Genomic DNA, 57671 nt, shown 5'->3' on the forward strand with positions numbered 1-57671 from the left:
GCGACCGTCGCCGCGGCGACCATCGTCGGCCTGTTCGGCGCGTTCATCCCGGCCGCCGCCATCGGCTGCCTCGGCGGCATCATCGCCGTCGGCGCCCTCGGCACCCTCGCCGGCCAACTCCTGGTCACCGCCCCGGTCGCCATCGGCGCTGCGATCCAGTACTTCACGACGATCAACCAGCCGTTCACCCCTGCGAAGTAAAACCCACAACCGAACTCGCACAACTGAAAACAAGTCGGGAGACCCTGTCCGCGCAACAGCGTGGACGGGGTCTCCCGCGTCTGCGCGCTGATCGCGAGGTGAACAGTTGCTCTACTGCACGGGGCGCACAGTTATTGCTTCGTGATACGCCCTGTCTGCATAGCGACCTGCCGATTCGAGGGCCGCATACCTCTATTCGGAATTCATCGGGCGGGCTGATTTCTGCGATCGGAGTGACCGGAGCGATCCGGCGATCTACCCCGTCCGCACAGGCGCGAGCCCCGTCCCGGCCGCTGCGGGGCGGGGCTCGCCTGGGCAGGCGGGACGATTCACGCTGTCCGCGCCTGCTGGCCCTCCTCGATGCGAGAGCGCACGAACCGCGACACCCGCGCCAGTGCCGCCCTGCTCTCCGGCAGGTTCGGCGCGATGCTCATGAAGGCGTGCACCTGGCCACGCCACAGCTCCAGCGTGTTCGGCACGCCCGCCGCGGTGAGCCGCTGCGTCATCAGCTCGCAATCGAACCGCAGTATCTCGTCCTCGGCGGCGACCAAGAGCACTGGCGGAAGCATGGACAACCCCGCGTTCACCGGTGATAGTTGCGGATCGAGCATGCCGTCGACCTCGGCTCCGATTCGCACCACCGCCTCCAACGCCGACAGCGGGATATAGGGATCACGCGTGACGTTCATGTAGTCCCGCTTCGCCGCGTAGTCCAAGTCGAGCAGGGGGCTCAGTCCGACCAGCCCGGCCGGCGCGGACAAGCCCGACTCGAGCGCGCGCAGCGCGGTCGCGAAGGCCAGGTATCCGCCCGCCGAGTCGCCCGCGAAGACGATCCGCGCCGGGTCCGCGCCGTGCCGCAGCAGCCAGCGGTAGGCGGTCATGCAGTCCCGCACCGACTGGGTGATACGTCGGCCGGGCAGTTGGCGGTACTCGACGTTGACCACCGGCAGCCCGGTGCGACGGGCCAGGCTCGCCGCGACCGGGCGGTGGCTACGGGTGCTGCAGATCGCGAAGCCTCCGCCGTGCATGTAGAGCACTGCACCGTGCCGCAGCGCACGCGAGGCCCCGGCGGGGCGAATAATCTCCAGGTGGAAGCCGTTGAGCGATACCTGCTCCCGGTCGATGCCACGCGGCCGGGGACGCAGCCCCGCCAGCCCGTGCACCGCGGCGGCACCGATCGGAATGGTCGCCCTGGTGACCGGGACCGTACGCAGCACCGGTCGCACCACACCCATGAAGGTCGCCAGCAGCAGGCGGGATTGCGCGCTCGGCCCCTCCGGATTCACCACAATGCCGGGCTCGCCGACTTCGGTCGCTGACATCGCGCACCTACCTAACAACTGGCGCGCCGAGTCACGACCGGACCGGGGGTACAGGCGAGCTGTCGGCGCTGACATCTCACACAGTGTCGTTCGACAAAACCACGCAGAACGTGATCTACGCAACAGAATCACCTGATCGGTACCGAAGCTAGACCCCTTGTAATCGAATCGAGCACTTCTCGGAACCTCGCCGAATCCCGGCGCGGGTGAAACTGGCAGACTCCAGGGCATGCGCGGAATCATTTTGGCGGGCGGCACCGGCTCCCGGCTGCACCCGATCACGCGCGGGGTGAGCAAGCAGCTGGTCCCGGTCTACGACAAACCCATGGTCTACTACCCCCTCTCCACGCTGATGCTCGCGGGGATCAGGGACATCCTGGTGATCACCACTCCCGAGGACGCCGGCGCATTCGCGCGGCTGCTCGGCGACGGCGCCCAGTTCGGCCTTTCCCTCGACTACGTGGTCCAGCCGGAGCCGGACGGCCTGGCCAGGGCCTTCGTCCTCGGTGCCGACCACATCGGCACCGACTGCGCCGCACTCGTGCTCGGCGACAACATCTTTCACGGTCCAGGCCTGGGCACCAGCCTCAACCGCTTCGACAGGATCGACGGCGGCGCGGTGTTCGCCTACTGGGTGTCGGACCCGACGGCCTACGGCGTCGTGGAATTCACCGAAGGCCGCGCGGTCTCTATCGAGGAGAAGCCGAAGGCGCCGCGCTCGAACTACGCCATCCCCGGCCTGTATTTCTACGACAACGACGTCGTGGAGATCGCCCGCTCGCTACGTCCTTCGGCGCGTGGCGAATACGAGATCACCGACATCAATCGCGCCTACCTGGAACAGGATCGGCTGCAGGTGGACGTGCTCGCCCGCGGCACCGCCTGGCTGGACACCGGCACCTTCGACTCGCTGCTGGACGCGGCCAACTATGTGCGCACCATCGAGGAGCGGCAGGGCCTGAAGATCGGCGTGCCGGAGGAGGTGGCCTGGCGGATGGGCTTCATCGACGACGAGCAGCTGCGGACGCTCGCCGAACCGCTTGTCCGGTCCGGCTACGGCACCTACCTGCTCGACCTGCTCGAACGCGGACGGGACTGGTGAACATGAAGTTCCGGGAGCTCGCGGTGCCCGGCGCGTGGGTGGTCACCCCACGCCAGCTCGGTGACGATCGCGGCATGTTCCTCGAGGGCTTCAAGGCCTCGGAGTTCGAGAAGGCGACCGGGCGGTCGTTCGACCTGAAGCAGGTCAACTGCTCGGTGTCCGCGGCAGGCGTGCTGCGCGGCATCCACTACACCGAGGACCCGCCGGGCCAGGCGAAGTACGTAACCTGTGTGCGCGGCGCGTTCCTCGACGTAGTGGTCGATCTGCGCCGAGGTTCACCGACCTACGGCCGCTGGGACAGTGTGCTGCTCGATGACATCGATCGGCGCTCGGTGTTCCTGTCCGAGGGACTCGGGCACGCGATCCTCTCACTGGAGGACGGGTCGACGGTCACCTACCTTTGTTCGCTCGAGTATCAGCCCGAGTTCGACCGGGACATCGACGCCTTCGACGCCACGCTTGGCATCGAGTGGCCGGAGGTGGGCCGCGACGGTAACAGACTCACCTTCATCCGCTCCGCCAAAGACACTGCCGCCCCGCCATTTTCCTGAAACGCCGAGCGCCATCACCCCGATCGGGGTGATGGCGCTCGCTAGCGGCCGGGTCAGCCGACGAATTGCAGCTCCTGCTCTCGTTCCTCGACCGCCCGCTGCTGCCTGCGGTACTTCGGCGCGAAGGCCAGCAGAGCGACGAGCGCGCCGACTAGAGAGACACCAGCAGCGAACTCCAGACCTGGTCGGTACGTGTCGAGCATCCCGGTCGCCGAGATGTCGGCGTGCGCGCCGGAAGAGATGATCGCCGTGGTCACCGCGAGCACAATGGCCGCGCCGACCTGCATGGAGGTCTGCAAGACGCCCGCCGCGAGGCCCTGCTCCTCGTCATCGATGCCGTTGGTGGCCTGGATATTGATGGCGGGGAAGCCGACCCAGCCGATGCCGATGAGCAGCACCGCCGGCAGCAGCATGGTCAGGTAGGACGGCGCGGTGTCCAGCCGCAGGAACATCAGGTAGCCGACGGCCATGACGACCATGGTGACCGCGATGATCGGCCCGGTGCCGAACCGGTCGACCAGCTTGTCGGAGAAGAACGCCGACAGCACGACCAGCAGACCGACCGGAAGCAGCGCCATCGCCAGCTTCAGCGGCGACCAGCCGAGCGTGTCCTGCAGATACAGCGTCACGATGAACTGCCAGCTGAAGTAGGAGCCCGCCACCGCGATAATCGCGAGGCTGGCCCGCACCAGCGAGGACTTGCGCAGGATACCGAGCCGCACCAGCGGGTAGCGCACCCGCTTCTCGACCGCGACGAACCCGCCGAACAGGGCCGCCACCGCGACGAACGAGCCGATGGTGCGTGCCGAGGCCCAGCCCGCGGCCGGCGCGGTGACCACGGTGTAGACCAGCAACAGCATGGCCGCGGTGGACAGCAGCGCACCGACGAGGTCGTGTCCGCCGTCCTCGGCGGGCTTGTCCTTCGGCACCAGCACATAGGCAGCGGCCAGCGCGGCGAGTGCGATCGGCACCGGAAGCAGGAAGGTCCAGCGCCAGCCGACACCGGTCATCAGACCGCCGAACAGCAGCCCCGAGGAGTAACCGCCCGCGCCGAACACGGTGTAGATGGACAGCGCCTTGTTCCTTGCCGGTCCCTCCGCGAAGTTGGTGGTGATGATGGACAGGCCGGTCGGCGCGGTGAACGCGGCGGCGAGGCCCTTGACGAAACGGGTGAGGATCAGCAGCGGGCCGGAGCTCACCAGGCCGCCGGCCAGCGAGGCGACCGCGAAGACCGCGAGCGCGATGAGAAAGACCTTGCGGCGGCCGAGCAGGTCGGCGGTGCGTCCGCCGAGCAACAGCAGGCCGCCGTAACCGAGAATGTAGCCGCTGACCAGCCACTGCAGGGTGGAGGTCGACAGATCGAGTTCCGTGCCGATGGACGGCAGCGCGACACCGATCATCGACACGTCGAGACCATCGAGGAACAGCACGATGCACAGGGTGATCAGCATGCCCCAGAGCCGGGTTGACCATCTGGTCGGATCGGTCGCCTGGGCGGCCGAGAGCGTTGCTGGTGAAGTCATGCGGGGTACATTACATGCGTCTGCATTAAATGCCAACACATTTAATGTGTTTGCATGTACGTGGGGTGACCACTAGGATGGGGCCATGTCGAAGCCGTCGACCATGGACACAGCCCCGCGCACCGTCGCGCCGACCGGGCTGGTTGGGGAGTGGCGCGAGCTGCTCGACCGGCACGCGACGGTGAGTTGCGCACTCGAGAAAGCGCTACAGGGTCAGCATCGGATCGGGCTCAGTGAGTTCGAGACGCTGGACCGGCTGATCGATGCGAACTGCGGCGACTACCGCATGAGCGACCTGGCCAACGACATCTATCTCAGTCAGAGCGCGCTGTCACGGGCCGTGGCCCGACTGGAGCGCGACGGCTTGGTGCAGCGCACCATGTGCGTCGAAGACCGCCGCGCCGTGTTCGTCTGCCTCACCGAGAAAGGCCGCGAAATCTACGAACAGGCCCTGCCGACCCACCGCGCCGTACTGAACGACACCTGGGAATTGCCGGGCCCGCCGAGATGCTGACGCGTGCTACGAGCACCTTGGCAAGGGCCTACCTGGGCGCTCGCATAGCATTGTTTCACAGCAAAACTGACGCCGGTCACTGTCGCCCTCGCCGTCAAGACCGGTGCGGGCACACCAAAATGCTTCCGCGCAGCGTGGTTTCGCATGCTACCTACGCGGGCCGCGCCCACGGAAGCGCCAGAACTGCACCGCCCGAACGTCTTCGGAAAGCTGGTTGACCGGCTCGGCCACGTCGGACAGCGCCTGGAACAGATCGTCGGCCAGTTCGCTGATGTGTTCCACCCTGGTCGCGAGGCGGGACGCATTGACAAGGAACTCGAGCATCAGGCGCACGACGGCGGCGATGGTCAGGCCGAGCGGAACCGCGATCACCGCGGCGAGCATGCCCAGCACCGCGGACACCCGCCACATCGCGACGGTCACCGCGATCGGCGCGGCGAAGGCGAACACCAGCCCGAGGATGTATGCCAGCGGAAGCAGCGTGCGAGTGGCCTGGCGGCGGAACTGAACATCGAGCAGAGCGCGCGCCGCCGCCACGCCCCACAGCCGGAAGGCGCGCGGGCTCCGGAACGGCTCGGTGGCCTCCTCCTCGTCGACATCGCCGCGGGAGAACCGCTTGGCCGCCGACTCTTTCCATGCGATCCAACGCGATTCGGCGTCGCACCCCTCCGCGTCCGGCACCGCACTTCCCGCGGGCGCGCCGGTGCCGTTGGATTCATCGCTCATGACTGCGCCTCGCCGGCGAGGCTTCGCCGCTGCGCTCGGCTGTGCTCATCGTTCGCCCGCTGCGCTCACTCATGCCGAAATCCTCCCCGTTCGCACCGGCGCAATCCACCTGGAGCGCGCGCCAACAGGAAGTTGTCGCTCCCGCAACAGGAGTCACACCATCCACAGCACTCTCGCAGCATCGACACAGCCACCGATCAGCTCGGCGGTCGAAAGTAGCGGCGTGGCAACAACTGCGAGCCACCTCGGGCACCTGGCAGTACGCGGTCGACCACGCTCGGAAATGAGATGTAGGCGACACTCGGGAAATAGTTTCCAAGATCGCGTAACGCTCCCGGCGTCCCCCGCCGATACGACCCATGAATGCAGGACCTAGATCTACCGGGGAATGGAGAAGACAGTGCGCACCACGTTTCCGACTTCCGTCTCGGCGGCCGACATGACCGCCGCTGCGCAGGACTACAACCAGCGCGGATGGACGGTCGCCGAAACGGCTAACGGTCTCAGCCTGATCACGGATGAAGACTTGTCCGCCATCGAGGTCACCGGCGAGCTGGCCGGCGAGGTCCGCCGCTACCTGCGCGCGAACAACCTGTCCGGCCCTGTGATCGAAATCCCCGGCGCACAGCGCCGCGAGATCCACCTGGTCACCGGCGTCCGCAAGGCCGCACTGGCGTTCGCGGCACTGCGCGAGGCCGGCGCCAAGGTCTACACCGACGGCGCCGGGATCCCTCTGCCGCCCACCCAGCTCTCGGCCGGTTCGGCCTGCTGGGGTGTCGCGCCCGCCGAGGCCCGCTGGGTGCCGCCGGTCGTCGCGATCAGCGCCGCTGTGCGAGCCGCGACCACGGCGCACCACACGAAGCTGACCATCGCCTGCTGAAAGAGCGCGTCTCCGATCGAGCTCGCCTGCTGACCACCGGCCCGACCGCATCTCGGACAGAGCCGGACGCTGTCCGCCGAGCCGAGCGAAGGCGAGGCAGCCAGCTGATCAGCCTGGTCACGACCGGTATCCGCGCCGAAGCTCCGGAACCCCACCTCCGAAGCGCTCATCGGGTACCGGTTGTTCGGGGTTGTCGATGTCGGTCGTTCTCTTTTCAGTTCCGCCACGAGGGCCCAAGATGAGGTATGCCCCCGATCACAGAATCGCGCACTCTGCTGCGGACCTGCCCACTGTGTGAGGCGGTCTGCGGACTCGAACTCACCCTGGACGCCGACGACCACGTGACCTCGGTCCGCGGCGATCGACAGGATCCCTTCAGCAAAGGCTTCCTCTGCCCTAAGGGGGCCAGCTTCGGACACCTCGACGAAGACCCGGATCGGGTGACCGAACCGCTGATCCGCGACCGCGCGACCGACACGTGGCGTACCGCGTCCTGGACCGAGGCCTTCGATCTCATCGCCGAGCGGTTCCCCGCGATCGTGGCCGAGCACGGAAATCAATCGGCCGGGGTGTATCTGGGCAACCCGAACGCGCACACCGTGGCGGGTGCCCTGTACGTGCCGATTCTGCTGCGCGCGTTGGGCACCAGGAATATCTACTCGGCGAGCACCGCAGACCAGATGCCCAAGCAGGTGTCCAGCGGGCTGATGTTCGGCGATCCGCTGACCGTTCCCGTGCCCGACCTGGACCGCACCGACTACCTGCTGATGCTCGGGGCGAACCCGCTGGAATCCAACGGTTCGCTGTGCACCGCACCAGACTTTCCCGGCAGGCTGAAGGCGCTGCGGCGAAGGGGCGGCCGCTTCGTCGTGGTGGACCCCCGGGTGACCCGCACCGCGAAGCTCGCCGACGAGCACCTGTTCGTCCGTCCGGGCAGCGATGCGTACCTGTTGTTCGGCATCGTGCACACATTGTTCGCGGAGAATCTGACCGACATCCGGGTCGAGGTCACCGGACTGGACGAACTGCGCACGGCCGCGGCCGCATTCGATCCGGACACAGTGGCGACGCGCACCGGCGTACCTGCGCCGACGATCGTCCGGCTCGCCCGAGAGCTCGCCACCGCGCCGACCGCAGCGGTCTACGCCCGAATCGGCACCTGCACAGCCGAATTCGGCACAATCACGCAGTGGCTCGTCGACGCGATCAACACGCTGACCGGGAATCTCGACTCCCCCGGCGGTGCTATGTTCGCCAGCGCGGCCGCGGGCGGCATCGTGCGCACCAGGCCGTTCCGCACCGGGCGCTGGACCAGCCGGGTCCGCGAGCTGCCCGAGGCCATGGGCGAGCTGCCGGTGGCGACGCTGGCCGACGAGATCACCACCCCCGGCGCGGGACAGATCCGCGCACTGGTGACAGTGGCCGGGAACCCGGTGCTCTCGGCACCGAGCGGCGCACGGCTGGACACCGCGTTCGCCCAGCTCGACTTCATGGTCAGCGTGGACCGGTACCTGAACGAAACCACCAGGCACGCCGATATGATCCTGCCGCCGCCGCGACCGACCCAGTCGGCACACTACGACTTCGCGTTGCTGCAATTCGCCGTCCGCAACTACGCCCGCTATTCGCGCCCGCTGGTGCCGCTGGGCGACCGGCCGTCGGAGCCCGCGGTCCTCGCCCGCCTCGCCGCGGCGCTGACCGGCAGACCGCACGACGGCTCCGACGGAGCCGACCCGCTCACCGCCGCGGACGAACTGGTCATCGCGGGCACCCTGCACAAGACCGGGCTCACGGATCGGCGCCCCGAGCTGACCGGCGAGAGCAGCACCGAGCAGCGCATCGACTTGATGCTGCGCCTCGGGCCGTACGGCGAATGGAACGGCGGCACGCTCAATCTCCAAGTGCTGCTGGACAATCCGCACGGCATCGACCTCGGCCCGTTGCAGCCGCGCCTGCCCGGCGTACTGCGCACGGAAACGAAGCAGGTGGACCTGGCGCCGCAGCCGCTACTAGCGGACGTCGCGCGGATGCGGGTGCGGCTCGCCGACACGGCGCCGGACATCGTCCTGATCGGACGGCGCCAGCTGCGGTCCAACAACAGCTGGATGCACAACATCGCGCCGCTGGTGAGCGGTTCCAATCGCTGCACATTGCACATCAACCCGGCCGATGTGGCGCGGCTCGGGCTCGGCGCCCAGGCCGTAGTGAAATCCGCCGCGGGGACGCTGACGGTTCCGCTGGAGCCCACCGAGGCGATCATGCCCGGGGTGGTGAGCCTGCCACACGGCTGGGGCCACACCGACAGCGCGCAAACGGTCGCCCGCGCGCACGCCGGCGTCAACGCCAACGTGCTCACCGACGACTCCGTGGTCGACGTGCCCTCCGGCAACGCCGTATTCAACGGAGTTCCGGTCACCCTGATCCCGGGCTGAGTCACTATTCAGCGCAACCCATGCACCACCGACCGGCTGGAGACAACCCGGCCGGGCGGACCTTGCCACGACTTCGGTGCGACCGCGGTCCGGTGTCCGAACCTTGTGGAACCGGGTCCCGGCGACCAGATTGCCCGGTACACGAGTGGCCCCCATGGACTGGCACGGTGTCCAGGATCGAGTCCAACGCTGCTATGACGACCGTCCTTGCGGGCGCCTGTCCGCGAACCGGCTCACTTCCAAGCAACCGCAATGCACGCGCCGCAGCGCGAATCTCGGCCACCACACCAACAAACACAAAACCCCCGCTCACCGCACTGCCAACCCCGACGGGTGCGAGTCTTACAAGCACTCTTCGCAGCCCGGCTCGCATCCGAGCAATCGCCGCGCACGCGCTGCAGCGCGAATCCCGGCCACCACTACCCACCAACAAACACAAAACCCCCGCTCACCGCACTACCAACCCCGACGGGTGCGAGTCTTACGAGCACCGTTCGCGGCCCGGCTCGCGTCCGAGCGATCGAAGCGCTGCGGCGCAGTCGCCAGTCTCGATCGCTCGGACGCGAGCCAAGAGGGGCCGCGAACACGCAGCGCCGCAGGCGCTGCAAATCAGATACGGAAGATCACCAGACGCTGCACGACGAAGTTGATCACAGTTGCGGTGCCCTGTGCGATGACGAATGCCAGTGGTTGCCGCCACCACACCTCGTCGAGTGAGTGGTACAGCACTGCGTTGATGCCGACCTGCACCGCGAAGGTGAGCGCGTAGAGCGCGATCACGGCGAGGAAGCGGATCCGGCTGGGTGGCGCCTGGAAGGTCCACCGGCGGTTGATCAGGTAGGCGGTGGTGGTGCCCGCGACGAAGCTGATCGACTTCGCGACGCTCACCGGAAGTCCGACCAGGTTGAGCAGCAGACTGTAGAGCCCGTAGTCGACGACGGCCGACAACCCACCGGTAACGGTGAACCGGACGATCTGCGTCTTCAGGTCGACATCGGTGCCGCCTGGCTCGTCGACCAGCGGAAGTTCGACCGGAAGCGGCAGTTGAGGTTCGGCTTGCACGCCGACGAGCGTAGCGCCGACCGGGGCGGACACGTGGATCCGGTTCTAAACCGACGCGTACGTCACTACCCGTGGGTTCGACGACGACGACCGGATGTGCCGTCATACCTGTAGCCTCTATGCCGATGTCCACGAAAGCTCCGACCGCCACCACGACAACCGGGAACGACAACGGCGCCGACGTCGCAAACGACGACACCGCCGCGCGGAACGCGTTCGCGCTTCCGACGCGCACCCGTACGTTGACCGGGTGGGGTCGCACCGCACCAACCTCATCCGAAGTGCTCTCGACCAGCGATCCCGAATTGATCGCCAAGGCTGTGGCCATGGTCGCCGAGGACAATGACAACAAGCCCGCCCACCTGCGCCGCGGCGTGATCGCGCGCGGCCTCGGCCGCTCCTATGGCGACCACGCGCAGAACGCGGGCGGCCTGGTCGTCGACATGACCGCGCTGAACGACATCCATCGGATCGACCGTGACACGCGGATCGTGGACGTGGATGGCGGCGTCAGCCTCGACCAGCTCATGAAGGCAGCTCTACCGTTCGGGCTGTGGGTGCCGGTACTACCCGGCACGCGCCAGGTGACCATCGGCGGCGCCATCGCCTCCGACATCCACGGCAAGAACCACCACAGCGAGGGCAGCTTCGGCAACCACGTGCGCTCGATCGATCTGCTCACCGCCGACGGGCAGGTGCAGCACATCACGCCGAAGCGCAACGCCAAGCTGTTCTGGGCGACCGTCGGCGGCAATGGGCTCACCGGGATCATCCTGCGCGCGACCATCGAGATGGTGCCGACCGAAACCGCCTACTTCCTCAACGACGGCGTGAAGACCACGACCCTCGACGAGACGATCGCCGCGCACAGCGACGGCAGCGAGGCGAACTACACGTATTCGAGTGCGTGGTTCGACGTGATCAGTCCGCTTCCGAAGCTGGGAAGGGCCACCATCACCCGCGGCAGGCTGGCGAAGCTCGATGAGCTACCCAAGCGACTGCAGCGCAAGCCGCTGAAGTTCGACGCCCCGCAGTTGATGACGGTGCCGGACATCTTCCCGAACTGGACCATGAACAAGCTGACGCTGATGTCCATCGGTGAGGCGTACTACCGGATGGGCGGCAACTACACCGGCAAGGTGCAGAACCTGACGCAGTTCTATCACCCGCTGGACATGATCGCGGAGTGGAACCGCGGCTACGGCTCCAACGGCTTTCTGCAGTATCAGTTCGTGGTGCCGACCGAGGCGGTCGAGGAGTTCAAGCGGATCATCGTCGACATCCAGGCGTCTGGGCACTACTCGGCGCTGAATGTGTTCAAGCTTTTCGGTCCGGGTAACCAGGCTCCGCTGAGCTTCCCGATGCCGGGCTGGAACATCTGCGTCGACTTCCCGATCAAGCCGGGCTTGAACGAACTGGTCGGCGAACTGGACCGGCGGGTGCTCGAGTTCGGCGGGCGGCTGTACACCGCGAAGGACTCGCGGACCACGGCGGAGACGTTCCACCGGATGTACCCGCGGATCGACGAGTGGATCAAGATCCGCCGCAGTGTCGATCCCACAGGCGTTTTCATGTCCGATATGGCGAGAAGACTGGAGCTGCAGTGATCAATGCCGTTGGTAACCCGCAGTCGATTCTTCTGCTGGGTGGCACCTCGGAGATCGGCTTGGCAATCTGCGCGGAGTACCTGAAGAAGGGGCCCGCGCGCATCATCCTCGCGGCATTGCCCGGCGATCCGCTGCGCGAGGAAGCGGTTTCTCAGATGAAGGCGGCGGGCGCGGGCCAGATCGAGGTCATCGATTTCGACGCACTCGACACCGAGAGCCACCCGAAGGTCATCGAGGCGGCCTGGGACGCCGGCGACGTGGACGTCGCCATCGTCGCGTTCGCCCTCGACGGTGATCCGGAAGAATTGTGGCAGAACCAGCGCAAAGCCGTGCTGGTCGCCGAAATCAACTACACCGCAGCGGTTTCCGTCGGCGTGCTGGTCGGCGAGAAGATGAAGGCGCAGGGCTTCGGGCGGATCATCGCCATGTCCTCTGTCGCCGGTGAACGGGTACGGCGCTCGAACTTCGTCTACGGGTCGACCAAGGCCGGCTTGGACGGTTTCTACCTCGGGCTCGGCGAGGCGCTGCGCCCGCACGGCCCGCGCGTGCTGGTGATCCGGCCCGGCATGGTGCGGACCAGGTTCTCGGCGCACGTCAAAGAGGCTCCGCTCACCATCGACAAGGAAGACATCGCGGTGCTGGCGGTCTCAGCCTCGCAGAGGGGCAAGGATCTGGTCTGGGCACCTGGACCCTTCCGCTACGTGATGATGATCCTGCGGCACATCCCACGGCCGATCTTCCGCAGGCTGCCGATCTGATCCCTGCTATCGAGCTCGGACCGCGGTGCCCGCGTGATCATCGATCACGCGGGCACCTATCGTCTGACGGAGTCGACCCCCAGTGAATCCGGAGGCGCCATGCGAGTAATCGAGTGCGACGACCACGTTCGCGGCCTTGCTCGCGTCCGAACGACCGAAGCGCATGCGCCGAAGGCGCTGGTCTCGGTCGGTCGGATGCGAGCCGAGCCGCGAGCACGCAGCGCTGCAATCGGATACGGAGCGGTTCGTTGACCACGGTGACTGTGCCCGGCGAAGCGCCGCCGCGCTCCGATGGTCCCGCCCCGGTGCCGGGACGGCTGGCGCCGCTGGTGCGGCAGATCGCTTCCGGTGTCGGCGAGGCGGCGCTCGCGACGCTGGTCGCCGCCACGGTGGCCGCCGTCGGTCTGGTCGCGTTCTCGATGGTGCAGTGGCCCGCCTTCAACTCCTCGAACGTGACGCGGGCGCTCACCACGGTCGGGCAGGTCGCTGCGGCCGCGCTGCTGGCTGCGGCGATCGCGCTGCTGCGGCTGCGCAAGTGGCCGTGGATCGCGAAACTGCTGTCCTGGGTGGGGATTTCGACGTTCGTCACGGTCACCCTCGGCATGCCGCTTGCCGCGACCAAGCTGTATCTGTTCGGCGTGTCGGTGGACCAGGAGTTCCGCACCGAGTTCCTCACCCGGCTCACCGACTCCGCCGCGCTGCGCGACATGACCTACGCGGATCTGCCGCCGTACTACCCGTCGGGCTGGTTCTGGATCGGCGGGCGCGTGGCGAACCTGCTCGGGATGGACGGCTGGGAGGTGTTCAAGCCGTACGCGATCGGCTTCCTCGCGGTGGCCGCGGTCGTCGCACTCGTGCTGTGGTCCAAGCTGATTCGCGCGGACTGGGCCGTCGGCGTCGCCGCAGCGATCACGGCGGTCGCAGTGGCCTACTCCGCCCCGGAGGCCTACAGCGCCGTCATCGTGATCCTGTTCCCGCCCGCGCTGGTCCTCGCCTGGGGCGCACTGTATCGGCCGCTGGAGAACGTCGGGACCCGCACGGCAGCGTCGGACAGCGATCCAGCGGCGCGGGTGAGCGGCACCGCCGGTGGCTGGGCCGCGGTCATCGGCACCGGCCTTTTCCTCGGTCTGGCGGCCACGTTCTACACCCTCTACTTCGGTGTCGCGGCATTCGCGATCGGGCTGATGGGGCTGGTGGCGGCCGCCTTCGCGGTACGCGAGCAACACGCGGCCGATCATCCGAAGCGCGACCGCGGTGGCCCGGGCACGAAAGGCTCGGCGTGGCGCGCCGCAGTGCCACCGCTGGTGCGGCTGGTGGTGGTCGGGGTGGTCGCCGGGCTGGTCGCGTTGATCGTGTGGACGCCGTACCTGCTGAAGGCGCTGCGCGGTGCGACCGCCAGCTCCGGCACCGCACTCCACTACCTGCCCGAGTCGGGTTCGGCACTTCCGCTGCCGATGTTCGAGTTCTCCCTGCTCGGCGCGCTGTGCATGATCGGCACCATGTGGCTGGTACTGCGCGCCGCCTCGTCGCGGCGGGCACAGGCGTTGGCGATCGGGGTGCTGGCGATCTACCTGTGGACGCTGCTGTCCATGGCGGCGACCGCGGCGGGCACCACACTGCTGTCGTTCCGGCTGGAGCCGATTCTGCTCGTGCTGCTCGCCGCAGCCGGCGCATTCGGGTTCGTGGAGGGCGCGCGGGCGATCTATCAGGCGTTGAATGAACCCGGTCGGTTTCGGCTCACGGTGGTAGTCGTCGCCATGGTCGGGGCGCTTGCGTTCACTCAGAACATTCCGCACATCCTTGCGGCAGAGATCACCACCGCATACACCGACACCGACGGCGACGGGAAGCGTGCCGACCAACGCGCGGCATCGGCAGTGTCGTTCTATCGCGAGGTGGACGCGGCGCTGACGGCACAGACCGGGCGTCCGCGCTCGGACACGGTGGTGCTCACCGCCGACACCAGTTTCCTCTCCTTCTATCCCTACTTCGGCTTCCAAGCGCTCACCTCGCACTACGCCAACCCGCTCGCGGACTTCGCGGGCCGGGCGGCGACCATCGAGGGCTGGAGCAAGCTGAAGACGCCGGACGCGCTGCTGGACGCACTGGCGGCGAGCCCGTGGCGCGCGCCGGACGCGTTCCTGTTCCGGTCCACCGGCGACACCTACACGCTGCGATTGGCCAAGGATGTGTACCCGAACGACCCGAACGTGGCGCGCTACACGGTGAGCTTCCCGAAGAAGCTGTTCGCCGACCCGCGTTTCACGACCACCGATATCGGCCCGTTCACGCTCGTCACCGTCCACCGGTAAGCGTGTTCCGGCAGGAAGGCGCTAATCCCCTGCTACACGAGGAGGTCGAAATCCGGAGACAGTGGACGACTTCTCCGGTTGTCAGTCCACGCACGGCGTGGTCGGGTACGTTGGGCGGCTGATCCAGCGCTATAGAGGAGCGATTTGCAGGTGGAACGGGCACAGGACGTCGAAACTGCCGGGCAGGCGGCGTCGGCGGCGGTAGGGGTCGCGACCGAGAAAACGACACCGACCGGCGTGCTCAGCAGACCGCCGCACGCGCCGCCCACGCGCCGGCGCCCGCGAATCCGGTTCCACCGCACCGATCTTCTCGTCGCGACCGGCTACCTGGCGCTGGCGGCCACAGTGCTGTCGGGTCAGTGGCGTGACACGGACAGCGGGTACCTGATCAAGAGCGGTCAGGACCAGACGATGTGGGAGTGGTTCTTCGCGGTCACGGCGCACTCGGTGGCGACCCTGCGGAACCCGCTCGGCACCGACCTGCAGAACTTCCCGGCCGGGGTGAACATGATGGCCAACACGGCCAGTTTCGGCGTCGGCGTTCCGCTGACCCCGATCACCCTGCTCTTCGGGCCCACCGTCACATTCGTGCTCGTGCTCACCCTCGGGCTGGCCGGGACCGCGTTCGCCTGGTATCTGCTGTTCTCCCGGGAGCTCGTCGACTCACGGGTGGCGGCCGGAATCGGTGGATTGTTCTGTGGTTTCGCCCCCGCAATGATCTCGCATGCCAGTGCGCACCCGAATTTCGTTGTGCTGGCGCTGCTTCCGATCATCGCCGGTCAGCTGATCCGGATGGCGCGGCGGGCAGGCGTGAGTGAGCGAACCAGCAATACAGCGCACATCGCGCATGACGGAGCCGAGCGCCAGCGAAGCGGAGTTATGAGCGGACCTGATCGGCCGCGCAGGCGGGTCCGCGATGCCGTTGCGCTCGGCCTGCTGGTCGCGCTGCAGATCGCGCTCGGCGAAGAGCCGCTGCTGATCTTCGCTCTGGCTTTCGGACTGTTCGCCCTCGTCTACTACTCGCACGCGCCGCGCATCGCCGGGCGAGTGTTGCGCCGGATCACCCCTACCGTGGCGCTCGCCGCGGGCATCACGATGATGCTCACCGAGATTCCACTATGGTGGCAATTCTTCGGACCGCAGAGCTATCGGTCGATCGACCACGGCCCGATGGGCAACGACGTCGATGCGCTGGTGCAGTTCCCGTCCGAATCGCTGGGCGGCGTGTTCTCCCCCGGCCAGAACGTGGCGATCAATCCGACCGAACAGAACGCGTACTTCGGGTGGCCCCTGCTGCTCCTGGTCGTCATCGCGGTGGCGCTGCTGTGGCGCGACCGGGTGGTGCGGGCCGCGGGTGCGGTAATCGCCGTGTTCGGCGTGCTCTCGCTGGGCGCGGTCGCCACGATCGGCAAGAAATCCACCGGCATCGAACTGCCGTGGCGCTGGGCGGAACACGTGCCGCTGCTGAACACGGTGCTGGAGACCAGGCTGACGATGGCCGCGATCCCGGCCATCGCGGCGGTGCTCGCACTGGCCACCGAGCGGGCGGTGACGACATGGAAACAGTCCGCAGTCGACTGGAAGCCACTGGCCTGGTTCGGCGTCCTCACGTGCGCGCTGCTGCCGCTGACCCCCACCATCCTCCCGGTGACCAACCGGGCGCCGACGCCGGAGTTCTTCGCGGACGGGACGGTACGGCAGTACGTCACGGACGGTTCGGTGGTCATGGTGCCGCCACCGCGACCGCCCGACGCGCGGGCGCTGCGCTGGCAGGCCGACGCCGACTTCGATTTCCCGCTCGCCGGAGGTTACTTCGTGGGGCCGACCGGCGCGACGAAGAAAGGAATCTACGGCCCGGACATCCGCCCGACGACCGCACTGCTGGTGGGGGCCCAGGACACCGGTGTGGTGCCGCCGATCGACGCCGACACCCGCTCGCTGGCACTGGACGACCTGCGGTTCTGGCAGGCCGACGTGTTGGTGCTGCCAACGACCACGAACGGCGATGTGCTGCGCGAAACCGTCACGCAGCTGCTCGGATTCGCGCCGACCCGCGTCGAGGATGTCTGGCTGTGGGACGTACACCCGCTGCGGTAGTCGGGGTCACAGGACGCGGTATATAGCATCAACCACCGTGCGACCGGACCGATCTCCTCGAGCGTTCACCCGTAACCGCCTGATCGCCCTCGTCTCCGGGCTTCTCGGATTCGTGCTGGCGCTGCTGACACCGCTGTTGCCGGTGCAGCAGGACCAGGCAACATTGGACTGGCCCCAGCCGGGCACGGCGAGCGTCGCAGCGCCGCTGGTGTCCTACGAGCCACTGCGGTTGAGCGCGACACTGCCCTGCGCATCGGTCCGGGAGGCCGGGGCATCGGGCACGCTGCTCTCCACGGTTCCGGTGGCGTCCGGCCAGGCAGCGACCAAGGGCCTGGTGGTCTCGGTCGCCGACGGCGTCCTGTCGGTGGTGCTCCGAGACGTCCCGCTGCTGTCGGCGCCGCTGGCCGAGGTCGGCTCGTGCGCGACACTCACCGTCGAGTCGAGCGCAGCCGCGACGACCGCGGAATTCACCGGGGTGTCCCGAAAGGACGGCACGCCGTTCCGGTCCACGGTCGGGCGCGACATCCGGCCCCAGGTCGTCGGCGTATTCACCGACCTGGATGCCGGTCGGCTCGGCGGCGCACAACTGCACGCGGACATCGACTCGCGCTTCTCATCGACGCCGACGGCGCTGAAACTGTCCGCGATGATCGCGGCCGCGGTGTTCACGCTGATCGCACTGGTCGCACTGCACCTGCTCGACACCAGCGACGGTCGCAGGCCGCGGCGGTTCCTGCCGGCGCACTGGTGGCGGGTCACGATCGCGGACGCCGTCGTGCTCGGCACGCTGGCGCTGTGGCACTTCATCGGGGCCAACACCTCCGACGACGGCTACATCCTGAACATGGCGCGCGCCTCCGGGCACGCGGGTTACATGGCGAACTACTACCGCTGGTTCGCGGTGCCCGAAGCGCCGTTCGGCTGGTCCTACGAGGTGCTGGCCTGGCTGACCAGGGCCTCCGACGCCAGCCCGTGGATGCGGCTTCCGACGCTGGCCGCCGGCATCGTCTGCTGGCTGGTGATCAGCAGGGAAGTGCTGCCGCGGCTCGGCGCCCGCGTCCGCCGGAACAAGGTGGCGCTGTGGACAGCCGGGCTGGTGTTCCTGGCGTTCTGGCTGCCCTACGACAACGGCCTGCGCCCGGAGCCGCTGATCGCGGCTGGCGCACTGCTCACGTGGTGCTCGATCGAACGCGCCATCGCCACCGGACGACTGCTGCCCGCCGCCGTCGCCGTGCTGATCGCCGCCTTCTCGCTCGCGGCGGGACCCACCGGCCTCATCTGCATCGCGGCGCTGATCGCGGGCTCGCGGCCGGTGCTGCTGATCATCATCAAGCGGGCGCGCGGCGCCGTTCCGGCGCGGACCGGCCCGGATGCCGACGCGGCTGCCGCCGGTTCCGCCGACGCCGAGGCCGCGGTGAACGCGGCAGCGGGCGCGCGGCAACCGTCCTTCGCGACCACCGTCTTCCGGTTCGCGGCGTTGCTCGCGCCGGGACTGGCCGCGGGAACGCTGGTTCTCGTAGTGATCTTCGCCGACCAGACGTTGTCGACGGTGCTGGAGGCGACCAGGGTGCGCACGATCGTGGGCCCGAACGTGGCGTGGTTCGACGAGCGCACCCGCTGGGACTCGCTACTGATGCTCTCGCCGGACGGCTCGCTGGCGCGGCGGTTCGGTGTGCTGGTCATGCTGCTGTGCCTGCTGGTCTGCGTGCTGCAGGTGCTGCGCAAGGGACGTATTCCGGGAACCTCGCGCGGACCGTCCGTGCGCATTCTCGGCATCGTGTTCGCGTCGCTGTTCCTGATGATGTTCACGCCCACCAAATGGACCCACCACTTCGGCGTCTATGCCGGGCTTGCCGGGTCGCTCGCCGCGCTCGCGGCGGTCGCGGTGGGCAGCACCGGCATCCGCTCACCGCGCAACCGCTCGCTGTTCGCGGCCGCGGTGCTCTTCCTGCTCGCGGTGACCTTCACCGGCTCGAACGGCTGGTGGTACGTGTCCAGCTACGGCGTGCCGTGGTGGGACAAGGCTCCGCTCATCGCGGGCAAGGGGCTGTCCACGCTGTTCCTCGGGCTCAGCGGCGTTGCGTTGCTGGTGGCCGTCTGGCAGCACTACCGCGAGCCGTACCGGCGCGAGAGCGTCTCGGCGCCACGGCGTTTCGATCGGTGGGCTTCGGCGCCGCTGACCATCGCCGCCGCCCTGCTCGTGCTGTTCGAAGTCGCCTCGTTGACCAAGGCCGCGGCCACACAGTATCCCGCATACTCGATCAGCAAGTCGAATCTGCAATCGCTGCACGGTGATTCGTGCGCGATGGCGAACGAGGTGCTGGTGGAGACCGACACCGCGGAGTCGCTGCTGCAGCCTTATACCGGCTCCGCAGCGGACGGATTGGCCGCCGAGAACAAAGGGTTCACGCCGAATGGGGTCGCGAGCGACCTCACCGCCGACGCCGAGGAGACGGTCAGCGGCGGCGCGAACTCGGTGGACAAGGATTCGGAGAACAAGACCACCAAGACCACCGGCGCGGGGACCGGTGGCGGCACCACCACACAGGCGGGCATAAACGGCAGCACCGTGGCGCTGCCGTTCGGGCTCGACCCGGCCAAGACCCCGGTGCTCGGCAGCTATCAGGAGGGCGAGCAGCAGCAGGCCGGGTTGACCACGCAGTGGTACCGGCTCGACCTGACCGACAGCATGCGAAACGACCCCGCCTACCAGGTGCTGTCGATCACCGCGGCAGGCCGCATCCGGTCGGTCGACGCCGACGGCGTTCTCACCTACGGCCAGGAACTGCATCTCGAATACGGCGTACGTGGCTCGGACGGCAATGTCCGCACACTCGGATCGATCGACCCGCTGGACATCGGTCCCGCACCCTCCTGGCGCAACCTGCGGGTGCCACTGGACCGGCTGCCCGCCGAGGTGAACGCGGTGCGGCTGGTCGCGGTCGACAACGACATCACCCAGAAGCAGTGGCTGGCCGTCACACCGCCCAGGCTGCCCAAGCTGACCACGCTGAATTCCATGGTCGGCTCGCAGGAGCCGGTGCTGCTGGACTGGCACGTCGGCCTGGCTTTCCCCTGCCAGCGGCCGTTCGACCACAGAGATGGCGTCGCCGAGATCCCCAGCTGGCGCATTCTGCCCGACCGGGTCGGCTCCGACGCCTCGAACGCCTGGCAGGACGACATCGGCGGCGGACCGCTCGGCTGGACCGGCCTGCTGCTGAAGTCGCAGACCGTACCCAGCTACCTCGACCACGACTGGGCGCGGGACTGGGGCTCGCTGGAAAAGTTCACGCCCTACGATCCGAACGCCAGACCCGCCACCGTCAACGTCACCGTCGAGACCCGCAACGGGCTGGCCACCGACGATCCGATCCGGGTCCGCTGACGACCGAGGCGGGGCGCACACGAGGTGCGCCCCGCCTCGTCGGCCGTCGACAATGCACTCGACGCCCGCCCGTCAGCCGCGCGCAGCGCCCTCGGGCCAAACAACGTCAACGGGTACACCCCGCGTACGCGCGAGCTCGACAACCATACCGGTGCCGCCCTTTTCGCCCGCGGCGCCGTCCCACACCGCGACCAGGCGATCACATGAGGACAGCATGGCTTCGTTCGCCGCCTCATACGCTTCCCGACCCGCGTCGCCGAAGTCCATCACCCGCACGACAGCAGCTCGCGCCCGCAGCTTGTCGAAGAGTTCGGCGTGGTCGGGCTTCACCTTGCGCTCACGATAGTTTCGCGACGGCAGGACAACCTCGAGTCGTCCGCCGACATCGAGCACAGCCTGCGCGAACACCGAGTCGGCGCCGCGGGCAATGCAACTCACGCCCACCAGGTCGGACCCGCCGTAGGTCGAGAGGATGCCGGTAACCGCCTCGTACACCAGTGGCACTGTGGCCTCGGTGATGTTCATGTGCCCGGTAACCCCGATGCGCACCATGCAGGTAGCTCCTATGCGGTTGCGACGACGCGGGGCCGCATGCGCTCGCGCAGCTCGGCCACCGCACCGACGTTCACAAATTGTCCGGTGCGGTTGTACACCCTCGCCAGCTTCTTGGCTACGCGATCGGAAGCGGTCTGTTCGACAACCTCCAGACCAGCGTGCCCGACCCGGCATGCTTCCTCTAGCTCACCCTCGATTAGGCGTGCCTCCACCATGCCGAGCTGATCCAGAGCCGCGGAGCGTCGCCGATCTGGGCGCCGCAACTGGATCGCGCGGTCGATATATACAGAGGCCTCGCCCGCGAACGACGGATCGTGGCGCGCGATGTCGAGCAACCGGCCGCCAATCGTCCCCGACAACTCCGCCGCGTCGAAGTATTGGATCCAGTACGGGTCGGCCCCGGGGTCGGAGTTTTCGAACACTTCGTGCGCTTTGTCGCAGGTCCGCCGAAACGCTGTTGGTCGCCCGAGCTGCCCGTAGGCCCACGCTTCGCGCGTGTACAACATGGCCTGGACGGTCGAGGTGACGTGGCCAACGGAATAATCCTGGGCGAGCCGGACAAGTTCGAGCGCGTCCGCCGATCGGCCGAGTGACAGCAGCTGGCGCGCCATCCCGGCCAGCGCGATCGCGCAGAACGCTGGATCGTCGGCTTCGCGCGCGGCCCGCACAGCGAGCGCGTAATAGCGCTGGGCGAGGGTCTGTTGCCCGGAATCCCACGACATCATCGCTGCGGTCTCGGCCAGCTGCGCCATCGTCGCGGCCAAGCGCCGCCGGATCTCCGGCGGGTGTGACTCGCTCAGCAGCTCGTTCACCTCCGCGAGTTGGCCGATCACTGCCTTCCGGCGCAGACCACCGCCGTATTGGTCGTCCCAGGCCCGGAACACCTTGGCAGCGTTGGCCAGCTGCTCGACCTCCTGCAACCCCACACCTGGCCGGCCACGGCCAGGTGTGGTAAGCGTGTTCCCGTTTCGCAGCCAGCGTTCTAGCGGTTCGAGCAGCGGCGCACCGACCACCACGCTGACTAGTGCTCGGCCGATCTGGCGGCGGTCCAACATCAGATCCTCTCTGGTCAGGTCGTATGCGACGACGGTTGCGTCAGCCGTCCACATTCCCGGAACCCAGTGGATGCCCACAGTATCCGCAATGTCCGCCGGTAGACCATCGCTGGGTTTGCCAGAGACCGCGGCGGCGAACCGGGCGCCTTGCTCGGGTGTCGCACGGGCGAGCATCGTGTCCATCACCCCGGCGCACTTCTCGCTGAGCGTGATGGCGTCGCCGAAGCGTCGCCACTTCTTCACTGCGGCCGGTGAAATACCTGCGCGTACTGCGAACCGAGACTGAGTGAGCCCTAGCGCATCCCGTAGCGCAGTGGCTGTGGAACCGGTCCATATGACCTGCATACCCAACTTTTGCCCCCTGCTGGCTCCGTGTACACCGCAAGTAGACCGGAGTAGACCGCGAAATAGACCAGCGTAGACCGCATCGGCCTTCCGACGTGCGCAAACAGGCGGGAAGGTTTGTGTGCACCCGGTGCCAGGCAGGAGCTCGATTCCTCATCTCGGATACGCCCGCAGGTGAACCCGGCACTGGGTGCTCCAAATCTGCCGCCAGGGGGAGACACAGACATGCACATGTCATCGAACATGAGGGACCTGTGGGAAGCGCAGCACAGGGATTGCCACCTGCAGCCCGCGATAATGGATCGCGAGCGGGCATCGTTCGTCCTGAGCTTGCACGCCGGACATGGCGGCGGCTACGCGCAGTATCTCGCAGCGCTCCAGGCCGTCTCGACCGTCGTCGGCTGAACCGACATGGCTGTCTGGAGATTCCAGCGACGCGTGCGTGTGACCGATAAACCGCGCTCCCAAGCGACGCTGCCTGACTGGCACGACCTCGTGGCAGCATTCCGCGGAGAGGTCGGCCATACGCCGGGAGATCCCCTCGTCGCCAGATGGGCGCAGAACCTTGCCCACCTGCATCGCGTTCGACACATCATACCCGCACGAGCCACCGACATCGACCGCCGCCGAGGCGAACTTGTCGCCCTGATCAATACCTGGGTCGCCACGCACATACATCCGACCGGGGACGACGCCGACCGCATCGGCGTGGCTGTCGATGACCTCGCGGCCGCCTACGTCGACGCCGAGTTCGTTCTGGCCACTGCAGAACACGGTTCCGACGAGACCGTGCATGCCGCCTGGCTCGGCACGAGCAACCTCGTTGTCGGCTGGGCGGACCTGGTCTCCGAAGTCGTCTACGGCCAGCCACCGGTCCCGTGGCCGCTCATACCAATCGCATCGAAGTAACCCCAATTGAAAGAAGGTGCCCGAATGCTCAATCTGGCAACAGATTCACAGTTCATCGCCGCATGTGGAGAGGAGGGAATCGACCCTGCTGACGCCGCCCGCATGGTCGAGCAGGGCACTCTGGTGTTCCTGCGTTCCGAAGCCAGCCGACACATGGCTGACTACCACCCGCTGTTCGTCGGTGCTGGAACCCGTCGCAAGATCGCCGGCTTGATCGGGTTAGGTCCGCGCGACAACAACCGGCAGGCCATCGTCGACAGCATGGCGGTGATCCTCGCTGCTGGACCCGACGCGGTCATGGACTTGACCACCAACCCCCAAGGTGTCGCGCTGCGAGCCGATCTGAAGGAGGTCATGGGCGTGCCGCTGGGGGCGTGCCTGACCTACGACCTGTTCGCGAACCCGCGTAAGCAATTGGGCCGCAGTGAATTCCTGGAACGGTTCGAGCTGGGGCTCGCGACCGGCGTGGACTTCGTCCTTATACATCCAGGCATCAACCCGATGCTTGCCGAAATGAGCGAGAAGTCCACCCGGATCATGCCTACAACCTCGCGCGGCGGCGGCCTGCTCGCCCGCTACATGCGGATGCACCAGTGCGACAACCCGTTGATCGAGCACTTCGACGGCATCATCGAAATCTGTCGCCGACGGGAAGTCGTGCTGGACCTCGGCGACATCTTCCGGCCCGGTGCGACCGCGGACGCGGGTGACGAACTGAAGTGGCGAGAGATCCAGCTGTTGGCCGAGCTGCGCAAGCAAGCCCTCGCCGGTGGTATCCAGGTGCTGTGCGAGAGCGGCGGACACATTCCGCTGCACCGGATTCCGGAACTGATCCCCTCCTACAAAGATGCGCTCGGCGGCGCACCGCTGTGGCTGGCTGGGCCTATGGTCGTCGACAATGCGGTGACCCTGGACAGCATCGTCAACACGATCGGTGTCGCCACGGCTGGTCAGCATGGCGGTGACATGTTCGCCTCGATCACCCAGGTCGAGCACTACGCGATGCCTAGCGCCGCAGACACCGCGGAGGCAATCCGAAACGTGCGGGTCGCGATCACCGCGCTGGACCTGGCACGTGGCTGGCCCGCCGAGGTTGCGCAGCAACGCGCGATCAGTGTTGCTCGACGCGCAAACGACTGGGACATCCAGGCCGGACATGCCCTCTACCCAGGTTTGGCCGGTAACGCGTTCATCGAACACGGTCTCGAGAAGGGAGCGCCCTGCACGATCTGCGGCACGCTGTGCCCGCACATCACGGCGAAGAAAGAACGCGAGGAGGAACCGACGCCCGCATCACCGGTGCTGTTGTCGATACCCCAAGTTCTGAGTGGCGACCAGAACCAAGGCCCAGAGCGGGATACCGAGACCGAGCAGAAACCAGAGGCAGCTGTGCTCGCCCCTCCATCAGTGGTGGAGGCATGAGGTGGAGAGCACAGTATTGGCTCAGCGAATCACCCGCCGCCTCAACGACGCACCAGATCTGCAAGGGACGGCGGTCAGTATCGCCGATGATCTTCTATTACTTGGACAGCGTGTGCCGCAGGATGATTGGCTGATCGTCGGTGGCTCGCTCGCCCGCGGCGAACCCAACTTCATCTGGCAGAACGGTGAACGACTGCTGATCAGCGATGTCGATTTCCTCTACGTCCACTATGGCGACCAGCCTTCGATGCAAGTGCCCGAGTTGATGGCGTTGGCCGAGAATTACTTCCCCACAGTCGATCTGATGACTCTGTCGCTCTCCGATTACCGCACCATCGAAACCTCGTTGGGACACGATTTCAAGAACGTGGGCTTGGCCGTCACCGAGCACGGTCTACCCGCGCACAGGCCGGTCGGGTTGGACGCGCGGGACGCCTACGAGATCTTGCTCTATTACACGCAGGCGTATTTCTGGTTTGAAATCCACGACCAATGGTGTGAGGGGAAGGACTCGGCGTATTTCCATCTCACAGTGAACCGGTTGTGCATGAAGGTCCTGCGCGCGACCGCGATGCTCGAGGGTGCGTACGCGCACCATGATTTCGACCAGATGGCTCCACATCTGGCCCAGCAGATGCGCGCCGAACTCGGCTGGAGGATCGAACCGACGCAGCTGCCAATGGACCCAGGGAGGTTCTGGAGCTATCTGCACGACGCGTTCCTGCGATTCGACGGTGAGTTCGGGCAGCCACGCCCGGACGCGGTCAACTACAGCCGCTATGCGACGACCAGCAGCGGCCGGATCGTTGCCCGACACCACCAAGCCGTGCACGCGCTCGCCCGCGCCATGGCGGACGCATGGATCGGTGCACCGGATCCCGAAGCGTTGGCTACGGTGAAGCGTCGCGCTTGGGAGCGGATCACCGGCTGGACCGGCACGACACCGCAACCAAGCCCAGAGGACTACTTCCGTGCGCACAAGCAGCAGATCCACGATCACCTACTCGCCATGAAAGTGCAGGTCAGATGAAACTACTGGTCACTGGGGGTGCAGGCTTCGTCGGCGCCACCGTCACGAGGATGCTGCTCGACGTCGGGTATGAGGTTGTCGTGGTCGACGACCTCTCCCGCAACAATGATCGGCAGATCCCAGACGGCGCGAAGTTCATCGAACTGCGCGTGCACGACATCGCGGAAGTACTGACCCCCGGGGCCGGGTTCGACGCGGTCCTGCACTTCGCCGGGCTCATCGCCGCGGGCGAGTCGATGCATCACCCCGAATGGCACTGGGACAACAACACGCGTGCCTCGCTGGCCCTGCTCGACGCAATGCGCGCCGCCCGGGTCGACAAGCTCGTGTTCTCCTCCACCGCCGCCGTCTACGGCGAACCGACCGAGCTGCCTCTGGTCGAGACCTCACCGACCAACCCGGTCAACACATACGGAGACACCAAGCTCACCATCGACCGCGCAATTACCTCATTCACGCGCGCCAGCTCGACCTTCGGCGCTATCTCGCTGCGCTACTTCAACGTCGCTGGTGCACACGACTGTGGCGACGGCACCATGATCGGCGAACGCCATGACCCCGAAACCCACCTCATCCCCCTGGCGCTGGACGCCGCGATCGGCCGCGCGGACAAGTTCAGCCTGTTCGGGGACGACTACCCGACAGCCGACGGGACATGCGTACGCGACTACATCCACATCACCGACCTCGCCCGCGCGCACCTGCTTGCCCTAGACGTCATCCACCGCGGTGAGCACAGGATCTACAACCTCGGCAACGGCATCGGGTTCTCGAATCGACAAGTGATCGAAGCGATCCGTGAAGTCACGGGCATGACGCTCGATGTCGACACCGCGCCGCGGCGACCAGGCGACCCGGCAACGCTCTACGCGTCGTCGGAGCTGGCGCAGACCGAACTCGGATGGAAACCGGAGAAGCCGGAAATCGTCGACATCGTGCGCGACGCCTGGCGATTCCACCGGCAACTGAACAACTCGATCCGAATCCGCTGACCAGCAAGGTGGGCGCACGAACATGCGATCACCTCGCTGCTGCGGCCCGGTTGTCTATTCGTATTGCGACGTGGGCGAGTTCTCTGCGTCCGACAACTGTCTACCCTGACTGTGCCAGGAGGGCCGGATCCGATGCGGCTACCTCGAGAGTAGGGTCACCGGAGTCAGACGGCATCGTTACATAGTCCGGCACGGCGGGCCGCGCATGAAACAACAACCATCCGATCGCCGCCAGCAGTGCCACCAGACCGAGCAGGGTGTAGGAGTTGCCGGTTAGGAATTGGATGAGGGTCCAATGGGATTCGCGAAAATCGGTCTGCGGGACGAACCAGATCACGCCCTGGGGGATAAGCGGCAGGTCGGTGTCCCACGAGCCCACACGGTCGACCTGCATCGGCCAGGCGAAGGCCCACAACGAAAACGATGTGGGCACACCCGCCCGGATCGCCAGGGGTAGGTGGCGCATGGCGCGCCAGGCCCACATGAGTGCGGGGATCATCCATACCCAGTAGTGGGTCCACGAAATCGGCGAGCACAGCAGCGAAACCGCTGCAACGAGCAGGATGGCGAGCAGGTCGTCACCGCGCTGGTGTGCGACTCGCGCTGCGGCCAGCCCGCCCACTCCCAACAGGCCGGCGGCCAGTAGCCAGAGGGTGTGGTTGTCCCAGGTGGTCCACTGCAGGCGACCGAGTACGCCATTGATCGACTGGTTTTGCACATAGGCGAAGCCGACCCGATTCTGTTGGGCGACAGCCGAAGTCCAGAACTGTGCCGCCTGCGTCGGCAGATACCAGAAGCCGATCGCAACGGTGACGGCGAAGGCACCGATCGCTACGCCTGCTGCCTTGAATTGGCGAGTGATCAGCAGGTAGACGATGAAGACCGCAGGAGTCAGCTTGATTCCGGTGGCGATTCCGATGAGTATCCCGCGATACGAACGGCGCTCGGGCAGCGCGAGGTCCACCAGTACTGCCGCCATCAGGATGACGCTGACCTGCCCGTATTGGAAGGTCTGTTGCACCGGCTCCAGCCACAAACCGACGCTGCCGATCGCGAGCGTGGCCGCAAGCATGCCGAGGCCACGCCGATACCGCAGCAGCGTCGCAGCGCACCACACGCTCGTGAACAACGAGAGCACACTCGCCACCGATATACCGGTCCCGACGTCATCGATAGAGAAGCGCGATAACTCGGCGCAGATCCACGCCGCGAAGACGGGATACAGGAACGGCAGGTTCAACGGGCCGCCCGCGGTATAGAGCAGGTCCGGGCGTACGGCGGCCGTGCGGCCGCCCCACATGTAAACTTGCAGATCGACCTGGTGCCAGTAGTATCCCCAGTTCGGTTGCAGATACAGCAACCACACACCGAACGAGACAACGGCGAGCACCACCGCCACACCCAGCCACGACACGGCATTCGAAGACCTCGGCCGCTCAACGACAGGTGCAGCCAACCGATCTGTCGCGGGCGCGACGGCAATCATCAAGCTTTCCTTCATCAGATGGTGCAAGAGCTCATAACGCCATCCCGCAGCTGCGCCCCACTGACCACTTCGAACCGCAACGGTCACAACACATGTCGGACACCACAGGCTGGCGCCGACGCTATCGGATATGCATAACGCATGCAACGCGGCACAGGCGCTAGCCGCTGGGAAGCCCGCCTGGGTCGAGGAAGCCCCCCACAACGGATCCACGTTCGCATCGTGAGCGAGCAGACGCGCCTTGCCGAAGGCACATCGGCCGGCCTCACAGTCCGCGGCGCTACGCCGAACTCAACCGGACCATCGCGGGCGTGAGCCCGAAGATGCTGACGCAGACGCGGCGCGCACTCGAGCGCGACGGTCCGGTGCAGCGGCGAATCAGGTCCGGTTCGCGTCGACTACGAACTCACCCCGCTCGGGCATAGGTTGCAACCGGTCATGAGCGCCGTCGAAGCGTGGGCCGAGGAGCGGAGGGACGACGTCCTCGCGGCGCGGGCGCGTTACGACGGCGCCTAGCACCAAACCGGTTGTACGGTATGCAAAAGTGCTCCCACCTGTGGCGATGGACGCAGGACGAATCACTGAACGCGTCGTATTCTGAGCGCCATGACCACGGCATTCGATGATATGGATCTGCGCGATCTTGTCGGACTGCTCAACGAGGAGGAACAACGGGAGCTGCGGCCTGCGGTGCTGCGCATGCTCAACCGCCTCCCCTCGCAAGAGGTGCTCCGGCGCGAGCTCGGACTTCGACTGAAGGTCTGAGCGCCCGGTATCGCACCGGCAAAACAACGGCAGGGCCGCCGCGCAGGGTTGTTACCTGCGCGGCGTCTCTGTGTCGGGGTGGGGCTTCCTACCCGGTCGTCAGCTCGCCGAAAGCGACGTCGATGGGTATCGGCACGTCCAGGGTCAGCACACCGAACTCATTCTCGCTGTTCCACCGCAGCGCGGATGTCCTCGGCACGTGAGGACGCTCGGGCCAGCCGTCCGTCCGTGGTGATCAGCGGTATGTCCAGCTGTTCGGCCAGTTCGACATAGAGAGCGTCGGTCAGCCTGATCGCAGCACGCCGAGCCCAGGCACCTTTGGTCAGGTTCAGTAGCGGGTGGCGGGTCAGTGGCGCGCGAACGAGGCGGCTCAGTGCGGTCTCGACGTCGGTGTCGGTCAGCTCGCCCGCTCGGTTCAGTCGTCCCAGCGCGGAGAGGACTTCGGCGTCGAAGTGGGCTGGGACGTGGATGACGGTCGTCGTGATCCTCGCGCTCACGGCGGCCGTGCGGTCGTTTTGCATAAGGACATCGACCATGGCGCTGGCATCTAGAACGATCTGTTCGGAATCGGTCACCGGCCGAACTCGTCGCGCGCGGAATCGAGGGCAGCGAGGATGGCCGCATGTGAGACCTCAGGGCGGTCGTCTGCGAGCTCGGCCAACCAAGCCGAGGTCGCGCTCTTTTCCAGTTCCGCGAGAATCGCGGCCTGTGTCAGCGCGGAAACATTGAGCCCCCGTTCACGGGCGCGCTCAGCCAGTTCATCGGGAACATACACATTGAGCCGAGTCATACAACCAATATACACACTTAGGTGTGTATATTGCGCTGTGGGTGGTGTGGCGGATGGTCGCCGCGCAGATTGCTGCCTGCGCGGCGGCCCTGTGTTCGGGGTGACCCGGAATGGGTCAGAACGCTCGCAGCGCGCCCGGGGACCAAAGGCCGGACCTGGTGACCGTGCCGGTGTCCAGCCTGGCCGGGACCGCGTTACGGTCGTACTGGTCGTAGCGCTCCAGCGAACCCCAGTCGCGCGCCCAGTTGTCCTTCAGGTAGGTCGGCACCGTGGTCGACTTGGCCAGCATCTGCGCGAATCCGAGCGGGCCGCCGAACTCCTCGGCCTGCCAAGTGTTGGTCGAGCTGATGGCCAGCGGGCGGTCCGGCAAGATGCGGTAACCCGGAACCTCGGCGACGCCGTTCCTGTGGTCGAACGGCCGCTGGCACGGGAACTGCAGGCCGACTGCCCAGTCCAGCAGGATCGGCTGGTCGGAACCGAGGAGGCTGTTGAGCGACTGCAGCTCCGGCATGCGCGGCGGAGTGAACGCCAGCCACTGATCACCGATCAGGATCGGGTCGTTGGCGACGATGCGCACCGCGTCGGCGTCGGGCGCGATCTCGTCCAGCGGCACCCGCAGGTTACGCCAGGACGGGAACGGGCCGATGTCGCGCGGCAGGTAGGTGCCGAGCTTCTGCACACTGCCGTCGGGCAGGTGCTTGCCGTAGTCGACAGTGAGCGACTGACCGTACTTCATCGCGCCGGTGTCGTCGAAGGAGAGAATACGACCCGCGGCAGAGATCACCACCAGCGGTTTGTCCGCCGAACGGGCCGGCAGCTGATACCAGCTGGAGGTGACGTTCGCGGGCTGTTGCACGCCGTTCTGGTAGCTGCCGAGGATCGGCGTGGACGCCGGATCGAGGCCGAAGGGCAGGGCGACGGTGCTGCCGTTCACACCGCGCGCGCCCTGACCGCCTCCGGTACCGGCACTCTGCCCCTCGGCGAACGCGGCGCCGACCGACTGGGTGGAGGTGTTGCCAGTGCCCGGCTTCACCTCGACGCTGTCGGCGGACAGATCGTTCGGCACGCCGTTAGGGTCGAAACCGGTCGGATCGACACCCGCGAGCGGATCAGCCGGATCGGTCGGCGGATGCGCCGGATCGATGATCGGCTCCAGCCTTCCGCCGTTCGGGTTCGGTTCCACCAAGACGTCGTTGGCGAGCCCGCAGGTATTGCCGCCGAGCGCGTCGATGTTCGAGCGGGCCAGCGAGTACGCCGGGTACTGCGAGACCGCACCCTTGACCAGCGAGAGCACCTCCAGCGCGACCATCAGCGCGGCCACCACGGTCAGCGGGATCGCGGCGAACTTGCGAATCCGCTTGCCGCGCGGCGACTTCGGTGACGGCTGCGGCTTGGTGTAGTCCTCGCGCAGCGTGTACCAGCCCACCAGCGCGAGCGCCACGCCGAACAGCACCAGCATCACGGTGTTCGACTGATAGCCGTGCAGCGAGATGCGCTTGTCGAACCACGGCACACCGAAGCTGGACACGTACCAGTAGCCGTTGATGCCGGAGAATGCGACCGCGAGCACGAACATCAGTCCGGCGAGGAAGATCGCCCGGTTCTTCCGCGCCCGCAGCGCGCTCGCCGAGACCGCGACCGCGGTGACCGCCGCCAGCGACCCCGCGATGCCCGCGTACGCGCCGAAATGGTGGGTCCACTTGGTCGGGTTGAACATCATGAAGAAAATGGTTCCGAAGACCACGCCCATCAGCCGCCAGGTCGGCCCGCTCGCGATGCCCGGGACCTGCCTGCGCCGCAGCAGCACCAGCATGGTGGTGAACAGGCACAGCAGCATCACCAGGAAGGCGAAACGGCGCGACAGCGAACCGTCGACGGTCTCCACGAACAAGTAGTAGTAGCGCAGGTAGTCCTCGTACCAGGCCAGGTTCGGCCCGGTCACCTGACGCACCCGGTTGGCCTCCTGGATACCGGCGAAGGTCTGGTCGCTGTAGACCACCGTGAGCACGAGGAAACCGGCCGCCGCGATCGGCGCGAGCAGCGGCAGCGTCGAGCCCCACCGCCCCACCCCGTCGGCGGCGAACCGCCGGTGCTTGCGCACCACGATGCGCACCAGCGGACGGATGCCGGCGAGCAACGCCGCCACACACATCAGACCCGTCGGCGCCGCCGCGAGGGTGAATGCCGCGACCAGCACGGCGATGGCGGCAGGCAGGAGGCGGCCGGTCGCGATGGCCCGCTCGATCGACACCCAGGTCAGCAGCGCGCCGAGCGCGACGACAGGCTCGGAGCGCAGACCGTTGTCGAACGGCAGCCAAAACGCCAGGAAGACCAGACCACCGGTCCACAGCGCAACCTTGCTGCTGCGTACACCGCGGCCGAGCCGAGGGACGACCTCGCGGCTGATCACCATCCAGCACAGGATCGCGCAGGCCAGCGCGGGCAACCGCACCCACGGGCTGGCCGTGGAGATCTCGGAGAAGACCTGGATCACGTAGTAGTACCAGCCGAACGGCGCCTCCGGCACGCCATACCAGCGGAAGTAGTTGGCCATGTACCCCGCATGCGGAGCGACGCGCACCATGCTGAGGATGTAGCCGTCGTCGGAGGTGTTCGCGCCCGCGAAATGCCACAGCACCAGGGTGCCGATCACCGCGCTGTCCGTCCAGGTCGGTTTCAGCCAGTTCGCCGGGAGGAACCGGCGGTGCCCGCGCCCGTCACTCCCGTCGAGCCGAGCCAGCGCCGCCAACGCGACCAGCGTGCACAGCACCGCCGCGATCAGCGCGATCAACTTGATCGCGGTCGGGCCGGACGAGAAGCGGGTGTCCACCGTCATGTGGAACGCCAGTCCCTCGGGCGCCGCGCCCTTCAGATCGGAGAAGACCCCGACCACCTGTGGACGCAGATCGCCGCTCAGCTGACCTTCCACCGGCACCGTAACCGTCTCGGTCATCCCGGGCGCCGCGCCCTCGACCGGTCGCTCGACCTGCCTGGTGAGTCCCTCGAACACCGCGTGCGTGCGGTCGCTGTCCGAGCCGATGGTCAACGAGGTGCACGCACCCATCCGCTCCCGGTCGGCCGACACCACCACCGCGTTGCGGTCGATCACGTCCACCGAACTCTCCGAGACCCGGACGAACATGGCCTCCAGCGCGGCCCGGTCGCCCTGCGGCGGTGCGGTGGCCAGCAGCATGCCGCCCCGCTCGGGCAACTGCGCGATCGTGCTACACGGAATCGTCGCGTTCAGCTCGATCGGAACCTGCGACATCAGCGGCGCCTGCACGTTGCCGAGCGTTCCGCTCTGCGGCCAGTTCAGCACCGCGGTGGTCTGCGTGACCGGTAAGAACGGCGTCGCCAGCGCGAACAGCGCGCCGAGCACCCCGGCGACCAAAGCGATTATTCGCGCGGTGCGGAAATCGTTCGGGGTGACCGTCGGGACGGCGGGCGGTTTCGTCAGTACAGCGGTAGCGGCGTCGGGCACGGTTGGCAATGCTATCTGCCCGCGTCTCTGTGCGGGCAGAGCGTGGCCCGGAGAATTTGCGGGGTCTCAGCTTAGTCGGGGCCGACTGCCAGAATGGCGCGCCCGACAGACCCGAAAAAGCCACTTCTGGCACGCCACGGCGCGGCAAGGGACCCCGTACTGCTGACCGATAGCGACACCGATGGAAAGGTGGGGGTATGACCAAGGTGAATCTCTCGACGAATTACGGACCGATCGTCCTCGAACTGGACGACCAGAAGGCGCCGGGCACGGTGCGCAACTTCGTGGAATACGTGAACGCGGGCCACTACAACGGCACGATCTTCCACCGCGTCATTCCCGGCTTCATGATCCAGGGCGGCGGCTTCGAGCCCGGCCTGCGCCAGAAGGGCACCAAGGCACCGATCCAGAACGAGGCGAACAACGGCCTGAAGAACAGCAAATACACCGTCGCGATGGCGCGCACCAACGACCCGCACTCCGCGACCGCGCAGTTCTTCATCAACGTCTCCGACAATGAGTTCCTCAACCACTCCGCCCCCACCCCGTCGGGCTGGGGCTACACCGTCTTCGGCGCGGTGGCCGAGGGCACCGAGGTGGTCGACAAGATCGCTGCCGTGTCCACCTCCTCGGCAGGCATGCACCAGGACGTTCCGGTCGATGACGTCGTGATCGAATCCGCAAGCATCGGTTGATCTTTCGCCGCACAGAACGCGAACCGGGCCGCGCCCCAACGGGTGCGGCCCGATCGTGTCCTTCGCAGCTACAACGGGAGCAGGTGGTGTTTCCGCGGGTTACGGGCAAGACTCTTGTCCCGCAACAGGTGTAGCGCGCGGCGCAGCTCCAGCCGGGTAGTCGACGGCTCGATGACCGCGTCGATGTACCCGCGCTCGGCGGCCACCCACGGCGTCGCCATGGTGGCGTTGTAGAAGTCGATCATCTGCTGGCGCATGGCCGCCCGCTGCTCCTCCGGCGCGGCCTCCAGTTGCTTGCCGCCGATCAGGCTGACCGCGCTCTCGGCGCCCATCACCGCGATGCGCGCGGTGGGCCAGGCCAGATTGACGTCAGCACCCAGCTGCTTGGAGCCCATCACGGCATAGCCGCCGCCGTAGGACTTGCGGATCACGACGGTCACCTTCGGCACCGTGGCCTCGACGAAGGAGAACAGGAACCGCCCGCCGCGCTTGATGACGCCGATCTTCTCCTGCTCGACACCGGGCAGGAAGCCAGGCGTGTCGACGACGAACACCAGCGGAATCTCGAACGCGTCGCACAGTCGCACGAAATGCGCCGCCTTGTCCGACGCCCGCGCGTCCAGCGCGCCCGCATAGACCATCGGCTGGTTCGCGACGACACCGACGCTGCGCCCGTCGACGCGGGCGAACCCAGTGATGATGTTGCGGCCCGCAGACTCGCCGACCTCGTGGAACGCGCCGTCGTCGAAGATGCGCAGCAGGATGTCGTGCATGTCGTACGCGGCGTTGTCGGAATTCGGGATGATCGAGTTCAGCTCGAGGTCGTTGTCCGTGAGCTCCGGCTCCAGACCAGGGTTCACGATCGGCGCAGGCTCCTGACAGCTGGTCGGCAGGTAGCTCAGGTAATCCCGCACCCACTCGAACGCGGCGACCTCGTCCTTGGCGACGTGGTGGATGTTGCCGTATTCGGCCTGGCTGCGCGCGCCGCCGAGCTCCTCCAGACTCACGTCCTCGCCGGTCACCTCCCGGATCACTTTCGGCCCGGTGACGAACATGTACGCCTCTTCGGTGGCTACCACCACGTCGGTGTTGATCGGGGCGTAGACGGCGCCGCCCGCGCACTTGCCGAGGATCATCGAGATCTGGGGGACCAGGCCCGACAGCGGCTCCTGACGCCGCCCCAGCTCGGCGTACCACGCCAGCGAGGTCACCGCCTCCTGCACGCGCGCGCCACCGGAGTCGTTGATGCCGACCACCGGGCAGCCGACCTTGGCCGCGTACTCCAGCATCCCGGCCACTTTGCGGCCGAACATCTCGCCGACCGAACCGCCGTAGACGGTCTGGTCGTGCGAGAACACCGCCACCGGCCTGCCTTCGACCAGGCCATGGCCGGTGACTACGCCGTCGCCGTAGAGCGCGGCCGGATCGCCCGGCTTGCGTACGAGCGCACCGATTTCTACGAAGGTGCCCGGATCGAGCAGCATGTTGATCCGATCGCGGGCGCTGGGGATTCCCTTCTTCGCCCGTTTGACCACCCCCGCTTCACCCGCCGGCTCCTGCGCCAACTCCAGTCGCTTGCGCAGGTCGGCGAGTTTCTCGGCCGTAGTGCTCACTTCGCCCCTTTCGCCTCGATCGCGGCGAGTTTCGCGGTCAGGTCCGCCCCGATCTTCCCGATCCGCGGTTCATCGATGATCTGCAGGTGATCACCCGCGATGTGGATGATCTCCAGGTTCGTCAGGTAGTCGTCCCAGCCGCCGTTCGGCACTCGGTCACCGAAGCGCGGCTCGAGCTCGATCATGCCGTCGTGGTAGCGGTCGGCGAGGTAGAGCACGACATTGCCGTCGTAGTGGGACGGTTGGGTCCTGGCGAGATGACGACTGTCGATCCACGAGGTGCGCTGGTGCTCGAGTACACCGCCGGGGATCTTCGCGCCACTGATCTTGATCAGATCGCTGATCATCTTGAACTGCTCTTCGTCCGAGGCCCCGGCCAGCGTCTCCAGCTGCTCGCGGTCCAACTCGCCCTCGACGCCGTAGGTCTTCTTCGCGAAAGCCTGGTAGCGCTCGATCCGGCGCACTCGCTCGTCAGGGCTGTTGTCCTCGCCCTCGGTCGGGATGGCGAGATCGATCAGGCCGACCATGCGCACATCCGCGCCCTCGGCGCGCAGCAACTGCGCGGTCTGCATGGCCAGCACCGCACCGAGCGACCATCCGTAGAGCACGAACGGACCGTCGCCCTGGATCTTGCGCAGCTCCGGAAGGTACTGGCGAGCCCGCTCGTCGATGGAACCCTCGACCCGCTCGAAGCCGTACATGGGTGTGTCCGCGGGGAGGCGTTTCAGCAGCGGCTCGTAGACCAGTGTGTTGCCACCCGACGGATGGAACACGAAGACCGGCACCGCGGTCGAGCCTTCGGTCCGCGCACGCAGCGGACGGACGAAACCGTCCACATCGGCGCCACTGTCCTCCAGCTCGCGGACGATGTCGGCGAGTTGCTCGATGGTCTCGCAGTCGAGCACGTCGTCGACGGTGACCTCCGCCTTGACCCGCTCGCTGAGACGCGCCGCCAGCCTCTCGGCGGTGTCCTCGTCCAGGATCGGCAGGGTGTTGAAGATCCCTCCGGCCGACTTGCCGGTCACCACCGCCCAGGTGGCGAAGGTCAGGCGTTCGGCGGCGTCGCGCGGCGGGACGTCATCCTCATCTGCGGACTGGCTGCCGCCGAAGAGCGCGGCGGGCGTGGCCGCAGCGGCTGGCACCGCGGGAGCGGGCACTGCGACCGGGCCCGAGTCGGCTTCGGGCGCAGCGTTTTCCGGCGCCGCGGAAGCAGTGTCCGGTGTCGTGGTCGCGGTGGCCGACGTCCCGGCGACCGCTTCCGATACCGCGGCGACCGGGTCCGCGCCGGTGGCGAGGGCAGCCCTGGCCGCGGCCATGAAATCGCCGTCGACGGTCAGCTCGCCCGACCCGCCCGCGGCTTTGTCGGCGGCCTGCTTGTCCGCCATCGCCTGCACCTCGTCGCGGTGTTCGATGGCGTAGCGCAGCACCTTGCCGACCTCATGGAGGCTCGCGTCGCGCACGGCCTGGACCTGCAGCTGCGGGATGTCGAATTCGTACTCGACCCGGTTCTTGATGCGCATGGCCATCAGCGAGTCCAGGCCGAGCTCCATCAGCGGGATCTCCATCGGCAGGTCCTCGACCGCGTAGCCCATGGACTCGGCGACGATCAGTGCGAGCCGCTCCTCCACGGTCTGCGTACCGTTCGGGTCCCACCGCTCGCCGAAGGTCTCCACGATCTCGATGTCGGCATCGTCATGCTGCACCGTGGTGGCGACCGGAACCGACTCGGCCACAGCGGGTTCCGACAGCGGCGCCGGGTGGGTGGGCTGACTCGCGGTAACCACCGCGTCGAACAGCAGCCGGAACGCAACGCCCTCCTTGGCGTGAACCTGCGCCGACGCACCGCCTGGATGTGGGGTGAGTGTCGTGGTGAGCGTGCCCGAGGCCGGGATCGCGCTGTGCGAAATCGAGGCGCCCAGCGACACATCGCTGAGCACCTGCGCCGCAGCGGAATTCACCAGCGCCACCAGATCGGTGACAGATGACGCCTGCACCTCCCAGACGTGCCTGCCGTCGGGCAGCGCGACGTGCGCTCCGGGCACCCGGCTGGTGCCGCTCACGGACATCTTCGCCTTCGGCCAGTATTCCTTGCGCAGGAACGTGGTTCGTGGAATGTCGGCGTAGTCGCCCGTGGTCAGCAGCGAAGGCAGATCCACCGGGTGGCCGTGCACGTAGAGCTGAGCGAGGGCGGCGATGACACCCGCGGACTCGTCCTCCTTGCGCTTGAGCGTCGGGATGAGCTGCGCGTCGTGCACGCCCGCCGCGAAGGTGGTACCCAGAACCTGCATCAGCGCAACGGAATTCGGCGCCAACTCCAGGAACGTGGTGTGCCCGGTGTCCACCGCGAGCTTCACCGCGTTGGTGAAGTACACGCTGTGGCGCATGTTCTTGACCCAGTAGTCCTCATCGTGGATGGGGTCGTGACCGGGACGGATGTACTTCTCCTTGTGCACGGTCGAGTACAGGCCGTGCTTCAGCTTGGTCGGCTCGATGCCCGCCAGCTCCGCGGCCAGCTCGCCGAGCAGCGGATCCATCTGCGAGGTATGGCCCGCGCCGCGAGTCTGCAGCACGCGGGCGAACTTGCCCGCGGCCTCCACCTGCGCGACGATCGCGGCGACCTGATCCTGCGGACCGCCGATCACCGTGTTGGTCGGCGCCGCGTACACCGCGACCTCGACGTCCGGGTAGTCCGGCAGCAGCTTCGCGACGTCCTCGGCGCTGTATTCGATCAACGCCATGTTTCGCACATCGTCGTCACCGATCATCTGCTCGCCCTCACCCATCAGGCGGGAACGAGCGCAGATCACACGAACCGCGTCCTCGAGCGCGAGACCGCCGGCGATGTAGGCACCTGCCACCTCACCCATCGAATGACCGACCACACCTTGGGGTTCGGCGCCGTGCGCGCGCAGCAGCGCGGCGAGACCGATCTGGATGGTGAAGATGCCGACCTGCGAGGTGCCGACGTCGTAGTCCTGGCTGTCGTCCAGAAACATCTCGCGTACCGAGTATCCGGCTTCGTCCTGCACCAGCTCGTCAACCTCGTCGACAGCCTTCGCGAAGATCGAGTTCTCCAGGTAGAGCTGCTTACCCATCTTGCGGTGCTGTGCGCCGAAACCGGCCAACACCCACATCGGGCCCATGGCGGCCGGAGCGTCGGCGGTGAACACGCCGGGACCCGGCTTGCCCGCCGCGATGGCTCGCAGTCCGGCGATCGCTTCCTCGTGCGTCTTGGCGAGCACCACACCGCGCGAGCGCCAGTGGCTTCGCTTGGCCAGCGAGCGCGCCACGTCGTCCAGCGGGGTCCGCGCGCCCGCCTCGGACTCCAGCCAGTCGGCCAGCTCAGCGGCGGCGCGGCGACGACGCGAGGGCAGGTAGCCCGACACCGGCAGGATCATCGGCAGCGGTTCGGTGCGCTCGGCAGTCCATTCGGCAACGGACGAGGCAGTTTCGGCCTCCGCGACTACGGCGGCGGCTTCCGCGACCACGTCGGTGGTCTCGTCGTACAACGCGGCCTCGACATCGGCAGCCTCGGCCACCGAGGCGGGCGCGAGGGCCGCGCCCTCGGGCGTACGCGGCACGTACTCCTGCAGCACGACGTGTGCATTCGTGCCGCCGAACCCGAAGCCGGAGATGCCGACGGTGGCGGTGCCGCTGTAGCGCGGGAACTCGGTCGGCTCCGTGACGACCTTCAGGTGCGCCTGGTCGAACGGGATGTAGGGGTTCGGCCCCCCGTAGTTGATGTTGGGCGGCAGCACGTTGTGTTGCAACGCCATCACCACCTTGGCCAGGCTCGCCGCACCGGCGCCGGACTCCAGGTGACCGAAGTTGGTCTTCGCCGAGCCGAGCAGTGCGGGCTTGTCGGCTTCGCGGCCGCGGCCGACCACCCGGCCGAGCGCGTCCGCTTCGATCGGGTCGCCGAGCAACGTGCCGGTGCCGTGCGCCTCGATGTAGTCGACGGTGGTGGGCACGACGCCCGCGTCCCGGTAAGCCCGGCGCAGCACGTCGGCTTGGGCGTCGGGGTTCGGGGCGAGCAGGCCGTTGGAGCGGCCGTCGTTGTTGACCGCGGAGCCCTTGATGACGGCCATGATCCGGTCGCCGTCGCGCTCGGCGTCGGCGAGTCGCTTGAGCACCACCAGCCCGGCGCCTTCGGAACGCACCATACCGTCGGCGTCGGAGGAGAACGCTTTGATCCGGCCGTCTTTCGCGACCGCCCCCACCGAGTCGAAGCCGAGCGTGGCCATCGGCGCGAGCAACATGTTCACACCGCCAGCCAGGGCGACGTCGGCATCGCCATCACGTAACGCACGCACCGCCTGGTGCACCGCGACCAACGTGGACGAGCACGCGGTGTCGACAGCGACCGAGGGGCCGCGGAAGTCGTAGAAGTAGGAGACGCGGTTGGCGACGATGCCCGACGAGCTGCCGGTCAAGCCGTACGCGGCGGCCGACGCGGGCGCGGACGGGTCCTCCTCGCCGAGCCCGAGCGCGGCGATCAGCATGAAGTCGTTGGTCGAGGTGCCGATGAAGACACCGACCGGCTCGCCCTTGAGTTCGCTCGCCGGAATCCTGGCGTGCTCCAACGCCTCCCAGGTCAGCTCCATCATCAGGCGCTGCTGCGGATCGACCCGCTCGACCTCGATCGGCGACATCGCGAAGAACTCCGCGTCGAAGCCCTTCACCACATCCTGGTCGAGATAGCCGCCCAGGCTGTTGCCCTCGGCGATCGCCCTGGCCGCAACCGGGTCGCTGGAGAACTCGGCCCACCTGCCCTCGGGGAGCTCGCGGATAGCGTCACCGCGTCCGATCAGGAATTCCCAGGTCGATTCCGGCGTCGTGCCGGCGCCGGGCAGCCGGGTGGACATGCCCACGATGGCGATGTCGTGCGCAGCGCCCGGCGTGTAGCCCGCGGTGTAGAAGGCGTCGTCGGACGATTCCTCCGCCGCCTCCGGTTCACCGTTGACGATCCGCTCGGCGAGCGAGGCGATGGTCGGATGCTGATAGGCGACCGTGGCCGTCAGCATCACGCCGGTCAGTTCCTCGATGTCACCGGACAGGGCGATGGCGTCGCGCGAGGCGAGCCCGAACTCCTCCATCGGCCGGTCCACGGTGATCTGCTCGATCGGCTGTCCGGTCGCTTCCGAGACCCACCGGCGCAACCACTCGCGCAGCTCCGCCACCGACAGGTCGGTCTGCGCGCCGCCATTCGGGGACTCGGCCGAACTCTCGGCGGCCGCGTCGGCGGGCAGGGTATCGATCGTCTGGGTGGGCGTGCCCTCGTTGTCAGCCATCAATTCCTCAAGCTACCTGTCTGCGTACCGGGCGTACCGTGTATTGACGCTCGGCGTGGGAAGGTCGGCGCCGAGCATCGATGGTCGGTCCGAGGCCGCCCTTGGCAATTACTCTTCCGGTGCATCGGGAAACGCCTGCTGGGCGTAACCACCCCGCAGTGTTCCCTCCAGATAAGCGGCCTTGCAGGCGCGCCGGGCGATCTTGCCGCTGGATGTGCGCGGAATGGAGCCTGCGGGTACCAGCAGGACGTCGCGGACGGTCACGCCGTGGCGCAGCGAGACGGCGGCCCGCACCGCGTCGGCGATCGGCAGCGGGTCGGCCTTGCCCGCACCCGGTCCGCGCTCGGCGACGATGACCAGCTGCTCAGAGGCATCGTCGGCGTCGAATTTCAGGCCGGAATGGCTGCCCTGCTCGAACACCTCGGCCGGGAGCTGGTTGGCGGGCACCGAGAACGCGGCGACGAAGCCGGGCCGCAGCGCCTTACTCGCCTCCTGTGCGGAGAACTCCAGGTCCTGCGGGTAGTGGTTGCGTCCGTCCACGATCACCAGGTCCTTGACACGACCTGTGATGTAAAGCTCGCCTTCGAAGTAGACGCCGTAGTCGCCGGTGCGCATCCAATTCGCGTCCGGCTCGGTGCCGTCGGTGTGGCTGCACTCGGTCAGGCGCTGGGTGACCTTGTTCCGGAAGGTCGCCGCGGTCTCGTCAGGACGACCCCAATAGCCGATGCCCATGTTGTTGCCGTGCAGCCAGATCTCGCCTACCCGGCCGTCGGGCACCTCCTGGCCGCCGCCCTCGGCGTCGACCGACTCCGGATCGACGATGGCAGCCCACTGCGAGAGCGCGACATAACCGCAGGACACCTGGGCGATCGCGTTCTCGGCTGTCGACTCGACCTTCACCATGCGCCCCGCGTTGAGCTCCGTGCGGTCGACGTAGGTGACCTTGGCCTCGTCTTCGGCCTTGGTGGCGGAGACGAACAGCGTCGCCTCGGCCATGCCGTAGCACGGCTTGATGGCGGTTTTGGGCAGACCGTACGGGGCGAATGCCTCGTTGAACTTCTTCATCGACGAGGTCGTGACCGGTTCGCTGCCGTTGATCAGGCCGATGACGTTCGACAGATCCAGCGACTCGCCGTTCTTCGGCAGACCGCGGGCGGCCGCATGCTCGAACGCGAAATTCGGCGCGGCGGCGAAGGTTCCCGCGCCGTCGTTGTGGGCGGCCAGCTCCTTGATCCAGCGATAGGGACGGCGTACGAACGCGCTCGGCGACATGATGGTGATGTACTTGCCGCCCACAGCGGGCAGGATCACCGTCAGCAGGCCCATGTCGTGGAACAACGGCAGCCAGGTGACGCCCCGCGAGTTCCAGTCCAGGTTGATCGCGTCGACCATCTGCAACAAGTTGGTGCCCACCGCACGGTGGGTGATCTCGACACCGGCGGGCACTCGGGTGGAGCCCGAGGTGTACTGCAGGTAGGCGATGTCGTCGACCGCGACGTCCGGGCGCACCCAGCTCTCTCCGACGCTGTCCGGGATCGCGTCCACGGCGATGATGCGCGGACGCTGCGCGGCGGGCAACGAGCGGAAGAACTGCCGGACGCCGGCCGCCGAGGAGCTGGCGGTCAGGATGGCCGAGGGCTCACAGTCGCCGAGCACGGCGTGCAGGCGATCGGTGTGGCCGGGCTCGTCCGGGTCGAACAGCGGCACCGAGATGGTGCCCGCGTAGATCGCGGCGAAGAAGGAGATCACATAGTCCAAGCCCTGCGGAGCGAGGATCGCGACCCGGTCGCCCGGGTTGGTCACCTGTTGTAATCGGGCGGCCACCGCGCGCAGCCGGATACCGAACTCACGCCACGTCAGCTCCTGCGCCTCGCCGTCGCGCTCCCGCGAGTAGTCGATGTAGCGATATGCCAGGGTGTTCGCGTCGTTCCGGGTGTGCTTCTCGACGTGATCAACCAGGGTGTGATCCTCGGGAATGCGGATGTTCCCGGTTTCGTCCAGGTAGTCGTCGAAAGTCTCTTCCATTCCTTCTTCTCCTCCGAGGCACACACAGCAAGGCGGCGAGATCGCCGCTGTTACCTGTGTGGCCCCGACTCGCTTTCGCCCGCGGGTTGCTCCAAGTGCAGAGCCGGCCTGCAGATTTTGTGCGGTCTGCGCGGTGACCGCTATCGGCTAGATTTACTCAAACCAGAGTCATGTTACAGAGAAGACCGGCTCACTCGTCCCGCAGCAGGGGAATCACGGGGGCGAACGCGTCCATCTGAGTGGGAAATACACCCACGTACGACATCGAGGTGAGGTCGCGCACACGTCGGATCTGCTCGGCGATCTCCTCGAATGTGCCGATCGCCACATAGGGCGAATTCAGGATGTCCTCGACGGAAAGCTGGACGTCCACCTCGAGATTCGGGTGTAGTCCCCTATCCAACGCCGAAAGCGCCATCTCCGCGGTCTTCTCTCGATCATCGGTGATCACGACAGCGGTGATGGCCCAGTTCAGCTCGATGTCGGCGAACCGGTCACCGGCGGCCTCCTTGATCAAGTTCACCTTTTCCACGGCCTTCTCGATGGTGATGCCGGACAGCAGGCCCTTGCCGTTCTTGGTGGTGACCGGAACGACAGAGACGATGTCCGCGTGCTTGGCGGCCAGCCGCAGCATCTTCGGACCGCCGCCACCGGTACAGATCGGCGGGCGCGGACCCTGTCGCGGCCGCGGCGTGCCCTTGATGCCGCGCACCTGGTAGTGCTTCCCGTCGAAAGTGCACTCCTGGCCGCGCAGCAGCACGTCGAGTATGGTCAACGCCTCGTCCAGCTTCTCCAGCCGGATGCCGGGCGACTCGTAGGGGATGCCCGCGTTCTCGAACTCTTCCTTGATCCATCCCGCGCCGAGACCGACCTCGAGCCGGCCCTTGGACAGCACGTCGATCGTGGCCAGGTCCTTGGCAAGCACGACAGGATGCCGGAAACCATTCGCCAGGACGGAGGTTCCCAGGCGGATCTTCTCGGTGGCCTGGGTGAGTGCGCCGAGCGCGGCGATCGGTCCGATCTGCTCACCGAGGTGGTCGGGCACGACGAAGGTGTCGAAGCCGTACTCCTCGGCCTGCTGTGCCGTCTGGACGAATTTGCGGGCACCACCCTCCTGCTTGTTTCCCTCGCCCGCCGCCGCGAAGCGGAACGGACGCAATGGAGTGCCCAGCGCGGTCAACGCAGCATCCGCTTCACGGCTCGCCGTGGTGGCCGGTGCGGCGGCATCTGTCATGAACTCATGCTCCTGGCTGTGGGGAAATTCGGGCGCGACGCCCGTGCCTGCGGCGTCGCCCAGCGTCGCGATCACCAGCGCACTTTACAGCGTGCTGACCGACTCGAGTTGCGCTTGTCACGCCATCCGTCTGCGGGGTATCTCACGTGCTGTGAATTCTCACGGATGCGGCGGATGCGGCGCTGTCTCGATGAGACCGTCGGCCCAGTTCGCCGTCCACTGTGTCGCGGTGGTGCCGTCGGCATCGACGACGAAGCCGTTGTAGAGGCTGTGCACAGGATTGCCCACCGCACGGACCAGGGTGTTCACGCTGACCACGATGTTCCACGGGCTCAGCGCTTCCCTCGGTGCGTCGCAGATCAGATCACCTGGCGCGCAGATCGTGTAGGTACGGTCGGCCAGCGAGCCGAAGCCCCCTTGACGCGGACCGGTCATCGTAATGCCCGGCACGTTGAGCCCATTCAGCGCGACTTCGGCACCCACCCCCGGCGGAGGCGTGCCGATCTGGATCGCCTGGCCCGGCCCCGGATCGCCGGTACGCCGACCGTCGGCGATCAGCATCACGCCGAGCACCAGATCGGCGGGCACAGGGCCGTTGTTCGCACCGATCTGCGCGGCGACATCGCCTGCGATCACCGCGCCCTGGGAGAATCCGGCGACCACATAGGTGGTCAGCGGGCACTCCCTGTTGCGGGCGACCATTGCGTCGACCATCCGCTTCGTGCCCTCGGAGCGGCTGTTGTTGTAGGACTGCTGGCCGTCCGGCGGAATCGCGATCGGGTTCGAGAACTGCGCGACATACGGGACGGTGTACACGTCAAGCCGCTCATGCGGGAACTGCTGCGCAACCGGATCGGAGACGTTGAGCATCAGCGAGACCGGGTTCGCGGTCGGGTTGTGCGGATCGTCGTAGCTGTTCGACTCCCAGGTTCCCGGCACCGAAATCATCTGCACATCAGGACAACTCGCCGGCTGCGAAGTCGGTCGCTCCGGCGGCCTCGGTCCCGGCTCCGGTGGCCGCAACCGCCCTGCGAGCAGGTACCACAGCAGCAGGACGACAAGAATAATCAGCACGACGACGCCGATCAAGATCAAACATCCCGCCGGCTTGGACCGGCGGGACGTCGAACGGTTGCGCGCACTCACTGGCAGTACGTCGCCTTGGCGGCGGAGATGTAGATCTGCCCGGCCCGCTCGACCGGCATCTTCGCCGGATCGAAGGACGGATCCGAGCCGGCCATCGCGGTGACGAAGGTCATCAGATCCTGATCGGACGCGCCCGCCGCAGTGCCCTGGCAGACGTACGCGCCGATACTCAGCGCGATGTCGGGCGTAGCCGGGGTGATGCCCTGCTTCTGCAGCTCGTTGAGGAACCTCTTGTCTTTGTCGGTGAGCTTCGAGGTGTCCGCGGGCGGAGCGGCCTCGGTAGGCACCGGCTGCGGCCGTTCCGGCGACTCCGTGCTCGTGGGTGGCTGCTCCGGTGCGGGCTGTCCAGTGGCGACAGCGGAGCTCGACGAGGTGGCCTGCTGCGTCGCCGTCGTGGTGCGGGTCGGCGTGCTCGATACGGTCGAATCATTGTCGCCACACGCGGCGAGCAGGCCGGTCGCGGCGATTGCGACAACCACGCCGACTACCTTTCCACGGGTCCGATGCATGAATTCTTGTCCTCGATCTCTTCGCGAAGCGGGTCGGGTCGACCACCAGGCTAGCTGTGTTTGTTTTGCAGCGCCTTCGGCACTGCGTGTTCGCGACCCCATGGCGTCTGTGCGACCGCTGCTGGTGACTTTGTCGCGGATCCGCCATCCGCTCGGACGCAGGCCGGGCCGCGAACACGCAATGCTCGGTCTCGCTGCGCTCGGAACCGGGAGCCCAGCCGAGTGGTCGCGCTAGCAGGCGATCGCACGGCGCGGTTGGCTGCCCCCTGTGCGGCGCTGCGTGTTCGCGACCCCATTGCGCCTGACGTCTGTGCGGCTGCCGCTGGCGACTGGGTCGCGGATCCGCCATCTGCCCGGATGCGACCCGGGCCGCGAAAGGGCAATGCTCGGTCTCGCTACTGACGAAATTGGGATGATCGGGGGTGGTGACCACGGTTCGGGGTGGCAGCCCGGGTGTTGGCGAGTGGCCGTCCCGAAGGCGAGATCGAGGCACAACTTTCAACCTCCACGGAGGCGGCGAAGCTGCCCCTGATGCTCGAGCTCGGTCAGGTCGACGGTCTTGGGCCACACCACGATCCGACCGGTCGACGGCTCGAGCGGACGCGATGCGGTGCGTGGGGAACACGACGCCTTCTGCCGCGCCTCGCAGTGGTGGGAGATTGCAGCTCGTGGGCGGTGGCCACTGCAGAGGTGCATCTCATCCTCAACAGACCGTTCTGTATTCAGATGCTGTGAACCTCCGGTGCGCCGTCGCGCACCGTGATGAATCCGGCTTGGAAGTTCTGCTGCACACCGCCAGGAACGGGAAACTGGTCGCTGATCGGATACCCGAGTTTGCCGTTCTCGTATCCGGCGTCGCGCCAGGCGTCCATGACCGAACCGTTCTGCACGGCCCAGGCGTCCGACACCGGGCTCCAGTAGACATTGCCGCCCTCGAAGCGGCTGAACCGGCCGAGATCCTTCAGCGGCTCTTCTTCGGCGACGGGGAACCCCAACCAGCTGTTCTCATAGCCCATCTGGGCGTACTTGCCCAGGATCAGGCCCTCGATGCGATGCACACCGGTCTTCTCGTTGTAGTAGAACGGGCCGTTCTCGAAGGCCTGCACCGCGCCGGCCTTGTTCGGCGTCTGGACCTCCGGTGCTATCGGGTAGCCAGCGGGGCCGCGCTCGTAGCCCTGCCTGCCCCACTCCTCCAGAATCGCACCACGCACCGCCTGGACGCCGGTCTGCGGCGTCCAGTACAGCGAGCCGTTCTGGAAGGCCTGCAGCCTGCCACGGCCGTCCGGCAGCGGACGCTCGTCGCCGGTGGGTAGCCCGAGCGGTCCGGCCGGCCCCATGGCGGCCTGGTACCCGCCGCCGATCATGCCGCCCACCGCGTGCGCGCCGCTGCCGGGCGAGAAGAACACCCGGCCGCCCTTGAAGTCCTGTGCCACGCCACCGGCCACCTGGTATTCGCCGGTGAGACACTCGCCGAGCCAGGCGTTCGCGACGGCCGCCGCGTCGATCGTGCCGCTCGCCACGCAGGCGAGCTTGCCCGGGTCGACGCCGAGCGCGGCCGCCGCATGTGTCCAGGACTGGCGCATTTCGAAATCCCAGTACGGCCAGGAGTGCGTGCCGGACGGGCGGTAGTTCACCTGGGCTGGAATGGCCAGCTTTCCCAGCTTGGTCACAAAGTTCTGCGAGGTGAGTCGGGACAGGAGCTCCAGGCCCATGCCCGCGACGTTGGTGCTCACTCCGGGGATGCCGGAGGCATGGTCGTAGGGACCGGTCGCGCCGCTGCCACTGGAGATGTACAGGCTGATCCCTTTCAGTTTGTCGGCCAGCGCGTACGGGTCGTGTCCCTCCCACTCCGAACTCGTCGGGGGACCCCACATGGCGGCCGAGTCGAATCCGCCCGCATCGCGCATGGCGAACTGGATGGCCTGCGGCATGCCCAGTGTCGTTGTGGTCAGGAAACCGGAATACGAGGCGGCGTACTTCGCGAAGCCGGGATTGCGCGCGGCGAGGAACATGGCAGCCGTTCCGCCCATCGACAGGCCCTCCATGCCACGCACCTCTGTTGCCCGCCATTGGCTCTCGAGCAGCGGAGGAAGTTCCTTGGTCAGGAAGGTTTCCCATTTGTAGTTGTGACCGTTGTTCGGCTCGAGCCAGTCGGAGTAGAAGCTGGACTGGCCGCCGACTGGAAGCACGACGGTGACGTTCTTGTCGGCGAAGAAGTCGACCGCGCCCGCGTCCTTCGTCCAACCGCTCTCGTCGTTAGCGGCGCGCAGGCCGTCAAGCAGGAGCAGCACCGGGAATCTGGCGTCCGGACGGGTGTTCCAGTCCCTCGCCAGCAGCAGCTGCACCTGAATGGGCGACCCCATGGATGGCGAGGTGACCCATAGCGAGACCCGACGGTCGGTAAGCCACACGACCTTCTCCACAAGCGGCGGAGCGGGGGCCACGGTGGGCTGCGCGATGGCGGGGGCGTCGACCGGCAAACCTGTGGCGAGCGGTAGCACCATGGCGGTGGCGAGCAGCATAAGCCGCCCGCGGGCCGGACGAGCACCGCGATGTTCGCGCCTCCCCCATTTACCGCATGTAATCCCTGCCACATGAGCTTTGTACTCCCGCGCCGGTGGTGTTTCGGGGAGACACGCGCTGCGCGCAGACCGCGTCGCTCGATTTGCTGGCCGAGTGCCGGTATCGAACGCTGTCGAGCGAGTCCGATCGATCCTGCCCGAAACGCGATTCAGGCCGCACCGGTTCCGGTGCGGCCTGAATGCGCGAAGCGGCGAACTATGTCACCAGGCTCCGGTGGCGTCCAGGATCATGTTGCGCGAAGCGAACAGCTGACCCTCCCAGTACTTCCAGGTGTGGGTGCCCGCGGCCGGGAAGTCGAACCGGGCCGGGATGCCCAGCGAGTTCAGGCGGGCCTCGAACGCGCGGGTATTCACCAGCGAGAGGGCTTCCAGCCCCATCGCGGTGCTGGTGTTGAACACGCCGACCGCCGAGTTCGGCTGATCGTACGGGCCCGGCAGGCCGCTGGCTGCCGAAATGTACATCGGCAGGCCCCGCAGCTGCGGCGCGAACACGAACGGGTCCATCCGCAGCCATGCCGGGCTCCACGGCGCGGCCATCGAGTCGACGTTGAAGCGGCCCGCGTCCAGCATCGCGATGCGGATCGCCTCGCGCATGCCCGGCGCGGAGATGTTCAGGTAGCCCGAGTAGGAGGCGGCGAACTTGAACTGGTCGCGATGGTAGGCCGCAAGGGCCAGCGCCCCGCTACCACCCATGGAAAGACCTGCGACCGCGTTGTTGGTGCGCGAGACGCCGTAGCCCTCCAGGAAGGCCGGGAGCTCCTTCGTGAGGAAGGTCTCCCACTTGTACGTGGTCTTCTGGCCGTTCAGGTTCGACGGCGCGTACCAGTCGGTGTAGAAGCTGGACTGGCCGCCGACCGGCATCACCAGGGTGATGTTGTCGTTGCCGAACTGCTGCATCGCGTTGGTCTCGAACGACCAGGCGTTGCGGTCGTCGCGCGCCCGCAGACCATCGAGCAGGTAAAGCGCCGCGTTGCCGCCGCGCGAAGCCCACTGCACCTGGACCTTGATCGGGCCCATGCTGGAGGGGACCATCAGGTCTTCGTAGCCGCCCGCGGGAGCCCGCAGCACCGGCGCGTGCGCCGACGGTGCCGCGGTGGCAACAGTCGGGACCGCCATCCCAGCGGCGATCGGTAGCGCCACTGCAGCGGCACCGACAGCCAGAATTCGATTACGCCAACCACGAGGTGCGCGTCGCCGTCCCGACTTGGTTCTCTTCGGCGCGGCCGCCCTGCCGAAACGCATGAATTCTGCTCTCTTTCTGCTGTTGTGGTGCTGCCGCTCGCCACCCTGAGGGGCGGAACAACACCCGTGCTGCCAACGAGACACACGTCACAGCGCACCGGATCCCGACATTCCGGTACTAGCGACGGCGCTACAACGTTCTGGTCACACTTGCGCTCGGTGGACGATATTCGACACCCCTCGCCTAAGCAAGGCCCGGGGCTTTCAACTGCCGAAATCCGCCCGTCCGCAGTATGTGATGGTGCGGTGACCTTATCGCGTTCTCGCGGTGATGTCGTGTTGGAAACCAAGATATTCCATTCATGACAGGAACGGTCACTCACCCCGGGATTCGCGCTCAGGTCGAACAGCATCTCGAACACCTGGTCCTGCGTGGCCCCGCTCCGCCGCGGCAACGACGCCACCGCGCAGGATTCACTGCCGACCCCGCGAAAAGCCGCCGCCGAGATGCCGGATCGTGATGCGGACCGAGATTTGCCGAGATTTGCCGACAAACCAGACACACTCGACCGCAAGGGGAACCGCCCACCGCCGCAAGTCCCCGCTGGCGATCATCCAGCCAACGATGCGGACCGCCACCCGCTCCCGGTTCCACACACAAAATCCCAGCGAGACACACAACCAGCCCCGGCGAGTGCGGGATGGGTACAAAGAGCCAGGACGACTACTGCGCGGTTCCCACCCATAATTTCCGTCTCACGAGCCCTGTGCACGCCCGGCTCGCGAACACGGCGCGCCGAAGCGCGCGGCCAGACAAACAAAGCCTGACCAGGCAATACCGCCCTCACCTCCTACCGCAACCAAATAGGCCCGACTCCCGCTTCCGAGCGAAGCTGTTCAGGGGCGCTGCGCGCTCCGCGGTGGGTGGGGAAATTCGCTATTTTCGTGTCAGCGAGACCGAGCATTGCCCGTTCGCGGCCCGGCTCGCGTCCGAGCGACCGTTGCGTCCGCCACGAAGTCGCCAGCAGCGGTCGCTCGGACGCGAGCCAAAAGGGGGCCGCGAACACGCAGCGCCGCAGGCGCTGCCAACAATTCAGCCGATGTTGGCGGACAGATCGGGGAGCATCCTGATGGCCTCGTCGGACCAGTTGTTCCAGGCGTGGATGCCGTTGGCCGGGAAGGAGTAGATAGCGTTGCCACCACCCAGCGTCGCCATGCGGACCTGGAACGCTCGGGTGTTCGCCAGCGCCAGCGCCTCCAACTCCATGCCGTTGAGGGTATTGAAGCTCGGCAGGTCGGCGGCTGTGGGCAGACCGCTCGCGGCGGCGATCCACAGGCGCGTGCCGTTGCGGACCAGGTTGGGCGCGAAGACGAACGGGTCCATGTGCAGCCACTGCGGACTCCAGGGCGGCGCCATCGAGTCGACGTTATAGCCGCCCGCATCCATCATGGCCAGGCGAATGGCCTCACGCATGCCCGGTGCGGAGTTGTTCAGGTAGCCGGAGAACGAACCGGCGAAGCTGAACTGGTCCGGATGGTAGGCGGCCAGCGTCAGCGCGGCGCTGCCACCCATGGACAAGCCGAAGGCGCCGTTGCGGTTCGGGTTGAACCCGAGCCGGTCGCGCAGGGCCCAGCGCAGATTGTTGGTCAGGAACGTTTCCCACTGGTACCGGTAGCTCTTGCCCGGGCCGCCGGCGAACCCGTCGAGCCCGCCGGAGCCGGTGCTCGAGCCGTTGCCTGCCGGGACGCCGAAGAACTCGCTCGGCGCGTTCCAGTCGGCGTAGAAACTCGACATGCCACCGACTGGCATGACTACGTTGATGTTCTGGCCGGCCAGCACCTCCGGGATGTTGGTCTCGATCTCCCAGCCGTTCAGGTTCTCCGGAGCCCGCAGGCCATCCAGCACGTAGACGACGCGGTTGGTGTTGCCATCCGCTGCACGCAGGATCCGGGACTTGATCGGGCCCATGCCGGAATCGACCCAGAAGTCGAAGGCCGCCGGGTTGAACGCCGCCGATGCGGTGGCGCCGGTGCCCATGACGGTGGCGCCGAACGGCAGCAGCATCGCCGTCGCGATACCGATAGCCGATCGCCGCAGCCACGAACCTCTTGACCTATCGAGCCCGCGTCTCCCGCGCGCACTATGCATCACACTCGACCCTTTCGCTCAGGCGGCCGCGTCGGCAAATTTCTAGCGATCCCCACCGGCCCCATCGGACACGGAGATCTCGACGTCCACCAAGAACGGACGAAACGACCTCTGTGCATGTTCTTCGTGTATCAATCAGAAACGGATGCTTACATGTTGCTGGATGGTGATCCGTGCCACAACCACCGACAGGTTTTCCGCTTCATATTCGTTGTAAACGGAGTCGCGGACGACTGCGGAATACAAAACCACCCGATGCACACACCGGACGGTCTTTCTCCGAGCACCGACCGACTCACACCATCAGGTGCGCGTCTTACGAGCACGTTTGCGGCCCGTCTGGGGTCCGAGTGATCGAAGCGCATGCACCGCAGGCGCAAGTCTCGGCCGCTCGGACCGAGCCATAAAGACCGGAACAACTGCGGGTATACAAAAAGACCGCCCCGACACACATAGGCACAGGGCGGTCTTTCACCGACGACGCCGACCAACTCGGCCCCGTCGAGTGCGAGTCTTACGAGCACATTCGCCGCCCGGCCCGCATCCGAGCGATCGAAGCGCATGCGGCTGCAGCTGTTGGTCTCGGCCGCTCGAACCGAACCCCGAACCAGCCGGGAACAACTGCGGATCTACAAAAGACCGCCCGAGTGCACACGGGCGGTGCTTCACAAACGGCGCCGACCAACTCAGCCCCGTCGAGTGCGAGTCTTACGAGCACATTCGCGGTCCGGCTCGCGTCCGAGCGATCGAAGCGCATGCGACGCAGTCGCGAGTCTCGATCGCTCGGACGCGAGCCAAAAGGGGGGCCGCGAACACGCAGCGCCGCAGGCGCTGCAAATCAAACACAGCAGGCGCTGCAAAATAATTCAGCCGATGTTCGCCGACAGATCCGGGATCATCCGGTACACCTCGTCGGCCCAGTAGTTCCAGTTGTGCACTCCGACGGCGGGGAAGTCGTAGGTGATGTTGCCTGCACCCAGCGACAGCATGCGGACCTGGAAAGCACGGGTGTTGGCCAGCGCCAGCGCCTCCAGACCCATCGCGTTGACCGTATTGAAGCTCAGGCCATCCGCCGCACTCGGCAGACCGCTACCCGCGGAGACCCACAGCCGGGTGTTGTTGGCTTTCAGCTGGGGCGCGAACACGAACGGGTCCATCCGCAGCCACTGCGGACCCCACGGTGGTGCCATCGCGTCGATGTTGTAGCCACCCGCGTCCAGCATCGCCACGCGCAGCGCCTCGCGCATGCCCGGCGCGGAGATGTTCAGGTAGCCGGAGTACGAACCGGCATAACGGAATTGGTCGGGGTGGTAGGCGGCCAGCGTCAGCGCGGCGCTGCCGCCCATGGACAGGCCGAACACACCGTTGCGGTTCGGGTTGAAACCGAGCCGGTCGCGCAGCGCCGAGCGCAAGTTGGTGGTGAGGAACGTTTCCCACTTGTAGGTGCTGGACTTACCCGGCCCGCCCACGGAACCGGTCAGCAGACCGGAGCCGGAGTTCGCCGAACCGGTCGATGAGGAGCCGGCGCTGCCCAGACCGAAGAAGTCGCTCGGAGCGTTCCAGTCGGCGTAGAAGCTGGACGGCCCGCCGACCGGCATGACCACATTGATGTTCCATTTGGTCAGCTCGCGCGCGACTTCGGTGTCGATCTCCCAGCCACTGAGGTCATTGCGCGCGCGCATGCCGTCCAGCGCGTACACCACGCGACCGGTGTTGCCGTCGGCCGCGCGGAAGATGCGCGACTTGATCGGACCCATATCGGAATCGACCCAGAAGTCGAAGCCGTCCGGATTGAAGGCGGCGGACGCCGGAGCGGCAGGGCCTGCCACCGACACCCCGAGCGGTAGCAGAACAGCCAGCGACACCAGCATCGAACGCTTGAGCCAGGCCCCTGCTCTTCGAGTATTCAGACGTCCGATCACGCCTCGCATCAATTTCGACCTTTCGTTCTACGGCGACCGTGGCAGCCGTCCACACGTTGACCCGCCGATGCCACGATCAGCGGACGCCACAGCTGGGGCGTACGCATCGCAGCCTATCGCGGCATCGATGCAGGGACGTTATCAAAACGAGATAAAGCGGCGCACACCACTTTATCGGATTCGTCCAACCCAATCACTGGGCGCAGCGTAAACGATGAGCCCAGTGTGGCCTACGGGTCAGCGGGGCGCGACCGGCTCGGGAAACGGGTCGACCAGCCCGCAGCGCTGAATCTCGTACTTCGGCACCCGATCCATCCGATACTTGGCGAATCGCAGCGCATTGCGCAGATTGTGCCGGAAACGCTCGAACGTGAGCGGGTCGCGGTAGGAGATCATCAGCGCCTGAGTGCCTGGGCAGCCCATCGCGGTCCGCGCCTGGGTCACCCACTTCTCGTCCAGGTACCAGGGCATCCACGGCTTCCTGTCCACCATGCCGGTGTCCACGACGACCCAGTCCGGGTACAGGCTCTTGTCGTGCCCGATCCGGCCGTCGGTGAGCCGATCGGTGTGCGCGGCCAGCGGGTAGGCCAGGCCCATCGGATCGATCACCTGGACGTTCAGCGGGACGTTCATGCTGGTCATCCCCAGATTCAAGAAGTAAACCGAGTGGCCTGCGCCACCGACGGGGATGGGCTGTGGCGGTGGAGCGACATACCAGAACATGAAAGACGGCGAGTTGAGCAGCAGCCCACCGTTCGGGCTGGCCGCGATGTCGTCGACCATCGCGCGGATGCGCGGGTAATCCAGGTAATCCTCCGCCAGGATCGGATGGTCGTGACCGGTGTTGAGCACGTAGTAGACGCGCTCGTCGACGATGCCGGTCGAGGTGATCTTGGTGCCGGTCTTGATTGCGGTGGTGTTGGCGGCGAACAACGCCCAACCCGCGGTGCCGACGAGCGCGAGCAGGATCACCGCGAAGGACCAGTCGGCGGCCGTCGCCGCGCGCAGGCCGCCTTCGGGCAGCCGGATCGGGACCACCGCGACCGGAAGCAGCAGCAGGAACAGCTGCGGAAGCAGCATGCGGCCGTGCATGAAGTCGCCGCCGACGCGCACCGCGTAGACGGTCAAGATGAATCCGCTGAACAGCACGAGAGTGACCACCGCGCCCGGCGAGCGCAGCCGTTCCCGGACCCACTGCACCGACCAACCGCGCTCTTCGTCTGTGGCGTGCTCGGACGGCACCGCAATCCGCTCGGCACGGGCGCGCGCCGCGACCACCCCGCCGATCAGCAGCACCAGCAGCGGCACCCACAGGAAGTAGGGACCGACCAGATTCCAGAGATAGGTGAGGCCCTGACCCCACTTGGCGCCGCCCGCGTCCTTCGCGACCGCGGTGTTCGGATAGGGCAGGCCGTAGTAGCCCATCCGCCAGATCTGGTAGCCCAGCGGAACCAGCCCGGCCACCGCGACGATCACCGCGCGCAGAACGATCGGGCGAATCCTGCTCTCCGGCATGGGCGCCAGGAAGATCATCAGCAACGCCAGTGCGCCGACGAGCGTCATCTCGGGACGGATCAGCGGCGCGAGCCCGGCGAGGAAGACCAGGCCGAGCAAACCGGGCAGCCGAACCGATTTCGCCTGACTCCACCGCATCAGCTGCCACCAGAGCAGGCCGATCCAGCAGATCACCAGCCCGCTCTCCAGGCCGGAGGTGACATAGTCCCTGGCCGGGGGCAGGGCGATGTAGACAAGTACCCCCGCTGGCAGCAGTAGGCCCGACCCCGTCCCGCCCCACAACCGGGAGGAGCCGAACATGGCGAAGACCACCGCGGCCAGCGACACCGTCAGCGCGACGCCGAGCACCACGTACTCGAGCCGCGCCTGGGTCAGCCAGCTGAAGAACCAGACGAGGTAGGTCCATGCGGTACTGGTGTTGGTTTCGACACGCTCGCCCGCGTTGAAGACGGGGCCGTTGCCCGCAAGCAGATTGCGTACGGTCCGCAACACGATGAGGCCGTCATCGGCGATCCAGCGCCGCTGCCAGCCACCGATCGCGAAAAGGACAACGGTGAGCGCGATCCCACCGACGAACGTGGCTTTGGATAGACGTGCGAACCGCGATGGGGAGGGCGCAAGCTCATCAGCCGGCCGCTCCCCCGCGTATTCCGTTCGCTCCGCTACCAGCATCTCGTCAGGTGAGATAGACAGCGACACCTACCGCTCCGATCCAGGCAATTGCGAGGAACTGGAGGATACGGTCCCCCAGCGCGATCTCTTCGGGCTCACCGGCCTCGCCACCATCGACGTCGACCGCGTAACGCAGGATTGCGATGGTAAACGGAATCATCGAGATCGCGAACCACTCGGTGTGATTCTTGCCGTCCTGCTCAAACGCCCACAGCCCGTAGAACACCACCACCGCCGTCGCCGCCAGCGTCCAGATGAAGCGCAGGTAAGTGGGGGTGTAGTACTCGAGCGACTTGCGGATCTTCGCCCCGGTGCCCAGCGCGATCTGCAGTTCGGCGTAGCGCTTGCCCGCCGCCATGAAAAGCGAACCGAAGGCCATGATCAGCAGGAACCACTGCGACAGCGGGATGCTCGCCGCCGCGCCGCCGGCCACCGCGCGCAGCAGGAAGCCCGAGGACACAATGCAGATGTCCAGCACCGCCTGGTGCTTCAGGCCGAAGCAGTAGGCCAACTGGATTCCGATGTAAACGGTCATCACCACGGCCAGGTGCCACGAAGCCAGGAACGACCCCGCGATCGACCCGGCCAACAGCACCGCCGACAACAGGTAGGCCAGGTTCACCGGGACGATGCCCGCAGCGATCGGCCGGAACCGCTTGGTCGGGTGCGCCCGGTCGGCTTCCACGTCGAGCGCGTCGTTGACCAGGTAGATGCCCGAGGCTGCCATGCAGAACACCACGAAGGCGATGCCGACATGCGCGAGCACGTCCACGTCGGTGACCGTGCCCGCGGCCAGCGGCGCGGCGAGCACCAGGACGTTCTTCACCCACTGCCGCGGCCGGACAGCCTTGAACAGACCGCCGGCCAGCGTCTTGGGCGGACCCTTGACAACGGCCTCGGCTAGGTCGGCGCCGGTCGGCTCTTCACTCATGTCAACCAAAGCTCTTTCTTGTGCGGTCACTATCAAGTCTCTTTTCGGCGGCAAGCAGGGCAGCGGCAGACGCGGCACCAAGCGCGGAACCGGCGAGCACGTCGGAGGGATAGTGCACCCCGAGAACCACCCGGGAAAGCAGCATCGGGGGGACGAGCACCGCAGGCAAGGGTAGCCCGGTCAATCGGCCGAGCAACACGGCCGCCGCCGTGGTCGAGGTCGCGTGCGAGGACGGGAAGCTTAATTTGCTCGGGGTACCCACGTTGACCTGCACCGACGGATCGTTCGGGCGAGGCCGCCGGACGATGCGCTTGATGACGATCGAGGCCGCGTGCGCTCCGACCGCGCCGACCGCGACCCCGGCCCACTGCCTGCGCCGCGGCTTGTCCACCAGCCAGCCCGCGGCAGCGATGCCGACCCAGCCGAGCGCGTGCTCACCGAAGTGCGACATGCCGCGCGCCGCGGCCACCACCGCGGGCTTGCTGCCGAGGGTGGCCTGCACGGCGTTGATGATCGCGACCTCCGGTGGTGCCTGCTCGCCCGCCGCTGGTTCCGCGGACACCGGGCCGCCGTGGCCGTTCGCGCTCTGCAGCGGCCGGACCACCGCCGCGTCGTCGGCTGCGTTCGCTCCGAGGCTCACCGCTGTCCACCCTTCGTGTCGTCGCCGATGCCGAAGACCTTCTCCCAGGCCGGCGTGCTGGTCAGCTGCGGGTGTGCGGCACGGTAGCGCTGCTGCATCTCCGGGAAGCGCGCGGCCAGCTCTTTGCGCAGGCGCATCGCCTCCTTGAACAGACCGAGCGCTTGGCGCGGATCGCGCTTGCGGTAGACCACGCCTCGACCGTCCGCCGTGGTGACAGTGACGCCGTCGACCTGCGAGAGCAGGAACCAGCGCGCGTCCAGCGT

Annotated in this window: 41 protein-coding genes and 2 pseudogenes (1 of these 43 running past the window's edge); 19 read left to right on the top strand and 24 right to left on the bottom strand. The window is 66.8% G+C overall.

The window, feature by feature from the left end:
• Positions 1 to 201: pseudogene (locus AB4Z47_RS21090) on the top strand (hypothetical protein); the annotation flags it as partial.
• A 329-nt stretch (positions 202 to 530) separates the two neighbouring features.
• Here AB4Z47_RS21090 and AB4Z47_RS21095 read toward each other — a convergent pair.
• Entirely contained in the window at positions 531 to 1523 is a 993-nt protein-coding gene (locus AB4Z47_RS21095) for an alpha/beta hydrolase (RefSeq protein ID WP_441953024.1), read from the bottom strand.
• Between the two features lie 229 nt (positions 1524 to 1752).
• On the opposite strand from AB4Z47_RS21095, the gene rfbA reads away from it, so the two are divergent.
• Both rfbA and AB4Z47_RS21105 read left to right on the top strand, forming a co-directional pair.
• Entirely contained in the window at positions 1753 to 2625 is an 873-nt protein-coding gene (gene rfbA, locus AB4Z47_RS21100) for a glucose-1-phosphate thymidylyltransferase RfbA (RefSeq protein ID WP_441953025.1), read from the top strand.
• 2 nt (positions 2626 to 2627) lie between these two features.
• Positions 2628 to 3176: a dTDP-4-dehydrorhamnose 3,5-epimerase family protein gene (locus tag AB4Z47_RS21105; protein WP_441953026.1), complete on the top strand. Its 549-nt coding sequence runs from the start codon at positions 2628 to 2630 to the stop codon at positions 3174 to 3176.
• A 53-nt stretch (positions 3177 to 3229) separates the two neighbouring features.
• On the opposite strand, the gene AB4Z47_RS21110 is transcribed toward AB4Z47_RS21105, so the two are convergent.
• The gene (locus AB4Z47_RS21110; protein ID WP_441953027.1) at positions 3230 to 4699 is read right to left on the bottom strand and encodes an MFS transporter; all 1470 of its coding nucleotides are present in this window, start codon (positions 4697 to 4699) and stop codon (positions 3230 to 3232) included.
• A gap of 85 nt (positions 4700 to 4784) precedes the next feature.
• Here AB4Z47_RS21110 and AB4Z47_RS21115 point away from each other — a divergent pair, with 85 nt between their 5' ends.
• On the top strand, positions 4785 to 5213 hold the full coding sequence (locus AB4Z47_RS21115) for a MarR family winged helix-turn-helix transcriptional regulator (RefSeq protein WP_441953028.1): 429 nt from the start codon (positions 4785 to 4787) through the stop codon (positions 5211 to 5213).
• 147 nt (positions 5214 to 5360) lie between these two features.
• Here AB4Z47_RS21115 and AB4Z47_RS21120 read toward each other — a convergent pair whose 3' ends face one another.
• Entirely contained in the window at positions 5361 to 5939 is a 579-nt protein-coding gene (locus AB4Z47_RS21120) for a DUF4282 domain-containing protein (RefSeq protein ID WP_441953029.1), read from the bottom strand.
• Positions 5940 to 6339: 400 nt separating this feature from the next.
• Here AB4Z47_RS21120 and AB4Z47_RS21125 point away from each other — a divergent pair, with 400 nt between their 5' ends.
• Both AB4Z47_RS21125 and AB4Z47_RS21130 read left to right on the top strand, forming a co-directional pair.
• Positions 6340 to 6819 (top strand): hypothetical protein, encoded by a 480-nt coding sequence (locus AB4Z47_RS21125; RefSeq protein WP_441953030.1) that lies wholly within the window; start codon positions 6340 to 6342, stop codon positions 6817 to 6819.
• A 245-nt stretch (positions 6820 to 7064) separates the two neighbouring features.
• Positions 7065 to 9251, top strand: a complete 2187-nt coding sequence (locus AB4Z47_RS21130; protein ID WP_441953031.1) for a molybdopterin-dependent oxidoreductase — start codon at positions 7065 to 7067, stop codon at positions 9249 to 9251.
• Positions 9252 to 9860: 609 nt separating this feature from the next.
• Here the strand turns inward: AB4Z47_RS21130 and AB4Z47_RS21135 are convergent.
• Complete coding sequence (locus AB4Z47_RS21135; protein ID WP_441953032.1) at positions 9861 to 10313, bottom strand: GtrA family protein; 453 nt, start codon at positions 10311 to 10313, stop codon at positions 9861 to 9863.
• Positions 10314 to 10432: 119 nt separating this feature from the next.
• Here AB4Z47_RS21135 and AB4Z47_RS21140 point away from each other — a divergent pair, with 119 nt between their 5' ends.
• The 5 genes from AB4Z47_RS21140 (at position 10433) to AB4Z47_RS21160 (ending at position 20472) form a co-directional block, all read left to right on the top strand.
• Entirely contained in the window at positions 10433 to 11920 is a 1488-nt protein-coding gene (locus AB4Z47_RS21140; protein WP_441953033.1) for an FAD-binding protein, read from the top strand.
• Positions 11917 to 12678: a decaprenylphospho-beta-D-erythro-pentofuranosid-2-ulose 2-reductase gene (locus AB4Z47_RS21145; RefSeq protein WP_441953034.1), complete on the top strand. Its 762-nt coding sequence runs from the start codon at positions 11917 to 11919 to the stop codon at positions 12676 to 12678. Before AB4Z47_RS21140 ends, AB4Z47_RS21145 begins: the two co-directional genes overlap by 4 nt.
• A 317-nt stretch (positions 12679 to 12995) precedes the next feature.
• The gene (locus AB4Z47_RS21150; protein WP_441953098.1) at positions 12996 to 14990 is read left to right on the top strand and encodes an arabinofuranosyltransferase; all 1995 of its coding nucleotides are present in this window, start codon (positions 12996 to 12998) and stop codon (positions 14988 to 14990) included.
• Between the two features lie 237 nt (positions 14991 to 15227).
• Complete coding sequence (locus AB4Z47_RS21155) at positions 15228 to 17087, top strand: glycosyl transferase (protein WP_441953099.1); 1860 nt, start codon at positions 15228 to 15230, stop codon at positions 17085 to 17087.
• A 37-nt stretch (positions 17088 to 17124) separates the two neighbouring features.
• A complete protein-coding gene (locus AB4Z47_RS21160) occupies positions 17125 to 20472 on the top strand; it encodes an arabinosyltransferase domain-containing protein (protein ID WP_441953035.1) in 3348 nt (1115 codons plus the stop codon).
• Positions 20473 to 20544: 72 nt separating this feature from the next.
• Here AB4Z47_RS21160 and AB4Z47_RS21165 read toward each other — a convergent pair whose 3' ends face one another.
• Both AB4Z47_RS21165 and AB4Z47_RS21170 read right to left on the bottom strand, forming a co-directional pair.
• Entirely contained in the window at positions 20545 to 21024 is a 480-nt protein-coding gene (locus AB4Z47_RS21165; protein WP_441953036.1) for a hypothetical protein, read from the bottom strand.
• Positions 21025 to 21035: 11 nt separating this feature from the next.
• The gene (locus tag AB4Z47_RS21170) at positions 21036 to 22325 is read right to left on the bottom strand and encodes a hypothetical protein (protein ID WP_441953037.1); all 1290 of its coding nucleotides are present in this window, start codon (positions 22323 to 22325) and stop codon (positions 21036 to 21038) included.
• Between the two features lie 333 nt (positions 22326 to 22658).
• On the opposite strand from AB4Z47_RS21170, the gene AB4Z47_RS21175 reads away from it, so the two are divergent.
• From AB4Z47_RS21175 to galE, 5 genes are read left to right on the top strand one after another with little or no spacing between them, the layout of a single operon-like run.
• A complete protein-coding gene (locus tag AB4Z47_RS21175) occupies positions 22659 to 22832 on the top strand; it encodes a hypothetical protein (RefSeq protein WP_441953038.1) in 174 nt (57 codons plus the stop codon).
• A 39-nt stretch (positions 22833 to 22871) separates the two neighbouring features.
• The gene (locus tag AB4Z47_RS21180; RefSeq protein WP_441953039.1) at positions 22872 to 23336 is read left to right on the top strand and encodes a DUF4254 domain-containing protein; all 465 of its coding nucleotides are present in this window, start codon (positions 22872 to 22874) and stop codon (positions 23334 to 23336) included.
• Positions 23337 to 23360: 24 nt separating this feature from the next.
• Positions 23361 to 24758: a phosphomethylpyrimidine synthase ThiC gene (locus AB4Z47_RS21185; RefSeq protein ID WP_441953040.1), complete on the top strand. Its 1398-nt coding sequence runs from the start codon at positions 23361 to 23363 to the stop codon at positions 24756 to 24758.
• 1 nt (position 24759) lies between these two features.
• Positions 24760 to 25788: a hypothetical protein gene (locus tag AB4Z47_RS21190; protein ID WP_441953041.1), complete on the top strand. Its 1029-nt coding sequence runs from the start codon at positions 24760 to 24762 to the stop codon at positions 25786 to 25788.
• On the top strand, positions 25785 to 26780 hold the full coding sequence (galE, locus tag AB4Z47_RS21195; RefSeq protein WP_441953042.1) for a UDP-glucose 4-epimerase GalE: 996 nt from the start codon (positions 25785 to 25787) through the stop codon (positions 26778 to 26780). Before AB4Z47_RS21190 ends, galE begins: the two co-directional genes overlap by 4 nt.
• Positions 26781 to 26880: 100 nt before the next feature.
• On the opposite strand, the gene AB4Z47_RS21200 is transcribed toward galE, so the two are convergent.
• Positions 26881 to 28266, bottom strand: coding sequence for a glycosyltransferase 87 family protein (locus tag AB4Z47_RS21200; protein ID WP_441953043.1), 1386 nt, complete (start codon positions 28264 to 28266; stop codon positions 26881 to 26883).
• A 254-nt stretch (positions 28267 to 28520) separates the two neighbouring features.
• On the opposite strand from AB4Z47_RS21200, the pseudogene AB4Z47_RS21205 reads away from it, so the two are divergent.
• Together AB4Z47_RS21205 and AB4Z47_RS21210 are read left to right on the top strand one after the other, a co-directional pair.
• Positions 28521 to 28782 (top strand): annotated as a pseudogene (locus AB4Z47_RS21205) (winged helix-turn-helix transcriptional regulator).
• Positions 28783 to 28872: 90 nt separating this feature from the next.
• A complete protein-coding gene (locus tag AB4Z47_RS21210) occupies positions 28873 to 29031 on the top strand; it encodes a hypothetical protein (protein WP_327111462.1) in 159 nt (52 codons plus the stop codon).
• Positions 29032 to 29189: 158 nt separating this feature from the next.
• Here the strand turns inward: AB4Z47_RS21210 and AB4Z47_RS21215 are convergent, their stop codons facing one another.
• The 3 genes from AB4Z47_RS21215 to AB4Z47_RS21225 form a co-directional block, all read right to left on the bottom strand.
• Positions 29190 to 29606, bottom strand: a complete 417-nt coding sequence (locus AB4Z47_RS21215; RefSeq protein WP_441953044.1) for a type II toxin-antitoxin system VapC family toxin — start codon at positions 29604 to 29606, stop codon at positions 29190 to 29192.
• Positions 29603 to 29821 (bottom strand): type II toxin-antitoxin system CcdA family antitoxin, encoded by a 219-nt coding sequence (locus AB4Z47_RS21220; protein ID WP_441953045.1) that lies wholly within the window; start codon positions 29819 to 29821, stop codon positions 29603 to 29605. The genes AB4Z47_RS21215 and AB4Z47_RS21220 overlap by 4 nt, the downstream gene beginning before the upstream one ends.
• Before the next feature lie 115 nt (positions 29822 to 29936).
• Positions 29937 to 33302 (bottom strand): arabinosyltransferase domain-containing protein, encoded by a 3366-nt coding sequence (locus AB4Z47_RS21225; protein WP_441953046.1) that lies wholly within the window; start codon positions 33300 to 33302, stop codon positions 29937 to 29939.
• A 197-nt stretch (positions 33303 to 33499) separates the two neighbouring features.
• On the opposite strand from AB4Z47_RS21225, the gene AB4Z47_RS21230 reads away from it, so the two are divergent.
• The gene (locus tag AB4Z47_RS21230) at positions 33500 to 33997 is read left to right on the top strand and encodes a peptidylprolyl isomerase (protein WP_441953047.1); all 498 of its coding nucleotides are present in this window, start codon (positions 33500 to 33502) and stop codon (positions 33995 to 33997) included.
• 68 nt (positions 33998 to 34065) lie between these two features.
• Here AB4Z47_RS21230 and AB4Z47_RS21235 read toward each other — a convergent pair whose 3' ends face one another.
• The 14 genes from AB4Z47_RS21235 to AB4Z47_RS21300 form a co-directional block, all read right to left on the bottom strand.
• Complete coding sequence (locus AB4Z47_RS21235; protein ID WP_441953048.1) at positions 34066 to 35610, bottom strand: acyl-CoA carboxylase subunit beta; 1545 nt, start codon at positions 35608 to 35610, stop codon at positions 34066 to 34068.
• Positions 35607 to 40901 (bottom strand): polyketide synthase Pks13, encoded by a 5295-nt coding sequence (gene pks13, locus AB4Z47_RS21240; protein ID WP_441953049.1) that lies wholly within the window; start codon positions 40899 to 40901, stop codon positions 35607 to 35609. Before pks13 ends, AB4Z47_RS21235 begins: the two co-directional genes overlap by 4 nt.
• 108 nt (positions 40902 to 41009) lie before the next feature.
• Positions 41010 to 42926 (bottom strand): long-chain-fatty-acid--AMP ligase FadD32, encoded by a 1917-nt coding sequence (gene fadD32, locus AB4Z47_RS21245; RefSeq protein ID WP_441953050.1) that lies wholly within the window; start codon positions 42924 to 42926, stop codon positions 41010 to 41012.
• A gap of 190 nt (positions 42927 to 43116) precedes the next feature.
• The gene (locus AB4Z47_RS21250) at positions 43117 to 44160 is read right to left on the bottom strand and encodes an LLM class F420-dependent oxidoreductase (RefSeq protein ID WP_441953100.1); all 1044 of its coding nucleotides are present in this window, start codon (positions 44158 to 44160) and stop codon (positions 43117 to 43119) included.
• 159 nt (positions 44161 to 44319) lie between these two features.
• The gene (locus AB4Z47_RS21255) at positions 44320 to 45312 is read right to left on the bottom strand and encodes a cutinase family protein (protein WP_441953101.1); all 993 of its coding nucleotides are present in this window, start codon (positions 45310 to 45312) and stop codon (positions 44320 to 44322) included.
• On the bottom strand, positions 45303 to 45785 hold the full coding sequence (locus AB4Z47_RS21260; protein WP_441953051.1) for a DUF732 domain-containing protein: 483 nt from the start codon (positions 45783 to 45785) through the stop codon (positions 45303 to 45305). The genes AB4Z47_RS21255 and AB4Z47_RS21260 overlap by 10 nt, the downstream gene beginning before the upstream one ends.
• Positions 45786 to 46537: 752 nt before the next feature.
• Entirely contained in the window at positions 46538 to 48337 is a 1800-nt protein-coding gene (locus AB4Z47_RS21265) for an alpha/beta hydrolase-fold protein (protein ID WP_441953052.1), read from the bottom strand.
• A gap of 261 nt (positions 48338 to 48598) precedes the next feature.
• Positions 48599 to 49639 (bottom strand): alpha/beta hydrolase, encoded by a 1041-nt coding sequence (locus AB4Z47_RS21270; protein WP_441953053.1) that lies wholly within the window; start codon positions 49637 to 49639, stop codon positions 48599 to 48601.
• Between the two features lie 1033 nt (positions 49640 to 50672).
• Entirely contained in the window at positions 50673 to 51728 is a 1056-nt protein-coding gene (locus AB4Z47_RS21275) for an alpha/beta hydrolase (protein ID WP_441953054.1), read from the bottom strand.
• A gap of 866 nt (positions 51729 to 52594) precedes the next feature.
• Complete coding sequence (locus AB4Z47_RS21280; RefSeq protein ID WP_441953055.1) at positions 52595 to 53659, bottom strand: alpha/beta hydrolase; 1065 nt, start codon at positions 53657 to 53659, stop codon at positions 52595 to 52597.
• Positions 53660 to 53887: 228 nt separating this feature from the next.
• Positions 53888 to 55837, bottom strand: coding sequence for a flagellar motor control protein ZomB (gene zomB, locus AB4Z47_RS21285; protein WP_441953102.1), 1950 nt, complete (start codon positions 55835 to 55837; stop codon positions 53888 to 53890).
• Between the two features lie 4 nt (positions 55838 to 55841).
• Positions 55842 to 56768, bottom strand: a complete 927-nt coding sequence (locus AB4Z47_RS21290; RefSeq protein ID WP_441953056.1) for a decaprenyl-phosphate phosphoribosyltransferase — start codon at positions 56766 to 56768, stop codon at positions 55842 to 55844.
• Between the two features lies 1 nt (position 56769).
• Positions 56770 to 57330: a phosphatase PAP2 family protein gene (locus tag AB4Z47_RS21295; protein ID WP_441953103.1), complete on the bottom strand. Its 561-nt coding sequence runs from the start codon at positions 57328 to 57330 to the stop codon at positions 56770 to 56772.
• Between the two features lie 74 nt (positions 57331 to 57404).
• Positions 57405 to 57671: the end of a glycosyltransferase gene (locus AB4Z47_RS21300; RefSeq protein ID WP_441953057.1), read on the bottom strand. It continues 1674 nt past the right edge of the window; only the last 267 of its 1941 coding nucleotides appear in the window; the start codon falls outside the window, past its right edge; it ends in the stop codon at positions 57405 to 57407.

Source organism: Nocardia sp. 2TAF39, assembly GCF_052114905.1.
In the GTDB taxonomy this organism is placed as follows: Bacteria; Actinomycetota; Actinomycetes; order Mycobacteriales; family Mycobacteriaceae; genus Nocardia.

What these genes read in the sequence shown, in the direction of transcription:
- AB4Z47_RS21095 (WP_441953024.1), bottom strand. Translation starts at nt 1,523, where the DNA reads ATGTCAGCGACCGAAGTCGGCGAGCCCGGCATTGTGGTGAATCCGGAG.
- rfbA (WP_441953025.1), top strand. Translation starts at nt 1,753, where the DNA reads ATGCGCGGAATCATTTTGGCGGGCGGCACCGGCTCCCGGCTGCACCCG.
- AB4Z47_RS21105 (WP_441953026.1), top strand. Translation starts at nt 2,628, where the DNA reads ATGAAGTTCCGGGAGCTCGCGGTGCCCGGCGCGTGGGTGGTCACCCCA.
- AB4Z47_RS21110 (WP_441953027.1), bottom strand. Translation starts at nt 4,699, where the DNA reads ATGACTTCACCAGCAACGCTCTCGGCCGCCCAGGCGACCGATCCGACC.
- AB4Z47_RS21115 (WP_441953028.1), top strand. Translation starts at nt 4,785, where the DNA reads ATGTCGAAGCCGTCGACCATGGACACAGCCCCGCGCACCGTCGCGCCG.
- AB4Z47_RS21120 (WP_441953029.1), bottom strand. Translation starts at nt 5,939, where the DNA reads ATGAGCGATGAATCCAACGGCACCGGCGCGCCCGCGGGAAGTGCGGTG.
- AB4Z47_RS21130 (WP_441953031.1), top strand. Translation starts at nt 7,065, where the DNA reads ATGCCCCCGATCACAGAATCGCGCACTCTGCTGCGGACCTGCCCACTG.
- AB4Z47_RS21140 (WP_441953033.1), top strand. Translation starts at nt 10,433, where the DNA reads ATGCCGATGTCCACGAAAGCTCCGACCGCCACCACGACAACCGGGAAC.
- AB4Z47_RS21165 (WP_441953036.1), bottom strand. Translation starts at nt 21,024, where the DNA reads ATGGTGCGCATCGGGGTTACCGGGCACATGAACATCACCGAGGCCACA.
- AB4Z47_RS21175 (WP_441953038.1), top strand. Translation starts at nt 22,659, where the DNA reads ATGTCATCGAACATGAGGGACCTGTGGGAAGCGCAGCACAGGGATTGC.
- AB4Z47_RS21185 (WP_441953040.1), top strand. Translation starts at nt 23,361, where the DNA reads ATGCTCAATCTGGCAACAGATTCACAGTTCATCGCCGCATGTGGAGAG.
- galE (WP_441953042.1), top strand. Translation starts at nt 25,785, where the DNA reads ATGAAACTACTGGTCACTGGGGGTGCAGGCTTCGTCGGCGCCACCGTC.
- AB4Z47_RS21200 (WP_441953043.1), bottom strand. Translation starts at nt 28,266, where the DNA reads ATGATTGCCGTCGCGCCCGCGACAGATCGGTTGGCTGCACCTGTCGTT.
- AB4Z47_RS21210 (WP_327111462.1), top strand. Translation starts at nt 28,873, where the DNA reads ATGACCACGGCATTCGATGATATGGATCTGCGCGATCTTGTCGGACTG.
- AB4Z47_RS21220 (WP_441953045.1), bottom strand. Translation starts at nt 29,821, where the DNA reads ATGACTCGGCTCAATGTGTATGTTCCCGATGAACTGGCTGAGCGCGCC.
- AB4Z47_RS21230 (WP_441953047.1), top strand. Translation starts at nt 33,500, where the DNA reads ATGACCAAGGTGAATCTCTCGACGAATTACGGACCGATCGTCCTCGAA.
- pks13 (WP_441953049.1), bottom strand. Translation starts at nt 40,901, where the DNA reads ATGGCTGACAACGAGGGCACGCCCACCCAGACGATCGATACCCTGCCC.
- fadD32 (WP_441953050.1), bottom strand. Translation starts at nt 42,926, where the DNA reads ATGGAAGAGACTTTCGACGACTACCTGGACGAAACCGGGAACATCCGC.
- AB4Z47_RS21250 (WP_441953100.1), bottom strand. Translation starts at nt 44,160, where the DNA reads ATGACAGATGCCGCCGCACCGGCCACCACGGCGAGCCGTGAAGCGGAT.
- AB4Z47_RS21265 (WP_441953052.1), bottom strand. Translation starts at nt 48,337, where the DNA reads ATGCTGCTCGCCACCGCCATGGTGCTACCGCTCGCCACAGGTTTGCCG.
- AB4Z47_RS21270 (WP_441953053.1), bottom strand. Translation starts at nt 49,639, where the DNA reads ATGCGTTTCGGCAGGGCGGCCGCGCCGAAGAGAACCAAGTCGGGACGG.
- AB4Z47_RS21275 (WP_441953054.1), bottom strand. Translation starts at nt 51,728, where the DNA reads ATGCATAGTGCGCGCGGGAGACGCGGGCTCGATAGGTCAAGAGGTTCG.
- AB4Z47_RS21280 (WP_441953055.1), bottom strand. Translation starts at nt 53,659, where the DNA reads ATGCGAGGCGTGATCGGACGTCTGAATACTCGAAGAGCAGGGGCCTGG.
- zomB (WP_441953102.1), bottom strand. Translation starts at nt 55,837, where the DNA reads ATGCTGGTAGCGGAGCGAACGGAATACGCGGGGGAGCGGCCGGCTGAT.
- AB4Z47_RS21290 (WP_441953056.1), bottom strand. Translation starts at nt 56,768, where the DNA reads ATGAGTGAAGAGCCGACCGGCGCCGACCTAGCCGAGGCCGTTGTCAAG.